Genomic DNA, 56,785 nt, shown 5'->3' with positions numbered 1-56,785 from the left:
GTGCGAGACGCTCGGGTGCGACCCGGGCTCGGTCGACATCATTCTTGCCGACGTGAAGAAGGAGAACTGGGCGACGGCCGGCAAGCTGTGGAGCGACGAGCGCTGACGACGTCGTTGTCCCGCCGGCCTATCGTCCTCGCCTGACGATCAATCCGACCGACGTAGCAACGTACTTGTCGTACGCCAGCTTCAGATGCGGGATGTTCTTGTAAGGCGGCGCGTCGACATGAAAATCCAGCGGGTGTGCATCCGGTGCAACGACGAACGGCCGGACCGTGTGACCGCGGCTTGTCAGTCGCTCGACCAAATCCAGCATGTCACGGCGGCGATAGAGTACGGTTTGCCCGCTGTCGAGCGTGTCGCCGTCGGAGGTAAGGTTGAATTCGGTCGTATGTACCGCTACACCGCCGATGCGCAGACACTTCTCGACCGCATTGACGACGAACTGCTTGCCGGCTTCGAGATCGCCGAGATGCTCGAAACAGCATGATGACCAATTGAAGTCGAAATCGCGAAGATGGTCTGGGATGCGATTCATATCGCACGCTTCGTACGATACGCGCTCGTCGAAAAGGTGTCCATCGACAATGTCCTCGTAGCGAATCTGCGACGAAGCTCCGCTGTGCTGCCCCGTCGCCTTCCAGCCGTTCGATTCGCCGATTTCTTCAGGCGCGTCGGTGGCAACGATATGCGCGCCTAGTTTTGCGAATAACGCCGGCAAGCGCTCGCTGCCCACGCCGAATACAAGTCCGCGCGCCCCCGGTTTCACCTCGCCTGACTCCAGCAAATGATGGATTATGAACACCCATTCCCACAATTTCCGGTGAAACACGAAATGGTGATTCAGCATCCCGCAAATTTCCAGAAAGCGCGGATGGTAGAAGTCCGCGACGCTGCAAGTTGAGTACGGCGCGAATTCGCCGTGCCGCGAGATGGCAGTGAACGGCGGCACCGGAATGAATGAGGGCCGTTCGACAATACTCGGCGGCCGGTTGACCATATCGGTCAGTTCTCGACACGTGATTTCCAGCTGCGCAATTCGGGCGTTGAGCGATTCGATATCGGCCAGTTGACGATCGGTTTTGGTTTGCGCGGATACGGCAAATTGCGACAGCGAATTCTGGATATCGAGCACCGCCGAATACATGCGGGTCAATTGTTTGAACGGGGTCATGCGCGTGATGTTCATCTATCAAATTTCTCCGAAGATGGCTACCGCGTACTTACTGTCGGATACCGTCAAATTTGTGCCCGCACCCTAAGGGTTGGCCGAAACGGACACGATATCATGCAATAAATCTGGGTCTACGGCCATCACTTCGGCCTTGAGCTGGTGCGGCGCCCGCGCCGTTGTGCGCCCGCACATCGCGCCACCGCGCAATCGGCGCATCAATCGGCGCATAATGCCGAACACACGCCGCAGCAGCCAATGGCCACCCGCCCAGGAGACCGCCATGGAAGCGAAGAACGAGGAAGTCGTCGCACACCTGCTCTCCGATGTCGTCGAATTCGCGCGCGCTCGCCTGCCCGAAGCCACGTTCCGGATCGTCGAACCGTTCCTGCGTCATTACTACGATTTCGTCGACGCCGACGATCTGCAGAATCGCAGCATCGCGGATCTCTACGGCGCCGCAATGGCGCACTGGCAGACCGCGCAGAAGTTCGTGCCCGGCAGCGAGCGGCTGCGCGTGTACAACCCGATCCTCGAACAGCACGGCTGGCACTCGGACCACACGGTGATCGAGATCGTCAACGACGACATGCCGTTTCTCGTCGACTCGGTGACGATGGCGGTGAACCGCCTCGGGCTCGCGCTGCACTCGGCGCTGCATCCGGTGTTCCGCATCTGGCGCGGCGCCAACGGCGGAATCGAGCGTGTCGACGCCGGTGGCGCGACGGCCGACGACGGCCGCTCGCAGCTTGCATCGTTCATCCATTTCGAAGTCGACCGCTGCGGCGACGCCGCGCTGCTCGACACGCTGCGCGACGACATCGCGCGCGTGCTGCGCGACGTGCGCGCGTCGGTCGAGGACTGGCCGAAGATCGTCGACATCGCCCGCGCAACGATCAAGGACATGAAAGCCCGCGAATCGACCGCGGAAGACATCGAGGCGCGCGCGTTCCTCGAATGGATGGTCGCCGATCACTTCACCTTCCTCGGCCAGCGCGACTACTCGCTCGTATCGGACGGCCCGGGCTTCGGGCTGCGCGGCATCGAGGGCTCCGGCTTCGGGCTGCTGCGCGAAGCGCTGCGCCCGCCCGGCGCGCCGGACGTGACGCCGCTGCCGCCGGCCGCCGCCGAAATCATCACCGGCCCGTGGCCGATCTTCCTGACGAAGGCGAACTCGCGCGCGACCGTGCACCGGCCGGGCTATCTCGACTACGTCGGCGTGAAACTGGTTGGCGCCGACGGCAAGGTGATCGGCGAGCGGCGCTTCATCGGGCTCTACACGTCGACCGCGTACATGGTATCGAGCGCCGAGATCCCGATCGTGCGGCGCAAGTGCGCGAACATCGTGCGGCGCGCCGGCTTCCTGCCGAAGGGGCATCTCGGCAAGTCGCTCGTGACCGTGCTCGAAACCTATCCGCGCGACGAACTGTTCCAGGCCGACGAAGACCAGCTCTACGACATCGCGCTCGGCATCCTGCGCCTGCAGGAACACCAGCGCACGCGCCTGTTCGTGCGGCGCGACCGCTTCGACCGCTTCGTGTCGTGTCTCGTGTTCGTGCCGCGCGACAAATACAACACCGACCTGCGCCGCCGCATCGCGAAGCTGCTCGTCGATGCGTACAACGGCGTGAACGTCGAATTCACGCCGCTGCTGTCGGAATCGGCGATCGCGCGGATTCATTTCGTCGTCCATGCGGAACCGGGCACGATGCCCGACGTCGACACGCGCGAACTCGAGACGCGGCTCGTGCAGGTCACGCGCCGCTGGCAGGACGATCTCGCCGACGCGCTGCTCGACGCCTTCGGCGAAGAGCAAGGCAACCGCCTGCTGCAGCGCTACGCGGAGTCGTTCCCGGCCGGCTATCGCGACGACTATCCGGCGCGCACGGCCGTACGCGACATCGAGCTGATCGAGCGCGTGAAGGAGTCGGGCCAGCTCGCGATGAACCTGTACCGCCCGATCGAGGCCGGCCCGCGCGCGTTCCGCTTCAAGGTGTATCGCGCGGGCGAGCCGATCGCGCTGTCGCGCAGCCTGCCGATGCTCGAGCATCTCGGCGTGCGCGTCGACGAGGAGCGGCCGTACCGGATTCAGACGCAGGATGCCGTGCCCGCCTGGGTGCACGACTTCGGCCTCGAACTCGCGGACGACACCGAGTTCGACATCGAGCGCGTGAAAGGACTGTTCGAGGATGCGTTCGACCGGATCTGGAGCGGCCGGATCGAGAACGACGATTTCAACCGCCTCGTGCTGCGCGCGCAGCTGAGCGCACGCGAAGTGACGATCCTGCGCGCGTATGCGAAATACCTGCGGCAGGTCGGCTCGACGTTCAGCGACGCGTACATCGAGCGCGCGCTGACCGGCAACCCGGCGATCGCGCGGCAGCTCGTCGAGCTGTTCCTGCTGCGCTTCGACCCGGCCATCGGCGGCAACCGCGACGTGCAGGCCGAACACCTGCTGAAGGCGATCGAGACGGCGCTCGACCAGGTGCCGAACCTCGACGAAGACCGGATCCTGCGCCAGTTCCTCGGCGTGATCAACGCGACCGAACGCACCAACTACTTCCTGCGCGATGCGAACGGCGACGCGAAGCCGTACCTGTCGTTCAAGTTCAATCCGGCGAAGGTGCCCGGCCTGCCGGAGCCGAAACCGATGTTCGAGATCTGGGTGTACTCGCCGCGCGTCGAGGGCGTGCACCTGCGCGGCGGACGCGTCGCGCGCGGCGGGCTGCGCTGGTCCGACCGCCGCGAGGATTTCCGCACCGAGGTGCTCGGGCTGATGAAGGCGCAGATGGTGAAGAACGTCGTGATCGTGCCGGTCGGCTCGAAAGGCGGCTTCGTCGTGAAGAACCCGCCGCCGCCGAGCGATCGGGAAGCATGGATGCGCGAAGGGATCGCGTGCTACCAGACGTTCCTGCGCGGGCTGCTCGACCTGACCGACAATCTCGCCGGCAACGCGATCGTGCCGCCGCCGGACGTGGTGCGGCACGACGCCGACGATCCGTATCTCGTCGTCGCGGCCGACAAGGGCACGGCCACCTTTTCCGACTATGCGAACGCGATCTCGCACGAATACGGTTTCTGGCTCGACGACGCGTTCGCGTCCGGCGGCTCGGTCGGCTACGACCACAAGAAGATGGCGATCACCGCACGCGGCGCATGGGAATCGGTGAAGCGGCACTTCCGCGAGATGGGCGTCGATACGCAGACGACCGACTTCACCGTGGTCGGCGTCGGCGACATGTCCGGCGACGTGTTCGGCAACGGGATGCTGCTGTCGCCGCATATCCGGCTCGTCGCGGCATTCGATCACCGGCACGTATTCCTCGACCCGAACCCCGACCCCGTCACGAGCTTCGCGGAGCGCCGGCGCATGTTCGCGCTCGAACGCTCGAGCTGGGCCGACTACGACACGTCGGCGATCTCGGCGGGCGGCGGTGTCTATCCGCGCACCGCGAAAACGATCCCGCTGTCGCCGGCCGTGCAGGCCGCGCTCGGCATCGACGCGCACGCGCTGCCGCCGACCGAGCTGATCCGCGCGATCCTGCAGGCGCCGGTCGACCTGCTGTACAACGGCGGGATCGGCACCTACGTGAAGGCGACGCACGAAACCCACCTGCAGGTCGGCGACCGCGCGAACGACGCGGTGCGCGTGAACGGCGCGGACCTGCGCTGCAAGGTCGTCGGCGAAGGCGGCAACCTCGGCTGCACGCAGTTCGGCCGCATCGAGTTCGCGCAGCGCGGCGGCCGCATCAACACCGACGCGATCGACAACTCGGCAGGCGTCGATTGTTCGGATCACGAAGTCAACATCAAGATCCTGCTCGGGCTCGTCGTCGGCGACGGCGAGATGACCGAGAAACAACGCAACGCGCTGCTTGCGGAAATGACCGACGAAGTCGGGCTGCTCGTGCTGCGCGACAACTACTACCAGACGCAGGCGCTGTCGATCGCGGGGCGCTACAGCGTCGAGCTGCTCGACGCGGAGGCGCGCCTGATGCGCTGGCTCGAGCGCGCGGGCCGCCTGAATCGCGTGATCGAGTTCCTGCCGACCGACGACGAGATCGCCGAACGGCAAGCGGCGAAACAGGGCCTCACGTCGCCGGAACGTGCGGTGCTGCTCGCGTACAGCAAGATGTGGCTGTACGACGCGCTGCTCGAATCCGACGTGCCGGAGGATCCGCTCGTCGCCGCGATGCTGGTCGACTATTTCCCGAAGCCGCTGCAACAGCGCTTCAGCGAGCCGATGCGGCGCCATCCGCTGCGCCGCGAGATTCTCGCGACGCACCTGACCAACGCGCTCGTCAACCGGGTCGGCTGTGCGTTCGTGCACCGGCTGATGGAGGAGACCGACGCAAAACCGGGCGACATCGTGCGCGCGTGCATCATGGCGCGCGACGTGTTCGATCTCGATGCGGTGTGGCGCGACATCGACGCGCTCGACAACCGGGTCGCCGACGACGTGCAGGCGCGCATGTTCGTCGATGTCGCGCGGCTGCTGGAGCGCGCGGCGCTGTGGTTCCTGCGGCATCTGCAGTCGGGCGCGGTGGCCGACGGCGGTGTCGCGAGCCTGATCGCGCGCTGCCGCGACGCGGCCGAGCGCATCGCGCCGCAATTGCCGTCGCTGCTGCCGGCAAGCGATCTCGATGCATTGTCCGAGCGGCAGCGCGTGTTGACCGACGCCGGCGTAGACGGTGCGCTCGCGGCGCGCGTCGCGAGCGGCGACATCTCGGCCGCGCTGCTCGACATCGCCGAAGTGGCGGCGACCTGCGACCGCAGTCTCGAACTGGTCGCGGGCGTCTACTTCTCGCTCGGCACGCTGCTCAATTACGGATGGATCGGCGAACGCGCGGCGTCGCTGGCGACGCCGACGCACTGGGACATGCTCGCGCGCGCGGCCGCGCTCGCGGAAGTCGCGCGGCTCAAGCGCACGCTGGCGACCAGCGCGCTCGCGGAATCGGCGGATTCGACGTCGCCCGACGCGATCGTCCATGCGTGGCGCGAGCGCCGCGCTGCGGCGCTGCAACGCTACGAGCATCTGCTCGCCGATCTGCGCGCGTCCGGTGGCGCGAGCCTCGCGGTGCTGCTCGTCGTCGTGCGCGAAATGGCCGTGCTCGAACGCGCGTGATGCGTAACTGGTTTGGCCGCGGCGTCACACCGTCGCACCTCGCCCGGCTGCGTATCGTTCAACGGATGCAGGCCGTCAATGTGATCGGCCGGCGTGACCGGTGACCGATGCGTCTCAAAGCGTCACACCGTCGCGATCAACAGCTCTTCCGCGTTGTTCGGCGGCCGCAGCCCGTCGGTCCGGCCGGCGAAGTAGCGGCGCGCGAGATCCGCGGCCGACACGTGCTCGGCCCGCGCGAAGCCCGCTTCCGTCGCGAGCGCGCAAATCTCCGCCGGCATGAAGAAGCTGATGAACGGCGTGCCGCTTGCCCGCGCGCCCTTCGCGGCCATTTCGAGCCCCGGGCGCACGTCCGGATCCGCGTGTTCGAGCGGCAGCAGGAACGTCATCGCGAACGTCGAGCCCGGCGCGAGCGACGCGGCTTCGCGCAATGCCGCCGCGTTCGCTTCGCGTGTCAGGTACATGCTGACGCCGGTGGACACCACGACTGCCGGCTTGCCCGCATCGAAGCCCGCGCGCACGAGCGCGTCGCGCCACGACCGCTTCGCTTCGAAATCGACCGGCACGAAGCGCAGCCAGTCCGGCACGCCGAAGCCGAGCTCGGTCAGGCGGCGGCGTTTCCACGCCTGCGGCGCAGGCTGGTCGACCTCGAAGACGGTCACGCGCGACGCCATCTCGGGCCGGCGCTGCACGAAGCTGTCGAGGCCTGCACCGAGGATCACGTACTGGCTCACGCCGTGCGCAGTCTGCTCGACGACGAGATCCTCGATGAAGCGCGCCCGTGCGACGATCGACGCGCGAAACGGCCGCGTGAACTGCGGGTCCATGTCGCCGCGCTGCTGCCAGCCGGGTGGCGGCGCGAGCAGCCGCAGCCCGACCTCGTCGGCGAGCACGTGCGGCGGCGCATCGCGTTCGACGTGCAGCGCGCGCCACAGCGCGACGCGCGCGGCGGTGCCGTCCGGCGCGTCCTGATCCTGATGGGGTTCGGTCATCGCCGTCGCCTCACGCGCTCGGCGTGCCCGGCGCCTGCAGCCGCCACACGCGGCCGTCGGGATCGCGCACGGTCATGTCGCGCGTGCCCCAGTGCGTATCTTCGAATGGCGTGACGACGTCGACGATCGGCTGCGGCCGGACTGCGTGCTCGTCGGGCACCTTCAGCACCACCTGCATGTCCGGTTGCTCGCTCGCCGGCACTTCGGCGATGAACAGGAACGGGCCGTCGCCGTTGCGCAACTGGCCCGAGTTGTGATCGGTTTCGAATTCCAGCGTAAAACCCAGCGCCTGGAAGAACTTCGCGGACTTGCCCCAGTTGTGCGTCGTCAGGTACACGGCTTCGATTCGCTCGGACGACATGTCAATCCTCCTTGGTGGACGGGCCGCCCCCCGGCGGCGGAGCGGCCAGATACGCGCGCAATGCGTCGGCCACGAGCGCGGACAGCGACTGCTCCGTCTCGATCGCGCGATGCTTGACCTGCCGGATCAGGCTCAGCGGCAGGTACACGTTGAATTGCTTTACTTCTTCGTCGGTCATGGGGCTAGTATGCTAGCAAAATAGCAAAAGTCAACCGGGGAACCCGAAGCAGCGGCCCGGCGTGCGGGGCGGGTTCCCGCTCCGCGATGGCGCCGCCCCGCCGCCGACCACGCAGTCACATGGTGTTCGCCCGCGCGGCCACCCGCGCGAACAGCCCGTCGAGATCGAAGCCGTTCGTGTCGATGCCGATCGTGTCGCGCAGGCAGGCGCCCCACGCGGCCGCGTCGTCGAACGCGACGGTGCGGCCGGCGCCCGCCGCGTCGCGCAGCGTCAGCACCGTGTTGAACAGCGCCGCGCGGCCGTCCGGCAGTACGCGGCAAGCGATCAGGTCGTTCACGAAGATCGATTCCGGATACGTCGACGTGAACCAGTTCGCGGCCTCGTAATCGATCCATTCGGCCGGTTTCAGCGAGAAACGATAGGTGGTCTGCCAGCCGTCGGGGATTTCGAACTGCATGTCGAATTCGCCGTCGACCGGTGCGTCGACGACACGAAACGCGCCGTGCGGCGTCAGTTGCCGCTCGCCCGGCACGAAGCGCAGCGGCGTGGTGAGCGTCGCGCTGCCGAAGCCGATGTCCGCGAGCCATACTGCGCCGTCGAGATCGATGCGCAACAGCATGTGCGTCTGCGCGGTGACGACCTCGGGCGGACGCATCCAGCGCACGCGCGCGATCAGCGGCGTCACGCGGAAACCGATCGCCGTGAGCGCGGTGTAGAACAGTTTGTTGAGTTCGAAGCAGTAGCCGCCGCGGCGGTGCCCGATCAGCTTGTCGACGATCGCGGGCAGGTCGAGCGCGACGCGCGCGCCGGTCAGCGGATTGAGGTTTTCGAACGGGATCGCCTGCGGGTGCAGCAGATGCAGCCGGCGCAGCACGTCGAGCGTCGGCTCGGCCGGGCCGTCGTAGCCGATGCGGGCGAAGTAGCGCGGGAGGTCGAACGAGTCAGTCATGAACCGGCACCGAGAAGGGGAACACGGCACGATAGCATCGAGCGAAATCCCCATGGTGTCTGGGGTCTGTTTGCGTCGGTAACGGGCTTGCGCGGCTCGCCCGCCCCAGCGCATGCCATCCCGGACAACCGCGCGCGTTGCCGGCACCGCCAACGCGCGCGGCCTGGCAGCGTTACGGCAGCAGCTTCAGCGCGGACGATGCGACCGACGGCACCGAGATGCCCTGGCTCGTCGCGAACTGCACGGCCTGGCTGAGCGTCGACGCCAGCGACTGCAGCTGGCCCGGCGCGCTTTGCGCGATATACGACGCGGCCTGCATGTTCTGCGGATTCAGGCCCGCCTGCAGCAGCGACGCGGCGCTCGTCGAACCGAGGCTGCCTAGCCCCGACTGCAGCTGCGAGTATTGCGTGAGGCCCTGCCCGAGCGACGCGAGGCCGTTGGTGAACGCCTGCTTGTCGATCGGGCCGTGCGTCGCGCCGCCGCTCGCGAACGCCTGGCCGAGCGCCTGCGACACCGACTGCTGCGCGCCGCCCATCTGCGACAGCGCGGCCGGCGTCAGCGCATTGCCGCTGCCGAGCAGGCTCGCGGCCTGCTGCGCCTGTCCGGCCGCGCCGGTGAGCCCCATCGCCGACGCGAGCGACGACTGGCCTGCCAGCACCTGCTGGTTCGCGCCGACGTACGCCTGCATCAGTTGCGCGACGCCGCCCTGTGCGGGTGCGGCCTGTTGCTGCCCGCCGCCGAGCAGCGCCGATCCGATCGACTGCAGGTCGAGCTGCGCATGCGCGGTGCCGTGTGCGCCCAGCAGGATGCCGAATGCGATGCTCGCCGATGCGAGGTGCTTGCCCGTCGCGCGAATGTGCTTCATCTGTGTTCCCTCGTGCCGGAAATATCGTGGCCGATATTGTCGAAGCGCGTCGCGCGCCGCCGCAACGACTGAAACACATCGAAACGAAATCGCGCGCCGCGGGCGCTTGCAATTCGGCCGCCGCTCCGGCTCGTTTCACGCATTCGTCGGCATTCGCTGCGCGATATCAAGCGCACGTCAGGATTCGTTCCTTTTTCGCATCAATATCGTCTATTTCACGGCTCCGGAATTGACGGCGCGATGCGGGTTTCTTACGATTCGCCCCGCTTCTGTTCATTTGCCCGCGCGCCGCCGCGCGACGTGCCCGTCGCCTCACCTCCAAGGAATTTCATGTCGCCTGTTTCGCTGTCCGGTGCCGCCCTCGTCGCCGCGGCCGACCGCCTTCGCCACCGCGCGCCGCGCCGCGCATCCTGCCGCATGTCCGTCATGGCGCTCGCCTGCGCGATCCAGCTGATCGCGGGCGCAGCCGCCGCGCAAGAGGCGCCGGCCGCCGCCGCACAGCCCGGTTCGGACACGCCTGCCGCCGACAGTCTGTGGACCCGCGACACGCTGCTCGGCGACATCGGCGGCGTGCGCCCATGGCTCGGCAAGTACGGCGTCACGTTCGGCCTGACCGAGACCAGCGAGCTGCTCGGCAATCTGCGCGGCGGCCTCGATCGCGGCGTCGCGTATCACGGGCTGACGACGATGACGCTCGGCGTCGACACCGACAAGGCGTTCGGCTGGAAAGGCGGCAGCTTCAACGTCAGCGCGCTGCAGATCCACGGCCGCCAGTTCAGCCCGAACTATCTCGGCACGCTGAACACCGCGAGCGGCATCGAGGCCGAGGACACCACGCGGCTGTGGGAACTCTGGTATCAGCAGGCGCTGTTCGACGAACGCGTCGACGTGAAGATCGGCCAGCAGGCCGTCGACCAGGAATTCCTGACCAGCGCGTATTCGGCCACCTTCATCAACACGATGTTCGGCTGGCCCGCACTGCCGTCGTACGACTTGCCGAGCGGCGGCCCCGCGTATCCGCTGTCCGCGCTCGGCGTGCGCGTGCGCGCGAAGCTCACGCCGTCGTTGACTGCGCTCGCCGGCGTGTTCGACGGCGACCCGGTCGGCAACAACCCGAACAATCGCAGCGGCACCAATTTCAACCTGCACGACGGCGCGCTGTTCATCGGCGAGCTGCAGTACGCGATCAACCAGGAAGGCAGTTCGGGCGGCACGAAAACGCCCGGCGGGCTGCCCGGCACCTACAAGGTCGGCGTCTGGTATCACAGCGGCAGCTTCGCCGACCAGCGCGACGACACGATCGGCCGCTCGCTCGCGAGCCCGGACTCGAGCGGCGTCGGCCGTCCGCATCGCGGCGACTACAGCGTGTATGCGGTGGCCGACCAGATGGTGTGGCGCGCCGGCCCCGACAGCCCGCGCAGCCTCGGCGTGTTCGCGCGCGTGATGGGCGCGCCGGGCGACCGCAACCTCGTCAGCGCGGCAGCCAACGTCGGCGTCGTGCTGAAGGCGCCGTTCGCCGGCCGCGACAACGACTCCGCCGGCCTCGCGCTCACCTACATCAAGGTCGGACGTCACGCACGCGCGCTCGACGAGGATGCGCTTGCGTTCAACGGCGCGCCGTACGGCGTGCGCGGCAGCGAGACCGCGCTGGAAGCGACGTACAACTACCAGGTCGCGCCGTGGTGGCAGATCCAGGCCGACGCGCAGTACACGTTCAATGCGGGCGCGGGGCAGAATCCGTCCGATCCGCGCGCGCCGCTGCGCAACACGTTCGTGCTCGGGCTGCGGACCAACATCACCTTCTGATTCCGACGTTCGCGGCGGCGACGGCGCGCATCGGCGTGCGCGTTCGCCGCCTTGCCCGCACTGCAGCGCTGCGCGTCAGGCGGCCATCCACGCCGGCAGTCGCCGGCCGACCCAGTCGGCCGCCTGCTCGTAGCCGCGCGCGAGCTGCAGCACCGCGAGATCCGCGCGCGGCCGGCCGATCAATTGCATCCCCATCGGCAGCCCCGCGTCGTTGAAGCCGACCGGCACGCTGATCACCGGGCAGCCGGCCAGCGTCCACGGGACGACCGTTTCCATCCAGCGGTGGTAGGTGTCCATCGCGCGGCCCGCGATTTCCTTCGGCCAGCGCTGCTCGACGTCGAACGGAAACACCTGCGCGGTCGGTGCCGCAATGAAGTCGTAGCGATCGAAGAAGCTCAGCACGGCCTGGTGCCACGCGGTGCGCTCGCTGCTCGCGTCGAACACCGCGGCACCCTGCATCGCGAGCAGCCCTTCGACCTCGTAGATCGCCTCGGGCTTCAGCAGCGCGCGCCGCGCCGGGTCGCGATAGTGCGCGAGCAGCCCGCCGCCCGACAGCAGGTGCCGGTGCGCGAGCCACAGTCGCCAGATCCGTTCGGGCGCGAACGCCGGCAGCGCCGCATCGACGTCGCAGCCGATCTCGCGCAGCGTCGCGAGACCCTGTTCGCACTGCGCGAGCACGCCCGGCTCGGTCGCGAGATAGCCGTTCCAGTCGCCGACCCACGCGATGCGCTCGCCACGCAGATCCTTGTCGAGCGGCTTCGTGAACACGGCCGGATCCTCGGCGAGCGACAGCGGATCGTTCGGGTCGTAACCGGCCTGGATCGCGAGCAGCTGTGCGACGTCGCCGACCGTGCGGCCCATCGGCCCTTCGATGCCGAGCTGCTGCATGTACACGTCGACGCCCGGCCAGCGCGGCACGCGCCCCTGCGACGGACGGAAGCCGTAGATGTTGCAGAACGCGGCCGGATTGCGCAGCGAACCGCCGAAATCGCTGCCGTCGGCGACGGGCAGCATCCGCGACGCGAGCGCCGCGGCCGTTCCGCCGCTGCTGCCGCCCGCGCTCTTCGTCAGGTCGTACGGATTGCGCGTCGCGCCGTGAACTTCGTTGAACGTGTGCGAACCGAGCCCGAACTCCGGCGTATTGGTCTTGCCGATGAAGATCGCGCCCGCGGCCCGCATCCGCGCCGCACCGACCGAATCGGCCTGCGGTACGTTATCGCGGAAGATCGGCGAGCCGTAGGTCGTCCGCAGCCCTTTCGTCATCGCGAGATCCTTCGGCGCCTGCGGCATCCCGTGCAGCCAGCCGTGATACTCGCCGCGGGCGAGCGCGGCATCCTTTTCCGCGGCTTCGGCAAGAAGCGTGTCGCGATCGCGCAGCGAAATCAGCGCGTTCACCGCGCCGTTCACGCGCTCGATGTGATCGAGATACGCGCGCATCGTCTCGACGCACGACACCGCCTTGCTGCGGATCGCCGACGCGAGCTCGCCGGCCGACAGGCGCACGATCGGGTCGACGGTGATGGAAGCGGGAGCGAGAAGCTGCGGGGCGCCGTGCGGCATGCGGAGTCTCCTGGAATCGGAATGGAATGGCGGGCCGTGCGATGGCGCCGGGCCGTCCGCGGCGGCCGGAGAGGCGCCAGGCGGGGCCGCGCCGCGGCCGATGCTCTACTCTACGCGACGCCGGATCGCCGACCTCCGATATTTTCTGGCGCGATTCATTGAGGAATCGACTGAATCGGCGTGGGGGGCGCCGTTTCCGCACTCGGGCCGCTCGATGAAAACGTTTATGCGCATAAACTTAAATTTCTTATATTTCTAATTGGCGCGGCAAGAAGGCGGACGTTGACGACATTTTTACGCGCTCGCCCGATCTCTTTAGATCGCCCCATCCGGCGCAACGCTACGCTTCAACCATCTCGACTCCGGGGCATTCTCCATGCTCAAGCTGCTGGTACCGGTCGGCCATTCGCCGCGCTCGCTTCAGGCGGTCCGTCATGCGGCGTTCCTGTACGGCGAACACTGCGCGTCGGAGATCGTGCTGATCAATGTGCAGGCGCCGCTCGAAGCAACGCGGCTCGAGGCGTTTCATCCGCTGTCGCGGTTGCGCGCGATCGAAGACAGGTTCGCGTGCAACGACTTGTCGACGGCCGAACGCATGCTGCAGGAAGCCGGCGTGCGGTACAGCATCGTGAAGAAGGTCGGGCCGGTGGCCGCCACGATCGCCGACGTCGCCGTGGAGGCCGGCTGCGACGAAATCGTCGTCGTCGCGCCGAGACACGGGCCGCTGCATGCGCTGCTGTCGATCTTCCGGCGCAGTGTGATGAGCCGCCTCGTGCGTATTTCGAATGTACCTGTGACCGCAGTGCGATAACAGCGGTGGCTGTGTTGCCGTCGGCAGTCGGCCACGGTTCGCGCCGCGCTTGATGGCTGCGTAAGCGGCGATGCGCGCGAGCGCGGCCGCCTCGGCATCGGAACGCTGCCGCGTCGACGCATCCCCTTCACCGGCGACCCGCGACGGTCGACGCAGCGCTTACCTGATCGCCTTGCGCCAGAACACGAGGTAAGTCGCCAGAGATGACGCACCTAGCAGAATCATCCACAACGGTGCCATGCTGATCAGAACGGAAGAGACGTCAAGCATTTGGATTCCTCACTATTTCGATAGCGATGTTCAACACGTATCTGCTGCGTTCGGAACCGCTGCGCCCATCGCCTGCCGCACATCGCGTTCCGTCGAAACATGCATTCATGCTATCGCTTTGAAGGCCGGCGCGACCGTCTCGCGCTGCCCGTAACCTGACATTCGTCAAACTCGCGTGAACTGCACGCCGGTCGGCGGCCGGCAGCCGCGCGTGCGCGGCGAGCGCACCGCAAAAACGGGACGCGATGCGCGCGGGGAGCCGCCATTCAGCAGACGTTTACCGGGGGAAGCCCCAAGTGCTTCGACGAACCGGTCCGCGTTACGCTTGGGCGACGAGGAGACGAATCATGAGACGAGTCGTACACATCGCTTTTTTCGCGTTGCTGGCCTACCTGATCGGCGATCGCGCGCTGCTGCACGCGCAAGGCCGCGACGCCAGCCCGATCGCGTGTTCGCAGGGTGCCGAACAGGTGAAATACGACGCGCTGAGCCGGGGCTTCGGCAGCGCGGCGGCCGACAGCCAGAGCGAGGCGTTCATGTCCGGCTGCCTCGTGACCGGACGCGGCAACCGCGACGTCGCGATGGCGGCACGTTGAAGTCGGACGGGCGCGCGCCCGTTACGCGGACGTCGCGCCGCTCGGCCGAGAGCGGACACCAGCAGCGTCTCCCCCTGTTCCGCGCTGCGCCGCGTGCCCTGACGTACCGGTAAGGCGAATACGCGCCGCATCCGGCGCGCTGCACGCTCGATGATCGATCGTGGCTGCGGCGTATCGAGCCAGGCCTCGCCGGCATCGCATCGGCCGCGATCCGGTACGCACTGGATCGCGAGCCGCGTGCGTTCCGCGGCGTCAACGCAGCGGAGATCGCGCCGATCCGCGACGGCGGCGGCTGTCGTTGCAATACCAGCCGCCCGGAATCGCCCAACACCGCTCATCGTGGCTTCGGTCCCGCCAACCCATTCCCGATTCCGCCGTCCCGCCCCCTCGCCGAATCGTCTGTTTCCCTCACGCAGGCCGCACCTGGGCGCCGCGTCGCGCCAGCAACCTGTCGGCATCCCGTCCCGCCAACCCGTGCCGTCCGGGCACGCCAATTGCGGCTCGATAGCCCCCTCCCCACGGGCCGCCATCATGAACGACAACGAGTCCCTCGATTCCGCGCCGGCTCGTCCGCGCGCCGCAACGTGGCTGCGGCGCCTCGGGCCGGGCCTGGTCACCGGCGCCGCGGACGACGATCCGTCGGGAATCGGTACGTACTCGCAGGCGGGTGCGCAATTCGGATTCGAACTACTCTGGTCGCTGCTGCTGACCTATCCGCTGATGACGGCCATCCAGCTGGTCAGCGCGCGCATCGGCCGCGTGACCGGCAAAGGCCTCGCGTCGAACATGCGCACGCACTATCCGCCGTGGCTGCTTTACGTCACCGTCGTGCTGCTGATCGTCGCGAACGTGATCAACATCGCGGCCGACCTGTCGGCGATGGGCGCGGCGGTCAACCTGCTGCTGCACGGCCCGCAGCAGCTCTACGTCGTCTGCCTGGGCGGCATATCGGCCGTGCTGCAGATTTTCGTGCCTTACGATCGCTACGCCCGCCTGCTCAAATGGACGGCGCTGGTGCTGCTCGCGTATGTCGCGGTGGCGCTCGTCGTGCCGGTCGATTGGGGCGACGTCGGCCGCGCGATCGTGCTGCCGCACGTGCAGCTGAGCGCCGGTTACCTGACGACCGTCGTCGCGGTGCTCGGCACGACGATCAGCCCTTACCTGTTCTTCTGGCAGGCGTCGCAGGAGGTCGAGGAACTGCACGCGGCGCCCAGCCAGCGGCCGCTGCGGCGCATGCCGCATCAGGCACCCGCGCAGCTGCGGCGGATCAGCTTCGACACGTGGGTCGGCATGGGCGTCTCGAACGTGATTGCGTTCTTCATCACGCTGACGGCCGCGGCCACGCTCAACCGGCATCACATCGACGTGAAGACGTCGGCGGATGCCGCGCGCGCGCTCGAGCCCATCGCCGGACATTTCGCGTACGTGCTGTTCGCGCTCGGGATCATCGGCACCGGCCTGCTGGCGTTGCCGGTGCTCGCCGGATCCGCGGCCTACGCGGCCGCCGGCACGTTCCGCTGGCGCAACAGCCTCGCGCTGCGGCTCGGCGTCGCGCCCGAGTTCTATACGGTCATCGCGCTCGCGATCGTCGGCGGCGTGGCGATCACGTTCATGCATTTCGACCCGATCCGCGCGCTCTACTGGAGCGCGGTCATCAACGGCCTGACGGCCGTGCCGATCATGGTCGTGATGATGCTGATGGCCGGAAGCACGCGCATCATGGGCGAATTCGCCGTCAAGGGCATGCTCGCATGGGGCGGCTGGATCGCGACGGCCGCGATGGCGATCGCCGCGATGGGCGTGTTCGTGCCCGGTTGAGCGCGCGCGGCCGCGCCGGTGCGCGACAGCGTCGCATCGGCGAATCAACGGACATCGCGCACGCGGCATGCGCACTGGCACCGCATCGCGGCGCGACGGAAGGAGAACGCATCGTGGCAAAAAAGACTGCGGCATCGGCACGACTGCCGACCCTCGACCAGCGCGCGCACATTCTTGCAACGCTCCGCAGCCGCAAGATGGCGCGCTCGATCCACACCTATACGCGCGGCACGGCAGAGCGCTTCTATGCGTGGCTGGCGGACCACCGCTCCGGCACGCTGCCCGACGGTCCCGCGATATGGATCGGCGGCGACTGTCATCTCGGCAATCTCGGCCCCGTCGCGGCGAAGACGGGCGAGGTCGCCGTGCAGATTCGCGACCTCGACCAGAGCGTGATCGGCAGTCCGGTCCACGACGTGCTGCGTCTCGGCTTCTCGCTCGCGACCGCGGCGCGCAGCTCCGATCTGCCCGGCGTCATCACGTGGCGGATGATCGAAGCGCTGATCGATGGATACGAACGGGCATTCGATACCCGCCACCGCGACGAAACCGGCCGCATGCAACGCCCGACCGCAGTGAAGATCGCGATGAAGGCCGCGCTGCACCGGTCATGGCGAAAACTCGACCGGCAGACGATCCGCAACGCCACGCCGCACATTCCGCTGGGCAAACGCTTCTGGCCGCTGTCGGACCGCGAGCGGCGCGCCATTCACGCGCTGTTCGAATCGTCACCGGTCGCCCCGGTCAGTGCCGCGCTCAGCCGGGCGACACGCAGCGACGCCCGTATGAAGGTGCTCGACGCCGCCTATTGGGTGAAGGGCTGCAGCTCGCTCGGGCGGCGCCGTTTCGCGGTGATGCTCGATATCGACGACGCGTGTGCGGACGGGCATCCGCCCTACCTGATCGACATCAAGGAGGCCACGGCCGCGAAGGCGCCGAAGCAACCCGGCGCGCGCATGCCGCGCGATCCGGCGCAACGGGTGCTCGAAGGCGCGCGGCACGTGTCGCCGATGCTGGGAAGCCGGATGTGCGCGGCACGCCTCGACGGACGTTCCGTCGTCATGCGCGAACTGATGCCGCAGGATCTGAAACTGGAAGCGGAACGGCTGTCGGAAGCCGATGCGGTCGAGGCCGCGCGCTACCTCGCGTGGGTGGTCGGCCATGCGCACGCCGCGCAGATGGACGACACGACGCAACGCGCGTGGCGCGCCGAGCTGCGCCGCCAACGTCCGAAGACGGTCGACGCGCCTTCATGGCTGTGGCGCAGCATCATCGAACTGATGGCCGAGCATGAAGAGGCGTATCTCGAACATTGCCGGCAGCATGTGCTCGGCAAGACGGTGCGCTGAAGCGTCGCTGTTCGGCATCCGATATTGCGATCGGCACACCAGTCGTGCACGGCGCGCGGCCGCACAGGTCAGTCTGCCGCCGGACGAATCACCAGCTCGTTGAAGCCTGTGCCCGCATCGGGCTCGCGGGAGAAGCGATGCGCGGGCAACAGCACGAGCAGTATCTCGGCGGTGGTCCGCACGACGCAGCCGTTCGCGACGTGTCCGCCCGACACGCGGCCCTGCGCATCGGATACCGACATATGCAGGTGCGCGCCGTCCGGCGCGACCGAGCCGGCGAGCGTCAGGATTTCGAAGTCGCCGCGCAATTCGCTCGGCGCGTCGATGCCGGCGAAGCGCAATTGCGCGACGCTCAGGCTGCCGATGCCCTGGATCACGAATGCCGCATGTGCGTCGAGCCGGCGCAATGCCTGCTCGATCGACGCGCGCAGGTCGTCGCCGGGGGAAAGACGCAGAGGATGGGCTTGCATGGTCGATCACCTGCTGGTGGGGCCGGGTACCGGCCAAGAGTACGTTCGGCGACGCCATCCGGCAACTCGCCTCACGGATCGGACTGGGCGCCCGCGACACGCGCAACACGCAGCGCTCGGATTGCCCGGTGAACCTCGCGTGCGGATGGCGCGTCCGGGATGCCGGCCGCGACGGCGACTTCCCGCGCACCTTCGCCGAGTGGCGGCGGCCCGTATACGTGGCGCTTGGGCAGCACCTCGGACTCCGCCTACGATGACGCTGCACCGACCGCGGCCGCGGTTGCCTTTTCGCCTCCTGCTTCATCGTCCGCGCATTCGATGCCCCAGTCGCCGTATCGATACCAGTCGTCGCCGAGCAGTTCGCACGGGTGCTGGGTCCGGCTGGAGCCGTTGCCGCAACGCATCGCGTGCGTCGGGCAGTAGTTGTCGCATCCCCAGCAGATCCGCTCCGGATGCACGGGATGCAGCGGAAATTTCCTGGCCATGGTTCGTCGTATTCCCGATATCGTCGTCGTGTCCGCTTCCGTTCGACTTTAATCCGTGCGGCGCACGATGCCGATGCGACATTCGTTCGCAGCGCACGACCGGCCGCTCCAACGCCCAAAGGCCCGGACATCGCCCGGGCCTCTCATGTCATCCGCTACCGCCGGCCGCGCTTACGCCTCGAGCGCCTCGAGCACCTTCCCCTTCGTCTCGATCCCGACGAAATGCACGGTCAGCGCCGCGATCAGCGGCACGACGCCGATCAGGTAGAACGCCGGTGCCAGATTCCCGCCGATGATCGCGTGCGGCACGATCATCGGCGCCGCGAACGACGCGATCTTCAGCCACGCGCTGCCGAGCCCGCAGCCCGACGCGCGGATGCTGGTCGGGTACTGCTCCGGCGTATACACGTACGCGGTGATGAAACCCGACGCCATCAGCCCGAGCGACAGCGAGCAGAACACCGCGACGACATACACCGACGACGCGTGATAGATGCCGGCCAACGCGAGCGACAGCGCGCACAGCACGAACGACCACACGATCACCGGCTTGCGGCCGAGCTTGTCGACGAGCAGCGCCGACGCGAGCGAACCGAGCACGCCCATCACCGAACCGATCACCGCGAGATTCAGCGCGAGCTGCAGCGGTGCGTGATAGAAGTTCTTGTAGATGGTCGGCAGCCACGTGGACAGCCCGTACTGGATGAACCCGCACGTCGCCCACAGCGTCGCCACCGCGAGCGTGCGCTTGCGATACGCGGCGCTGAACAGGTCGCTCATCCGGCGCTTCGGATGCTGGCGGACCATCTCGTCGTATGCGGCCGCCTGCGTGGCCGGCGGCAGTTCGCCGCGCACCGACGATTCGAACACGCCCACCGCGCGCCCGGCCTCGGCGAGCCGTCCGCGCGATGCGAGCCAGCGCGGCGATTCCGGCACGAGATGCGTGAGCACCAGCGCGAGAATCAGCGGCAGCCCACCGACGAAGTACATGATCTCCCAGCCGAACCGCGGCACGAGCCACGCGCCGAGCGCCATCGATACCAGCAGGCCGATCGGGAACACGATCTCGTACAGCAGCACGAAGCGCCCGCGGCCGTGCGCACGCGTGATTTCGTTGATGTACGTGGCCGCGACCGGCAGTTCGCCGCCGAGACCGAGGCCCTGCAGGATCCGCAGCAGCACGAACACCTCGAACGTCGGCGCGAAGCCGCACGCGATACTGGTGATGCCGATCACGGCCGAACTCCACGCGATCGCCTTCACGCGGCCATGCTTTTCCGCGAGTGCGGGAAACAGGAACGCGCCGATCAGCTGGCCGATCGCGCCGGATGCGATCAGCATGCCGATCTGCGTCGGCGACAGCCCCCATTTGTGAATCAGCAGCGGCAGCGTCGCCGCGATCGTGATCACGTCGAAGCCGTCGAAGAACGTCGCGGTGCCGATCAGCACGCGTGCGCGGATCTGCATCGAGTTGGCCGGAAGCCGCTCGAGCCGCGCGATGATCGCGCCGGGCGTGGAGGCGGCAGCTTCCATCGTGGCCCTGCCGGCCACGACGTTGTCGAAAGTGCTCATGCGGGGTGTCTCCTGGGTCTTTTGCCGGTTGTGCCGTTCAGGCAAGCGCTTTGGTCGTGTCTGCCAGGGCTTCCGTGTCCACTGCCCGGCCCTGGTTCATCCACTTGCGCGCGAGCTTCAGATCGCGTGCGTTGTTGACGGCGATGACACCTCTCACATGCCCATCGCCCACGAAAAACAGCGTCGCGCGGCGCGCGGCGAGATCGCCGCGCACGACGACCTGTGCATCGGCCGGCAGATCGCCGAGGATCTGCAGGTTCACGTCGTACTGATCGGACCAGAACCACGGAATCTCCGCGTACGGCGCACGCACGCCGAGCACCGCCTTCGCCGCCGCGATCGCCTGGTTCTGCGCGTTCGCCCACGATTCGAGCCGCACGCGCCGCTTCAGCCAGCCGTTGTGATGATTCGCGACGTCGCCGCACGCGAAGATCGCCGGGTCGCTGGTCGCGCCGAATTCGTCGACGACGATCCCGTCGTCGATCGCGAGCCCCGCATCGCTCGCCAGCGTCGCATTCAGCGCAAGACCGATGCCGGCGACTGCGAAATCGGCGTCGATCGTCGTGCCGTCCGCGAGGGTCGCACGCACCTTCGATGCGTCGCCGGGCTGTGCATCGAGCGACGCGAGCGCCGCGCCGAGCTGCACGTCGACACCGTTCGCGCGATGCAGGTCGAGCAGGAAGTCCGACACGATCTGCGGCACCGAGCGGCCGCACAGGCGCGGCGCGCCTTCGACGACGACCGCTTCGACGCCGAGCTTGCGCGCGGTCGCCGCGACTTCGAGGCCGATCCAGCCGCCGCCGATCACGAGCACGCGCCGGCTCGCGCGCAGCTTCTCGCCGAGCGCGGCCGCTTCGTCGAGCGTGCGCAGGTAATGCAGGTTCGGCGTCCTGACGAGTGCATCCGGCAAGCGGCGCGACGTGCCGCCGGTCGCGATCACGAGGCGGTCGTATTCGACTTCGCGGCCGCTTTCGGTCTTCACCACGCGGCGCGCACGGTCGATCGACGCCGCACGTTCCGGCTGCCACGCGTCGACGTTCAGCGCGTCGAATTCGTCCGGGCGCACGACGCGCACGGTATCGATGTCCGCGTCGCCGGACAGCACGGCCTTCGACAGCGGCGGACGCTCGTACGGCAGGTGCGGCTCGTCGGCGATCATCACGAGGCGGCCCGCGAAGCCTTCCGCGCGCAGCGTCTTCAGCACCCAGCCGGCGGCCTGGCCGCCGCCGATCACGACGACCGTGCCGGGCGCGGCCGATTCCTGCGAGTTCGTTTCGCTCACGATTTGCGCTCCGTCATGAACTTGCCTTCCGGCGCCTTCGCGTTCTTCTGCCGGCGCGTGTTGCCGTCGAGGCCGCCGTCGACGGCCCATTCGGCGAACACGGTCGGGCCCGGCTCGAATTCGCGCGGCTGCCATTCGGGCGTCAGCACGTCCTCGTCCGCGTAGTACTCGATCAGCGCGCCGGCCGGGTTCTGGAAGTACCAGAAATACGCGGACGACACCGGATGACGCCCCGGCCCGAGCTGCGTTTCCCAGCCGCAGCGGTCGATGTGCATGCCGCCGCCGAACACTTCGTGGATGTCGCGCACGGTGAACGCGACGTGGTTCAGGCCGCGCTTGCCATTCGGCAGCGCGAGCAGGAACAGGTCGTGGTGGCCGCCGTGCGGCGCGCAGCGCATGAACGCGCCGCGGCCCGGATAACGATCCGACGTCTCGAAGCCGAGCAGCGCGTGATAGAACGTCTGCTGCGCGTCGAGGCAGTTCGTGAAGAACACCACGTGCCCGACCTCGACCGGCTCCGCGCGCGCATAGATCGGGCTCGGCCGGTCGACCCGCGCCGTCCGGCCCCACACGTTCGACGGCGAGCCCGTGATGTCGAGTTCGCGCTTGCGCGTCACTTCGATCCGGATCGCCATCCCGTTCGGATCGATGCAGCCGACCGCATCGTCCTGCGCGTAATAGCCGGGCTGGCCGGCCAGTTTCGTGCGCAGCGCGTCGACTTCCTGCTGCGTCGCGACGCCCCACGTGACTTCACGCAGCGTCGGGCCCGCTTCGAACGCGGGCGGCAGCGACGGATCGTCGGCCTTCACGATCAGCACGGTGCAGCCGTTCAGCGTTTCGAAACGGGCGCGCGTGTCGTCGTGCGCGACTTCCTTCAAGCCCCAGTCGGCGAAAAAACGCCGGCACGTCGCGAGGTCGTCGACACCGTACGTGATCTGCTCGATACCCAAGATGGTCATTGCGTCATTCCCCTTCGCTCAGTTCGCCCACGGCAGCGGCGCGTCGTTCAAGCCCCAGTAGAGGCTCTTCTGCTGCATGTACTCGCGGATGCCGAGACGCCCCTTCTCGCGGCCCATCCCGCTCTCCTTCCAGCCCGAGAACGGCGTGGAGATCGAGAACAGCTTGTACGTGTTGATCCAGACGGTGCCCGTCTCCAGTGCCCGCGCGATGCGCCACGCGCGCTTGTAGTCGCGCGTCCAGATGCCCGCGGCGAGACCGAACACGCTGTCGTTCGCCTGCGCGATCAGCGATGCTTCGTCGTCGAACGGCATCGCGACCAGCACCGGCCCGAAGATTTCTTCCTGGCAGATGCGCGCGCCGTTCGACAGGCCTTCGAGAATCGTCGGCTGATAGAAGAAGCCGTCCTCGCGCCCGTCGCCCGACGGCCGCTCGCCGCCGCACAGCAGGTGGCCGCCTTCTTCCAGCCCGAGCGCGACGTAGCGCTCCACCGATTCGCGATGCTTCGCGGTGATCAGCGGACCCATCTGCGTGTCGGGGCGCGTCGGGTCGCCGACGCGCAGCTTGCGTGCGCCGGCCACCAGCCGCTGCATGAATTCGTCGTACACCGCACGCTGCACGAACAGCCGCGAACCCGCGATGCACGCCTCGCCGGACGAGCTGAAGATCCCGTACAGCACGCCGTTGACCGCATGATCGAGATCGGCATCGTCGAACACGATCGTCGGCGACTTGCCGCCGAGCTCCAGCGACACCGGCATCAGCTTCTCCGCCGCGATGCGCGCGATGCCGCGCCCCACTTCGGTGCCGCCGGTGAACGAAACCTTCTTCACGAGCGGATGACGCACCAGCACGTCGCCGATCACCGAGCCCTTGCCCGGCAGCACGCTCAGCACGCCCTTCGGCACGCCGGCTTCCTCGCAGATGCGGGCGAGCGCGAGCGATACGAGCGGCGTGACCTCGGCCGGCTTCAGCACCACCGCGTTGCCGCCGGCGAGCGCCGGGGCCAGCTTCTGCGCGTCGGACGCGATCGGCGAGTTCCACGGCGTGATCGCGGCGATCACGCCGATCGGCTCGTGCACGCTCATCGTCAGGTAGTCGCCGCGCGACGGCGTCAGTTCTTCGTCGAGCGTCTCGAGGCATGCCGCGAAATAGCGGAACGTGTTCGCCGCGCTCGCCACCAGCACACGCGTCTCGCCGATCGGCTTGCCGTTGTCGCGGCGCTGCAGGTTCGCGAGCGCCTCGTGACGCTGCATGATCAGGTCGGCGATCCGGTACAGCACCAGCGCGCGCTGGTGCGGCTTGAGCCCGGCCCAGTCGGCGCGGCGCCACGCGGCATCGGCGGCCGCGACGGCGTCGGCCGCGTCTTCCGCGTTCGCCGTCGATACTTCCATGTTCAGCGACTGGTCGGCCGGATAGATGCTCGCGTACGGCGCGCCACGGCCGCGCCGCCACTCGCCGCCGATCAGGATGTCGCCGTTGGGTACGAGGCTCGTATCGAATGGAGTCATGTCACAAGTCCCACAAATCTGTCTCTGCGCGGCTGCCCGCGCGGTGGCGCAGGCAGCCGTTCAATGGCCCGAAGGTCCGGGTCGTTCCAGCTCGCTCAGATCACGCAGCGGGCCGCGCGATTGCGCAGCGCACGGATCGCGCTGTACGCGGTCAACGCGGACGTCTTCGGGTTGTCGGGCAACGGCTTGCCGCTCATTTCGAGCGACATCTCGCCGAACGCGCCGCGTGCGGTGATCCGGTGCACGTTGCGGGCGACGGCCGGATCGGCGATCAGGCGCACGCGCGTCGCGTCGAGGCCGAGGCCCGCGAGCGCAACCGTCGCCGCGACGTTCGCGTTCTTCGGATACAGCCGTGCGGCGTCGCGCGCGGTGCCTTCGAAGATCACCTTCTCCTCGGTCATCGTGCGCAGGTCGCACAGTTCCTCGGCCGGCGTGCCGAGCCAGCCGAGCGGCGGCTTGCGGCCGACGTACAGCACCTCGTCGAGACCGCCCTGCTTCGCGGACGCCAGCGCATCGATCCCGCCGATCGCGCCGGACAACAGCGTGAGCGTCGCGTCGCCTTCGTCGGCGGCCTGCGACAGCGCGTCGAGCAGCGCGAGATCGGACAGCGCGCCGATCGATGCGACCGCGCAGTCGGTGCCGGCCTTCAGCAGCGGCACGACGTGGTCGACGAGCGCGCTGTGGCCCGCGCATTCGAGCGCGAACTCGGGGCGGCGGGCCAGCGCGTCGACCGACGACACGACCTCCACCGCACCGCCGAGCTCGCGCTGCACCGCATCGCGCTGGTGCTCGGGGACGATCACGTGCGCGACGCGCAACGACGCATCGTGCTCGACCGCGCGATACACGGCCGCACCGATCGCGCCGAAGCCGATCATCGCGACGTCGACGGGTGCGTGCCCGTGGCCGTGGCCCGGTTGGCGTCCGTCAAGCATATTGCCGCTCCGACGGCGTTTCTTCCTTCTTCACCGGCGGGCCCGCGAACGCCGATGCGAACGAGCCGACCGACAGCATGTCGACTTCGACCATCACCGGTCCTTCCTTCGCGATCCCTTCGCGCACGATCGCTTCCGCCTGGTCGAGCGACGTGATCCGGTAGTGCGTGAGACCGAAGCTCGCGCAGAACTGCGCGAAATCGGGTTGATGCAGCTGCACGAAGCAGCGGCGGCCGCCGTAGTGCGCGTCCTGGATGTTGCGGATCACGCCGTAGCACTGGTCGTTCATCAGCACGATCATCACGTTCGCGTTTTCCTGCACGGCCGTCACGAGCTCGCCGACGTTGACCATCAGGCCGCCGTCGCCGACCAGGCAGACCGTCTTCGCCGCCGAGCCGGCCAGCGCCGCGCCGATGCCCATCTGGATGCCCTGGCCGATGCCGCCGCCGAGCGCGTGCACGCCCGCGCGCGGTTCGAAGATCTTCAGCAGGCGGTTGCCCCACGTGCTGTTCGAGATCGTCACGTCGCGCACCCAGTTGTAGTCGCGGCCCACCGCGCCCTGCAGCGTGTCGACCAGCTTCTTGTACGGCCCGAGGCCTTCCGCCACGCTGGCGACGGCCTGCTCGCGCGCGGCCGCGAGATCGATCGCGAACTGCGGATCGACCGACAGGCGGCCTTCGAGGCGATCGGCCAGCTCGGCGAGCACGCGCTTCGAATCGCCGTGCACGAACAGCTCGTTGCGATAGCCGCGGTTGTCGGCGAGTGCATCGGCATCGACGCGGAACAGCGGCTGCGGCAGCGCGAGCTTGTACTTCAGCGTCTCGTTGCCGCGCAGGCGCGAGCCGACCACGACGAGCGCGTCGCAGGTCTTGTAGAACGCTTCGACGGCCGAATGCACGTTGAACGCGCCGAGCGTCGCCGGGTGATCCTCGGGCAGCACGCCGCGGCCCTGCACGCTCGTCACGACGCCGAAGCCGAGCTTCACCAGGCGCTCGACTTCCGCACGTGCGTGGCGCGCGCCGCCGCCGAGCCACAGCAGCGGACGGCGCTTGGCCGCCAGCGCGTCGGCAAGCTTCGCGACACGTGCTTCGTCGTGCTCGCGCACCGCGACGTGCGCCGGTGCGAGGTCTTCCGGCCATTCGATTTCGGCGGCCTGGATGTCGATCGGAATCTCGACCGACACGGGGCCGGTCGGCGCGGTCTGCGCGATGCGCACCGCTTCGCGAATCGTCGGCAGCACGGTCTCGACCGTGCGCACGCGAAACGCCGCCTTCGAGATCGCATCGAGCATCGTCAGCTGGTCCGGCGCTTCGTGGATGTAGGCCAGGTCCTGGTCGAGGTACGGCGTCTCGATCTGCCCGGTGATGTGCAGCAGCGCGGTGCCGGCCGTCAGCGCCTCGACCATCGCGCCGGCCGCGTTGCCCGCCGCCGTGCCGGTGCTCGTGAACGCGACGCCGAGGCCGCCCGACACGCGGGCCAGCCCGTCGGCCATGTTCACCGCGCCCGCTTCACCGCGCGCGCCGACGTAGCGGATGTTGCCGCGCGAGTTGATCGCATCGAGGATCGGCATGTTGTGGATCGAGATGACACCGAATGCGGTTTTGACGTCGCACTGTTCGAGAAAGGCGGCAATCAGCTCGCCAACCGTGGTTTTGTTAGACATGGCGTGCAAAGCCTCCAGAAACGTCGATATGGCTGCCCGTCGTGTAGGACGACAGATGCGTTGCGAGATAAAAGAGTGCCCAGGCTGCCTCGTCGGGCTTGCCGAAGCGGTTCAGCGGAATGTTCTTCCTGCGCGCGAGCGCGCCCGTCCAGTCCTCCCAGCTTTCGCCGGCCTGCGCCTGCGCTTCGTAGCGGCGGCGCCACTGACCCGACTCGACGATGCCGATCAGGATCGAGTTCACGCGGATGCGCTGCGGCGCCAGCTCGGTCGCGAGCGACTTCACGAGGCTCAGCACGCCCGCGCGCGCCGACGACGTCGCGACCATGTGCGGCTCCGGCTGCAGCGCGAGCAGCGAGTTCACGCAGGTGATCGTCGGTGCGGCCGCATCGCGCAGCAGCGGCAGGAAGGCGCGCGTCGGGCGGATGATGCTGAAGTACTTCAGTTCGAGTTCTTCGCGCCACGCGTCGTCGGTCGTGTCCGCGAAGGTCGACACGCGGCCCTGGCCCGCGTTGTTGACCAGCATGTCGGCGCGGTCGAAGCGGTCGGACACCGCTTGCGCGAACGCGGCCACGTCGCCGTCGTCGAGCACGTTGCAGCGCACCGCGAGCAGCTGCGCGCCCGGATATTTCTCGCCGAGCAGCGCTTGCGCACGCGCAAGGCGTTCGCCGTCGCGGCCGCAAATCGCAACCGACGCACCGGCCTGCAGAAACCGTTCGGCGGTCGCGAGGCCGATGCCGGACGAACCGCCCGTCACCACCGCCACCTGCCCGGTCAGATCGATCTGGATCATCGGAGTCCTAAAGCTTTCAGAAACGTGTGCTCGTCATCCGAGCGGTAATTGAGCCGCCGCGACAATTCCGCCGCCGCGCGCTGCACCTTGTCGATCAGTCCGTCGGCGATCAGCGCCGCGTCGATCTCCGGCCGCGGCACCGTCACCGTGATGCATGCGACGATCTTCTGCGTGTCGTTGCGCACCGGCGCCGTGACCACCGAGATCCCGCGCTCGAACGACGAATTGCTGACGCCGTAGCCGCGCAGCGCATCCTCGCGGATCGCTTCATACAGCGCGTCGACCGTTTCCGGCGTCGCGCTCGTCATCCGGCTCAGCGTGCCCTCCGGATACAGCGCATGCAGTTCGTTCAGCGACAGGTCGCCCATCAGCACGTGGCCGTGGGTCGTCGCGTGCGCGGGCAGCCGCGTGCCGACGTTCACGCGAATCGAGCTGAACACCGGCGCCTGGCTCTGCGCCTTCGCGACGAACACCACGTCGCGGCCGTCGCGGATCACGATGTGCGTCGTGAAGCCAGTGGCATCGCGCAAGCTCTCGATCACCGGCAAACCGAGATCGGTCAGCTCCAGCGAGCTCAGGTATTCGAAGCCGAGCCGCAGCACCGCAATGCCGAGCTTGTAGTTGCGATCCTTGTCCGCACGCTCGAGGAAACCGAGCGACTCGAGCGTCTGCAGCAGACGGAACACCGTCGTGCGCGGAATGCCGAGCCGCTTCGACAATTCCGGCGCGCCGAGCACCGGCTCGCGCGGCGAGAATTCGGCGAGGATCCGCAGCCCGCGTTCGAGGCCCGGCACCACGTACCCGGCTTCGGACTTCGCGCTTTCCGCGTCCTGTCGTTGCAACGGTTCGCTCATTCCAGCCCCCGTTGACGATCGCATTGGCGGCAGAACGCATCGATCAGCGACGAGTAAATCGCAGGCTGTTCCACGTACCCCGCATGGCCGGCCTGCGGAATCACCTGCAGTTCGACGTGCGCGGCCGCGGCGATCCGCTCGCATGCGGCCGGCGGCGTGATCGCGTCGTTCGCGCCGACCGCGACCGCCGTGCGGCCGCGAAAACCGGCGAGATCGGATGCGAGATCGGCATTCGCGAGCAGGTGCGTGGCCTGCGCGTAACCGGCCGGCACGATGCGCGCCATGTTCCAGCGCACCCATGCGCGCGCATCCTCGCTCGCGAAACCCGACAGCATGTTGCCGCTGCGCTGCTCGGCGAGCCTGGCCGGGCCGAGTTCCGCCAGCATCGCGAGGCGCGCATCGCGACGCGCGTCGCGCGTTTCGGCAGGCGCGCTGCCGTAGCCGCCCGCGGGCGAGATCAGCAGCAGGCCGGCGATTCGCGCGGGCATCACGCGGGCCAGCCCGCCCGCGACGATCGCGCCGAGCGAATGGCCGACCACCACGCAGCGGTCGATGCCGAGCGCCTCGAGCCACGCGTTCAGCGACGCCGCGTAATCGGCGGCCGCCGGCGACGCGCCGCGCACGGGGGTCGACACGCCGTAGCCGGGCGCATCCCACGCAAGCACGCGCCGCGACGCGCCGAGTGTGTCGAGCTGGCGCACCCACGATGCGGCGCCCGAGCCGATCCCGTGCAGCAGCACGACGGGCAGCGCACGGCCCGCATGCTGCGCGCCGGCCTCGCGATAGCCGATCGTGCCCGCCGCACCGGCCGCGCAGCGCCGTTCGGGAAACTGCCCGAGCAGTGCTGCGAACGCCGCGGTGCGGTCGCGTTCACGTTTGTCGATGACACTCATCGCTTGCTCCGCCCCGTCTCAGCGCTTGATCTTCGCGAGCGGCGAATCCGGCGGATACGTCGGCGTGATCGGCTTCGGCGAACCGAGCATCACGCACATCAGCGCATCCTCCTCGCCGATGTTGATTTCCGTGCGATACACGCCCGGCGGCACCGAGATCAGGTCGCGCTCGCCGAGGATCGCTTCCCAGGTCTCGCCGTCGCGCTCGCAGATCACCTTCATCTTGCCGCGCAGCACGAAGAAGATTTCCTCGACGTCGATGTGGATGTGGCTCGGGCCGATGTTGCCGGCCGGGATCACCATCGTCGAGAACGTGAAGTTGCCGGCCGGCACCGTGTTGACGTCCTTCGCGACGCCCGTGCCGCCCGTGCCGACGTAGCGCATCTGCGCACGGCGATACTTCGGGTCGTAGTCGGCCTGGAACTTCAGCGCGTCCCAGTCGTAGCGCCGCGTTTCATAGCGCGCGACACGCCCTTCCATCCAGTCGCCGAAGCTTGCGCCTTCCGGCTGGTCCCACGACTTGCGTTCGAGATCTGCGTCCGCCATCGTCCTCTCCTTCATTTCCAGTGAAAACTTCGATTCAATTCATGACGAAGCCGCCGTTCACCGGCAGCAGTTGACCCGTCACGAAGCGCGCGCCGTCCGACAGCAGGAACAGCACGGGGCCCGTCACGTCGTCGGGCACCTGCGCGCGCGCCAGCGCGCGGCCCTGCATGTAGAACGCGTGGCGCTCCGCCGGCACGTAGGCCGTCGCCTCGACTTCGGTGAGCCCCGGCGCGATTGCGTTGACCGTCACGCCGTGCGCGCCGAACTCGCGTGCCTGCGCATGCGTCATCGCGATCACCGCGCCCTTGCTCGCGACGTACGCGAGCAGCTTCGGCGCGCCCCACAGCGCGGTATCCGATGCAAGGTTCACGATCGCGCCGCGCCCGGACTGAGCGAGGTGCGGCAGCGCCGCATTGCTGACGAGCCACACGCCGCGCACGTTCACGTTCATCACGGCATCCCAGGTCGGCACGTCGAGTTCCGTCGACAGCTTGCCGCCCGAGTTCGTGATCGCCGCGTTGTTGATCAGCGCGTCGATGCCGCCGAGCGCCGCCGCGCCCTGCGCGACGAATGCGTCGACGCTCGCCGGATCGGCCAGGTCGAGTGCGAAGAAATGCGCGGTATGGCCGGCTTGCGCGAGCTGCGCGGCCAGCGCGCGGCCCTCGTCGGCGAGCACGTCGCCGAACGCGACCTGCGCGCCCGCTGCGACCAGCGCCTTCACGAACGCGGCGCCGAGGCCGCGCGCGCCGCCCGTGACGAGCACGCGGCGCCCCGGCAGCGACACGACCGGCGCGAGCTCAGCCATTCGCCGGCTCCGCCGCGGCGCGTGCCGCACGGTGCGCGTCGAGCGCGGACAGGTGTTCCTGCGCACGCTGGCGCAGCATCCGGCGCACGCGCGTGATGCCGACGTCGTGCTGGTACAGGTATTCGTGATCGCGCGCGTGCGGCGCGAGGCTTTCGAGGACGTAGCGGTCCTGCTCGAGCACGTCCCAATGCAGGCCCTCGAGGCGGTTGCGGTACATGAAGCGCCACACGTCGCGCTGCCAGCCGCTGACCTTGCGGGTACGCCAGAAGTAGACCTGGCAGTTGTCGCCGTCGACCGGCGTCGCGAAGCCGATGATCCCGAAGTTGCCGCCCGGGCCGAACTTCTGCTTGTACGGAATCGCGAGGCGCATCCACAGACAGCCGGTTTCGCCGAGCTCGACCCAGTCGAAGTTCACGTCGCGCTGGCCGATCTTCTCGAACATCAGGCCCGTTTCCGTCTTGCGCACGCGCATCTCGGCCTGCTTGTCGCCTTCGGCCATCGAGTGCGAGCTCGCGTGCAGATACGCGCCGTGCATCGGGTCCATCACGTTGTCGATCGCGTACTGGTAATTGCACTTCCAGTTCGACACGCACAGGAAGTGGCTGTACTCGTCGGCGACCAGTTCTTCCGGCAGGTTCAGCGGCGCCGGCTCGCCGTGCGCTTCGTCGCCGAACCACAGGAAGATCGCACCGGCCTTCTCTTCGACCGGATACGACTTTACGCACTTCGTGCCTTCGAGCGGACAGTTCGACACGGCCGGCACACGGTTGACGGTGCCGCCGCCGTCGACTTCGATGCCGTGATACCAGCATGCGATGTTGCCGCCGAGGTTCCAGCCGAGCGACAGGCGCGCGCCGCGGTGCGGGCAGCGATCTTCCAGCGCGTGGACCTTTCCTTCGCGATCGCGCCACAGCACGATCTGCTCGGACAGGCGCGTGAGGCCGACAGGCGCGTTCGACACCTGCCAGCTCGGCGCGACGGGATACCAGTAGTTCTTGATACCGCGGTCCAGGTAGTCGCGGACCGGGTCGTGTTGGACTTCGTGTTGTGCGGGGGACGTCATCAGTGTGCTCCGGATGCGGTTGTCGTCGGGTCGGCGGTCACGTGGCGCGCGCGCTCATTCCGCCAGCGCGGCCATTTCGGCGCGGAAGCGTTCGGCAGTCCACACGCTGCCGTCCGGCGCGCGGAAGCCGATGCGGTTCAGGCCCGCGACGACATCGTCCAGCTCGGTCGCGCCGCTCTCGAACACGCGTTCGAGCGCATCGCCGAGATCGTTCTCGTACTGCGTCGGCGCGGCCTTGCGGTTCTGCCACACCTGGTTCTCGACCTGCCCGGGGATCTCGATCTGCCCCTTGCCGGCGACGTTGTTCGGCTGCGGCGCCACCCACGGCTTCAGGAAGGGATTGAAGTTGACGGTCGCTTCTTTCATGTCATTCCACCTTGATCTGGATTTCTTCCCCGGCCAGGCGCACCGCGTACTGCTTCAACGCGCGCCCGCCCGGGCCCTTCAGACATTCGCCGGTCTTGATGTCGAACACGGCCTCGTGCAGCGGGCATTCGACCGTGCCTTCGTCGACGAATCCCTGCGTCAGCAGCGCGTATGCATGCGGGCACACGTTCTCGAGCGCATACACCTCGTCGCCGACGCGGTAGATCCCGATTTCGACGCCGTCGGTCCGCTTGAACTCGATCGGCGTGTCTTCCGACAGCGCGCCGGCATGCCCGGCGCAAACCCATTGTTCAGACATCTCACACCCTTCCTTCTGATCGACTCTCGGTTCGCTCCGGATTTGTTCCATATCCGGAACAGCAGTTTATGGATGGTGATTATAGGAGTGACTTTCCACGAGTAAAACAAAAAGCTGCATGTCCTAGGGAAAACACCGACCGCCGGGCAGGCAATCATGCCCGCGGACCGCATCCCGTGTGATTTTTCTTTTATTGACGGGTATTTAAGTCCGTTTTCCTGGATTGTCGAACCCTTGTCGCGGCTTCCCTGCACCGCCATCCGGCCCGATAAATTTATTTTTGACACGGTGCGCGCCGCCCCTATACTCCATTCCATCAGAGGCACATTGTTCCTTCTATGGAACATTAAAAATGCCCGCCCGGTGGTGAAGCACGCGCGACGGCCGGCCGTCTCCGCGCCCGCCGCCACGGCACGTTTTCCATCAGGCTTGGAGAGTCAGGAGATCAAATGGTCAAGCAAGCGGTAGCAGCAGCAGTCATCGGAATGGGCGCCGTGTCCGGTGCGTGGGCGCAAAGCAGCGTGGTGCTGTACGGCAGCATGGATGCCGGCGTCGCGTACATGAACAACGTCGGCGGCCATGCGAAGTGGGCGATGATCCAGGGCAACACGCAGCCGGACCGGTGGGGCCTGAAAGGCAAGGAAGACCTCGGCGGCGGCCTGTCGGCGATCTTCCAGCTCGAAAACGGCTTCTATACGAACAACGGCCAGTTCGCGACCGCGAACACGATCTGGAACCGCGCGGCGTACGTCGGCCTCAGCTCGGACCGCTTCGGCACGCTGACGCTCGGCCGCCAGACGCCGCTGATGTTCGACTATCTCGATCCGCTCAGCACCGCGTACCTCGCGATGAGCTGGTACGCGTTCCACCCCGGCAACATCGACGGGCTCGCGGCGACCGGCAACGTGCCGTACAACAACGCGGTCAAGTACCGTTCGCCGAGCTTCGGCGGCTTCTCGGCCGCGGCGACGATGGCGCTCGGCAACACGACGAACTTCTCGACCGGCAAGTCGGTCGGCGTCGCGCTGAACTATGCGAACGGGCCGTTCAAGGCGTCGGCTGTCTACTCGAATGAGCACGACCGCGCGATCCTGATCGGCCAGACGGGCATCACGTCGTTCCAGGGGCAGAACACCGCGAACGGCTATCTGGCGAACAAGGTCGAGAACATCGGCGCGGGCGCGTCGTACCAGCTCGGCGATTTCCTCGTGCACGGCCTCTACACGCGCGTGAAGATGCAATCGAACGGGTTTTCCGACACGTTCCAGAGCTACGATGCGGGCGTGAACTACCGCAGCAGCCCGTTCAACACGATCGCGGGCGGTGCGGCGACGACGACGCTGGCCGGCCGCCGCTGGACGCAGGTCGAGCTCGGCGACATCTACGCGCTGTCCAAGCGCACGCAGCTCTATGCGAACGTGCTGGTCGAACACGGTTCGGGCGGCGCGAAGGCCGCGTTCTTCACGGCCGGCACGTCGAGCACGGCGAATCAGGTGATCGTGCTGACCGGCATTCACCACTCGTTCTGACGCGCGGCGGCCGCAGTTGCCCGATGCCGGAAACGAAAAGAGCAGCCGGCGGGCTGCTCTTTGTCATTGGCGACGGGCTGTTTGCGATCGGCGATTGCCGGTCGGTGAAGCCGCGCGCCGCGGCGCGTTCGACGGATCAGAACATCGCGACGCGGTGGCGCGCATGCGCGAACGTCGGATCGCTTTCGAGCGGCCGGTAGTTCAGCCGTTGCGACAGGTCGACGGCCGCGCCGCACACCGCTTCGACGAGCCGCTCCTTCTCGCCGGCCTCGCCGATCTCCGAGCGCGGCACCGTCGCGGTGATCGCCGCGACGATCGCGCCCGAATGATCGCGCACCGGCGCGGTCACGGCCGAGATCCCGCTTTCGAACGCGGCCTCGCTGACCGCGTAGCCGAGCCGCGCGTAATGACGCACGCGCTCGTACAGCTCGTCGACGGTGCCCGGCGTGCGCTCGGTGAATTGTTCGAGCCGCTTCTCGGGATACAGCTGGCGCAACGCATCGCGCGTGAGGTCGCCCATCAGCACGTGGCCGTGCACGGTCGCGTGCGCGGGCAGCCGCGTACCGACGTGCACCTTCACCGAACCGAACATCGACGCGTTGCTCTGCGCCTTCGCGACGAACACGACGTCGCGCTGGTCGCGGATCAGCAGATGGGTCGACAGGCCCGTTGCGTCGCGCAGCCGTTCGAGCACGGGCGTGCCGAGATCGGTCAGCTCCAGCGAATTCAGGTACTCGAAGCCGAGCCGCAGCACGCCGACGCCGAGCCGGAAATAGCGGTCGCCGTTCACGCGCTCGAGAAAACCGAGCGCCTCGAGCGTCTGCAGCAGACGGAAGGTGGTCGTGCGCGGGATGCCGATACGCTTCGACAGTTCCGGCGCGCCGAGCACCGGCTCGCGCGCGGAGAATTCCGCGAGGATCCGCAGCCCGCGCTCGAGGCCCGGGACCAGATACGACGATGCGCCGCCGGACGACTCGTCGTCGCCCGCGCCGGGCTTCGACGCGTCGTGGTCGCCGTCGTCACGCAGCGCGCTTGCCGGCTTTGCCGGCGGTTTCGATGCGCCGCTCATCGTTCGATTGACCCTGTGCACATGGACGGAATGGAAGCGTTCACGAAAGACCCGCAATGCTTGATTATGGATTTTCGACCGGACCGGATCAACACGATCCGGCGCAGGCGGCCGACGGCCCGATGCGTGCGGCCGGACAGCCTGATTGCCGCATGGCCCGATGCGCACGGAAGGATAACAGCGACGGACAGGGCTGCCCACCGGAACGTCGCCATCGGCCGCGCGACGAGCGGCCGGTGCACGATAGGTGCTCCGGACGCATCGCGACCGGTATGGGGCGGCATGATCCGGCCGATGCAGGGGCGCAAGCGAAGGAGAACGAGGAACGGAACGAATGGAAAGGAACGACGGCGTCAGGCCGTCACGGCGTGGTCGTACTCGGCGCGCGCGAGCTGGCCGGCGGCGTATGCATCGGCTTCACCGCGGAAGCCTTCCGTGCTGAATGCGACGACTTTCACACCGACGCCGGACGCCCGTTTCACCGTCAGCGCCCATTGCCATCCGCCGTCTTGTTCGAAGACGTGCAGCGAGGGTTCGAGGGATGAGTCCAGTACGGTCACGGGTTATGCTCCGGCCCTGCGGGTCGCGTCTGCGTCGCGCAAGGGCATGTCGAAAAGATGCGCCGGCTCGCGGCACGTTTCAGCCATTCGATAGTTTAGACAAGGAATGTTGCGACGCACCATCAGGGCTTACACTTGCCTATCGAAACCGGGTGATCGATCAAATACACGAGAAACCCATACGGGACGGGCATCGCCGGCATATTCCGTCGCATCGTGCAGCCCGCGTGCGGCAACGTGCCGCATGGACGGTCGATTGTCCGGATCGGCCGAAAAACGGGTCGCGATGCCCGGCGCCCCTGCCGGGCGATCACCGTCGCCGGCGATTTAGCGGCCCGCATCGGCCGACATCACGCGCCGGAACGTCAGATTGACGCGCTCGCCCTGCACGGCCGGCGCCTTCGGCACGCGATGCTGCCATTCAGCCTGCGTACGGCCGCGCATCACGAGCAGGCTGCCGTGCGTCAACCGGTATGCATGCACGACGCCGGTTGCACGATGGCGCAGGTCGAACACGCGCATCGCGCCGAGGCTCACCGACGCGATCACCGGCGCGTCGCCGAGCTCCGGCTCGTTGTCCGCATGCCAGCCGAGGCTGTCCTGCCCGTTACGGTAACGATTCAGCAGCACGCTGTTGAAACAGGCGCCGCTGGTCGCCTCGACCGCGCGCTTCAGGTCGAGCACGGCCGGCGTCCACGGCGCAGGCACGTTGCGGATCCCCGAATACACGTACACGGCGTCCGGCTCGCCCTGCCACGCGGTGAGCCGCGGCAGCGGAATACGGCCGCGCGGCGTGCGGATCGTGTCTTGCCGCCACGCGACTTCGCCGATCAGCGCGGCGAGCACGCGATCGGCGTCGGGCGATGCGAGCCAGTCCGGATACCAGTCGACGTCCGGCATGGGCGTATCGGCAAAAAGATCGGGCGTCGACATGGCGGGATCAGGCAAGAAATGAACGGTACGGACAGACCATGTCTGCATGGTAGCCAACGGCGACGCACGCCGCCATGCGCTGTCATTCCGTCACGGCCCGCGTGTGCAGATGAATCGTCCGTCGCGGAGCCGAAGCGGGTTCGCGCGCCAAGCCATCATCGCGGCTTGTCGCGGCGCGCCGTTGTCGGGCGCGCGGGATTCTTCCGCAACGCCGTGCGGCGCTACATGGCCGAATGCCCTCGACTCGTCATGACGCCCGCCGGTTCCGCCGCCGACCCGCCGTTCCTCGCCGCACGCAGCGCGTGGCAGGACGAGCCCGCCGACCACACGCTGCTGCGCCGGCGAATCCACGGGATGCAATTCGGGCCGGCGTCGGCGAACGCGAGCCGCGCACGCTTGAGGGTCGCCGCTCCGCTAGCGGCCCCGCTAACGGCCGCCCGTCAGCCGGATCAGCGTGATTTCGGACGGCACGCCGAAGCGGTTCGGCGGCCCCCAGTAGCCGGTGCCGCGGCTGGTGTAGAGCCACATCGCACCGAACCGGTTCAGCCCGCCGATCACCGGCTGCTGCAGGCGCACGACTGGCGGCCACGGCAGGAACTGGCCGCCATGCGTATGGCCGGACAGCTGCACGGTGAAACCCGCGCGGCTCGCCGCTTCGGCACTGCGCGGCTGGTGCGCGAGCAGGATCTTCGTCGTGACCTCGCGCGGCGCGCCGGCCAGCGCCCGTTCCGGGTCGCTGCGATGCGCGGGATCGAACCCGCCCGCCGTGAAATCGGTGACGCCCGCGAGCACCGCGCGCGCACCGTCGTGCTCGATCAGCACGTGCTCGTTCAGCAGCACCGTCAACCCGATCCGCCGGAATTCGTCGATCCACGCATGTGCGCCGGCGTAGTACTCGTGGTTGCCCGTCACGAGAAAGCTGCCGTGCCGCGACCGCATCTCGCCGAGCGGCGCCGTATGTTCGCGCAGCCGCTTGACCGAACCGTCGACCACGTCGCCCGTCACGACAACGAGATCGGCGTCGAGCGCATTGACCGCCCGCACGATCCGCTCGATGTACGGCCGCTTGATCGTCGGTCCGACGTGAATGTCCGACAGTTGCACGATCGTGAGCCCGTCGAGCGCGGCAGGCAGGCCGTCGACAGGGATCGACACGCGCTTGACCGCGGCCGTGCGGCGCGCGCCGACGAAACCGATCGCGGTGACCAGCACCGCACCGACCAGCACGCCGAGTGCGGTGGCGGATGCCGCGCCGCTCCATGCGCCGTCGTGGCCCAGATGCCGCCACGCGACGACGCCGAACAGTACCAGCTCGCGCAGGAACGTCAGCACCAGCAGCGATGAAAAGAAGCCCATCGCGAGCGAGCCGGCCCATCCCACGAGCGTGGCGGGCCAGCCTTCGTCGAAGCGGCGCGAGAACATGCCGACCGGGATCAGCACGACGAAGCTCGCCAGCACGAGCGCCGCGATCGTGCGCGCGAGCGGCGACGCGAACGCGTCCGGAATGATCCGCAGCCCGACATACAGATGGAACAGCACGCCGATTGCAATGAACCGGACAAAGAAACTTCGCATGGAATACTTGCCCTCGTTGCGATACCGCTTTCGCGCCGTGCGCCGGGCGGGGCCGTGACGTCAGGTGTCGTCGTGCCCCGCGCAACGCGTCGCGCCCTACGCACGATGGTACACAGATACCGGCCGGCACGACCGGTCGCGCGCCCGGCGGACAGGCCGCGAGCCTTGGTACGCTGGACGGTTGCCGGCGCGCCAGGGCATCGCGCGTCTTGTGGCGTGTCGTCGCGCCTCGTCGCGTCCCGGGAGGCGTGGCGACGCTTGTGACCCTTGTGCCCCTCATGACGCTCGCGACGTGACGCGATGGTCACTGCAACCGCAACGGCGACAGCGACAGCAGCATCAAGCAAGACATCGCACGCCGGCCGGCATCCCGACGCACGCCGACGAATGCAGCCGACATCCCGCGCGCCGCCGCGCGCGAACCTGGATTCGCTCGTATTCATGCGGCAATCTTGCATGCGCGGCGGCAATTCCCGCGCAGCGGCGAACGAACGTTACCGCGCCGGTTTCGTCTGACGATCCTTTACAGTCCGTTAGCAACCCTACGAGAGCGTGCGCTGGCAGAATCGCGGACCGGCCGCGACCGAACCGCGCCGCCCGCCGCGCATGTGACACGCGCTGCTGTTGCACACCGCCCGGCTGGCGATCTACATCACGCTGATTTAATATCGGCTCCGTATCGCGGAATCGTCGTCGCGGCGACGAACCGGATTGCGCCGCGCCCGGCATCCACCTCCAACGTCGAGCTCGTCACCCCATGAGAACAACAATGCCGCGTGCGCCGCTGCGCGTCGCCGCCCTGGTACCCGTGCTACCGCTCGCCGGCTGCACGTCGCGCGGCGCACCGTCGTACGTGCTGTTCGGCGCGTACTTCCCGCTCTGGCTCGTCAGCGCGATCGTCGGCATCGTCGCCGCGATCGTTGCGCACCGCGTGTTCGTCGCGACCGGCTGGGCCGCCACGGTGCCCTATCAACTCGCCGTCTGCACGGCGATCGGGCTCGTGGTCGCCGTGCTCGTCTGGCTCACCGGCACGGGGCCGTTCGCATGAAGGCCGCCGGAATTACCCGCCCGTCGACGAAGGGCCGCGTGATCGCGCTGGCGATCGTCGCGCTCGGCATCGCGGCGCTCGCGTACGCCTACCATCGCACGACGGCCTACCCGTCCACCGACGACGCGTCGATCGACGCGGACGTCGTCCATGTCGCATCGCCCGTCGGCGGTCGTATCGTGCAGCTTGCGGTGCACGAGAACCAGCGCGTCGCGAAAGGCGACCTGTTGTATCGGATCGATCCCGTGCCGTACCAGTTGACCGTCGCGCAAGCGCAGGCCGATCTCGAACTGGCGCGCGCATCGCTCGACACACGCCGCCGGTCGCTGATCGGCGAGCGCTCGAACGCCGCGGTCGCAGCCGGCCAGGTGAAGCGCGCGACGCAGAATTACGAACTCGCGACGCGCGACGTGAACCGGCTCGCGCCGCTCGCCGCGCAAGGCTACGTCAGCGCGCAGCAGTTCGATCAGGCGAAGGTGCGGCAGCGCGACGCGGCCGTGTCGCTTGCGCAGGCGCAGGAGCAGCAGCGCGCGTCCGCGCAGACGATCGGCGACGATGCCGACGCGATCGCGACGCTCCATGCGCGCGAAGCCGCGCTGGCCCGCGCGCAGCACGCGCTCGACGACACGATCGTGCGCGCGCCGCACGACGGGCTCGTGACGGGCCTGACCGTGCTCGCCGGCGAAACGCTCGCGCCGAACCAGTCGATCTTCACGCTGATCGATGCGAGCGAATGGTTCGCGGTCGGCAACTTCCGCGAGACGTCGCTGAACCGCATCGCGGTCGGCGACTGCGCGACCGTCTATTCGATGATCGACCGCAGCCGTCCGCTGACGGGCAAGGTCGTCGGCATCGGCGCGGGCATCGCGGACAGCGATCGCATCAACCTGCCGCGCGCGCTGCCGATCGTGCAGCGCTCGGTGAACTGGGTGCACGTCGCGCAACGCTTTCCGGTGCGCGTGAAGCTCGACGAACCCGACGGCAAGCTCGTGCGTGTCGGCGCGAGCGCGATCGTCGAGGTCCGGCATGGCTCAGCCTGCCGCTGACGTCCGCTCGCCGGGCCCGCGCGAAGTCCTGCGACTCCTCGCGCCGTTTCCGGGGCGCGCCGCGATGGCCATGCGGGTCGCACTGATCTGCGCACTCGTCGTGCTCGTGACGAGCGGCTACGGCACGCCCGAAGCCGCGATCTCCGCGTATGTCGTGTTCTTCCTGAACCGCGCGGACCGCATGACGAGCGTCTTGCTCGCGGTCGCGATGCTGCTGCTCGTCACGGTCGTGATCGCGCTCGTGATCGGCGTCGCGATCTTCAGCATCGAGTATTCGGTGCTGCGCGTCGCGTGCATGGCCGTGCTGTCGGTCGGGTTGCTGTACCTCACGTCGGCGAGCAAGCTGCGCCCGGTCGGCGCGATCCTCGCGATGATCGTCGGCTTCGCGCTCGACGAGCTCGGGCTCGCACCCGTCGGCGAAGCCGCGACCCGCGCGCTGCTCTACTCGTGGCTGATGGTCGCAATCCCGGTCGGCGTCGCGATCGTCGTCAACCTGCTGATCGCGCCGTCGCCGCGCAAGCTCGCGCTCGCGCAGCTCGCGAACCGGCTGCGCGTCGCTGCCCGGCGGCTGCGCGGCGACGAAGGCGCACGCGCGCCACTCGATGCGAGCCTGCGCGAAGGCGACAAGCAACTGCTCACGTGGGTCAAGCTGTCGACGCTGGAAGGGGCGACGCGCGGCGCCGACGCCCTCGCGCTGAAGCAGGCCATCACGTCGAGCACTGCGCTGCTCGTCGCGGTCGCGCTCGCCGACCGCGAACCGGACGCGCGATTGCCCGCCGCATTCGCGGAACCGTGCGCGGCGACGCTCGACGAAATGGCCGGCATCCTCGAACACGGCGGCTATCCGGTGGACGTGACGCTCGCGCTGCCGCCGGCCGATACGCTGCCGCCGCTGGCGTGCGCCGTCGCAGCCGACGTGCATGCGGCCATCACGCAGTTCGCCGAGCCGGCTGCGTCAGTAGCATCGAGTGACGCGCTATCCGACGTGTCGGCCTCGACAGCTTCGTCGGCTTCGTCGGCTTCGTCGGCTTCGTCGGCTTCGTCGGCTTCAGCGGCTTCAACGACTTCAACGACTTCAACGACTTCAACGACTTCAACGGGTTCGACGGGTTCGACGGGGTCGACGGGTTCGATAGCTTCGGCAACTTCGACAACTCCCGCAGCTTCAACCGACGTCCCCGCCCCGCCGCCCGCTCCGCGCGGCGGCTTCTTCGTCCCGGACGCCCGCACGAACCCCGACCACATCCGCTACGCGCTGAAAACGACCGCCGCGGCGATGTTCTGCTATCTGCTGTACTCGCAACTCGACTGGTCCGGCATCCACACGTGCTTCATCACCTGCTACATGGTGTCGCTCGGCTCGACCGCCGAAACGATCGAGAAGCTGACGCTGCGGATCGCGGGCTGCATCGTCGGCGCGCTGATCGGCACCGCGGCACTCGTGTTCGTCGTGCCCGCGCTGTCGTCGATCGGCGAGCTGATGGCCCTCGTGTTCGTCGGCGCGTGGCTGTCCGCATGGATCGCGTTCGGTTCACCGCGCATCGCGTACGCGGGCTTCCAGGTCGCGTTCGCGTTCTTCCTGTGCACGATCCAGGGCGCGGGCCCGGGCTTCGACCTGACGCTCGCGCGCGACCGCACGATCGGCATCCTGCTCGGCAATCTCGTCGTGTATCTCGTGTTCACGCGGATCTGGCCCGTCAGCATCGGCAAGCAGATCGACGTCGCGCTCGCGGCGCTGCTCGACCAGTGGCGCCGTATCGCGCACATCGTGCAGCCGGCCGAACGCAGGATCGTCGCCGCCGAAGCGTTCGCACGCCACGGCGCGATCGCGCAGGAACTCGGCCTGATCCACTACGAACCGTCGTGGGTGCGGCCAACTGCGACGTGGCTCGCCACCCGGCGACGCGCGCTCGCGGAACTCGACGCACTCGAAGGCCCGCTGTTCCTGCTCGCCGAACGCGCACCGGGCGACGCGGCCATCGGCACGCGGCTCGCGCGCGTGGCCGGCCTGCGTGATGGCGAACCGGCGCACGACGCCGCTTCTCCGGCGCCGCCGACGGCGACCGACGCGACGACCGACACGATAACCGCCACGGAAGCCGTGCCGACGTCGTCGCCGGCCGACGCGCCCACCGACCCTGCACGCGACGCGCTGCTGAACCTGATCGACACGCGGCTCGCGCACATCGCCGACGCCGCGCATCAAGCCACCTCGAAGGAGCCCGTTTCTCATGCGCGTCCCTGACCCGCCGGCCGCATCGATCGCCGCCGCCGCGCTCGCGACTGCCCTCGCGCTGACCGGCTGCGCCACGTCGTCGGTCGATCTGGCGCCGGAGGCACCCGACCGTCCGTGGCAGCCGCAGACGTCGACGGCCGGCGACATCGTGCCGGCCCCGCCGCCCGCATCCGCGCAACGCGCGCCGCACGACTACACGCTGCCGGCGTCGCCCGCGCTCGCGTCGGTGTCGCCGCCCGCCGCGCTCGATGCCACGCATCCGTACACGCTGCCCGAACTGATCGACCTCGCCGAATCGACCAATCCGCTGACCCGCATCGCATGGAACGACGCGCGCAACGCGGCGCTCGCGGTCGGGATCGCGAAGGCCGCGTACCTGCCGAACCTGTCCGCGACGGCCATGGGCGCGTACCAGGCGAACCATGGCTCGACGTCGACGATCGTCGGCGACGCGTCGAGCAACACGACCGCTCACGGCACGATCTCGGCGCTGTCGCTGCAATGGCTGCTGTTCGATTTCGGCGGCCGCGCGGCGCGCGTCGAGGCGGCCGAACAGGCGTCGGTCGCGTCGAACGTCGCGTTCACGGCCGTGCACCAGCAGGTGATCCACGACGTGACGGTCGCGTACTACCGGTACGAAGCCGCCCGTTCGCGTGCGGCCAGCGCGCAGCTGGGGCTCGCGAACGCCGACGCGATTCTCGCGGCGTCGCGTGCGCGGCTCAAGCAAGGCGTCGGCACCGTCGTCGAACTCGCACAGGCGACCCAGAACCGCGCGCAGGCCAACCTCGCGCTCGTGCAGGCGAACGGCGCGCAAAGCGACAGCTACCTCGCGCTGGTGTCCGCGCTCGGCATCTCGCCGCTGTCGAAGCCGTCGATTGCCGCGCTGCCGAAGCGGCCACTGCCGCCCGCGCTCGCGTCGTCGGTCGACGCGATCGTGTCGGACGCGATCGCGCGCCGCCCCGACCTGCAGGGCGCGTATGCGCTCGAGCAGGCCAACCGCGCGAAGATCAAGGCCGCGGAAGCCGCGTTCATGCCGAAGATTTTCCTGTCCGCGTCGACGTCGTATGCGAGCGGCGGCACCGCGATTTCCGCGCTGCCCGCGATCGGCGACCAGGCGCCGACCGTCAACCTGAACGGCAGCCGCTACGGCGGCGGCGTGTTTCTCGGCGTGACGATCCCGCTGTACGACGGCGGCTTGCGCTCGGCGGTGCTGATGCAGGCGCGCAACGATGCGCAGAGCGCGTCCGCGCGGCTCACGCGGACCAAGGAGGAAGCCGTCCGCCAGGTCGTCGCCGCGCAGAACGCCGTGCAGACGAGCCTCGCGTCGCACGACGCAGCCCGGGCACTCGTCGATGCCGCGCAGACGAGCTACGACGCGGCGCTCACTGCGTACCGCAACGGCGTGGGCTCGGTCACCGATGCGACGATCGCGCAAAGCCAGCTGCTCGCCGCGCGCAACGCGGAAGTCGACAGCTACGCCGGCGCGCTGTCGGCCGCCGCCGCGCTCGCGCTCGCGACGGGAACCATCGGATCGTCGCAGTGAGCGGCGCAGTATCCGTCGCAACGCTCGTCCCGGTGATGCGCGTGCCGTTCGCGACCGTCCGCCCGCGCGGTTGACGCGCATGCGGGCGGCCCACTAGAATGCCGCCCATTCTTCCTTCAGGAACCATCGTGGACAGTTGCAGCACTCCGTTGCGTGCGCCGCTTCCCGCCTGAACGCCTGTCCCACGCAGTTCTCCTGCCGCGGCTCGCGTTCCGCGAGCCCGCACGCCGCCCGTTTCACACTGAATGACGCATTCGCGCGCTACAGTACCGCGCGATGACGGCCATCGTGCCGCGCCCGGCCTCGCGCCGCCGCGACGCGGGCCGGCATGCGCGCCTTGCACGGCAGGACACCCATGACACTCGATTTCGCACTCCGTCTTTTCACCGCGTTCGCCTGCGGCGTCGCGATCGGCCTCGAACGCCAGATGCGGCAACGCACGGCGGGCCTGCGCACCATCACGCTCGTCGCGAGCGGCGCGTGCCTGTTCGTCACGCTCGGCGTGCTGACCGGCAACGGCGTGGCCGGCGTCACGCAGATCGCCGCGTACGTCGTGTCGGGCGTCGGCTTTCTCGGCGGCGGCGTGATCATGCGCGACAAGGGCTCGATCCAGGGCATCAATACGGCCGCGACGCTGTGGTGCTCGGCCGCCGTCGGCGTGCTGGCCGGTTCCGGCCATTACGTGCCGGCACTCGCCGGCACGGGCGTCGTGCTGCTCACCAACACGGTGCTGCGCGGCGTCAGCCAGGCGATCAACGCGACTCCCGTATCGAACGCCGATCTCGTGCGCGAATACCAGATCACCGTGATCTGCCTGGCCGCCGACGAAGTGCATATCCGCACGCTGCTGTCGAATTCGATGTACGCGAAACCGCTGTCGTTCCAGAGCCTGACGAGCGAGGACGTGCCCGAGCAGCCCGACCGGCTGAAGGTGACCGCGACGCTGAAGCTGCATCCGAAGGATCAGCAGAAGCTCGAGCAGATCGCGAGCCGGATGAGCATGGAGAAGAGCATTTCCAGCGTGAGCTGGACCGCGAAGGAAGCGGAGCCGATGATGGAGTGAGCGGCGGCGGCGCGCCCGCTCCGCTTCCGTCGGCGCGGCAGGGTTGTCAGGGTGTGTCGATGAGCCCGGCCGAGATCGCCTTGACCACCGCCTGGACCTTGTTGGTCGCGGCGAGCTTCTCGAGAATGTTGTTCACGTGGAAGTTGACCGTGCGTTCCGAGATGCTGAGGATCTGGCCGATCTCGCACGCCGTCTTGCCTTCTGCCGTCCAGCACAGCACCTCGCGCTCGCGCGCGGTCAGCGTGACGCCCGCCTCGGGCGACAGTTTCGGCACCATGAAGCGGCTCATCAGCGAATGCGACAGGTTCGCGAGCCAGTTGGTCTGCAGCGTCAGCATGTTGATCTCGGCCGGCGTGAGCCGGTCGGCGTGGCGGGCGATGCTCAGCAACCCGAACGCGCCGCGCGCCGCCCAGCTCGACTGCGCGACGCCGACCGACAGCCCGTAGTCGCGCGCGTCCCGCCACAGCGGACACGGATCGATCCGGTCGACGTCCGGCCAGACGATCATGTTGGTGCTCAGCGCGCCGTCGCGAACCGTCGAGTCGATCTCGATGTAGTTCTGCGCCTGGTAGTGCTCCATCCAGCCGTCCGGATAGGTATTGAAGATCGCGACCGCCGGCTTCGACACCGGCAGCGGCACGCGAATGCCGTAACAGCAATATTCGAAGCCTAGGCGTTTAGAATAGGCGGCGATCCGCTGGAAGAGCTGCTGCTCGTCTTCCGCGGCACTGAACTGTTGGTAGGCATCCTGCCAGCGCAATTCCATTCTTTCTCCGACAACGTCACGCTGTCATACCTGTCAGGTGCCAGCACCGGTTGGGGGCTGATACATTCCGCGCATGACTTCACCATTGTTGCATCCGGTCCGCGGCCCGTCTCCGGACGGCTACGTGCGCCTGTCCGAAAGCGCACTGGCCGCGCTCGCGCTCGACCATGTCGCAAGCGGCCTCGATGCATCGCTGCTCGCGGAACTGCGCGACAGCGCCATCGATGCGCGGCTGGCCGGCTATACCGAATGGCACCGTCCGGCCGGCGCCGGCGTCGCATACGTGACAGTCGGCTGGGACTGGTATCTCGAGCGCGCGACGGGCGCGTTCGTGATCGCGGGCGGCGACGTCCGCAGCAACATCATGGCCGTCGACACCACGGGTGCCGACCTCGGCATGTTCCGCACCGCCGCTGCGCTCGTCGCGCGGCTCGCCTGCGTCGACTGGCCGGCGGCGGTCGCGTCGGCGCTCGTCGGCCGCAACGATGCCTATCATGCCGGTCCGACGCTCCAGTGACAACCGGCCGCGCTTTCGTCTGACATTTCCGCAAGACTGGCGCTCTTTATAAGCAAAACCCGCCCGTATTTCAATCCCGCCGGTCAAGAAACCGTTACCACCGGTCAAATCGCATCGGCCGATCGTCACCCTGTAAGAGTTACCAGTTACCGCCGCCTCGGGACGCGCGATGTAATGCGTGCATACCAAAGTACCGATCCGAGGACACCATGCGGACCTTCGTTCACGAGGAAGGGCGTTTGCCGTACGAACTTGCAGCGGATCTCGGGCGCTATCGGCGCCGTGTGTTCGTCGAACAGCTCGGTTGGGCGCTCCCGTCGGCGAACGAACACTTCGAGCGCGACCAGTTCGATCGCGACGATACCGTCTACGTGTTCGCGAGAAACGCCAGCGGCGACATGTGCGGATGTGCGCGCCTGTTGCCTACCACGCGTCCGTATCTGCTGAAGTCGCTGTTCGCCGACCTGATCGCTGAAGACCTCCCGCTGCCGCAATCGGCCGCCGTCTGGGAGCTGTCGCGGTTTGCGGCAACCGGCGACGAAGGCGGGGCGGGAAACGCCGAATGGGCCGTCCGTCCGATGCTCGCCGCCGTCGTCGAATGCGCGGCACGGCTCGGTGCGCGTCAGCTGATCGGCGTGACGTTCGCGAGCATGGAGCGGCTGTTCCGCCGGATCGGTGTGCACGCGCACCGCGCAGGGCCGCCCAGGCAGGTGGACGGTCGTCTGGTGGTCGCGTGCTGGATCGACATCGATCCGCAAACGTTTGCCGCACTTGGAATCGAGCCGGGACGGGCTGCCCGGGAAGCCATCGCCGCCTGAGCCGGAACGCGCGTAGTCCGGCCGGGCGGCATCGTAACGAAGGAGAAATACCGTGGACCAGTCTCAGGTCTTTCGCGCGATGATGCCCGGGTTGACGAGCGCCGGCGGCGCCCGCATCGCGGTTGCCTACCCGTCGTTTCCGCGGCCGCTGCCGCTCGTGCGGCTCGATCGCCGCGGGCTCGTGTTTCGCGCGGCCGGCGCCGCGCCGCTCGTGTGCGGGCTGCCGCGCGCAGCGACGCTGCTGGCCGCCGACGAGCCGCTCTGCTCGCTGCGTCTCGTGATCCGCGACGTCGCCGCGGTCGGCGACGGCCGGCACGATCTGACGATGCAGCCGTCCGGCGCCGCCGGCGACGAGTTGCTGTGGCACGCGCTGCGCGAACGCGAACCATACCGGCGAATCCGTGAGCCGCTCGCGCCCGTCGATGCGGCCATCGCACCGAGCGGCGAGCCGCCGGTTGCCGGCGACGCGCCGCGTCCGTCGCGCAGCGCAGCGTTTCGTCTGCGCTGCCACAGCGACGCATTGTTCTTCGCCGACTGGCTCGAGTATCACTTCGACGAGTTGCGCGCGTTGTCGCAACAGCACGGGCCCCAATTGCAGCTCAACCAACTGCAGCGGCAGGTAGCCGACGACGAGGTCGGCGTGCGCTTCGTCTATGACATCGACGGGCACACGACACGGCACGTACTGAACGATTGCGCGCGCGAGGCGTGCGCGTGGATCGAAACGGAGATGCGCGACAAGTATGCGGTGCCGGTCGCGCAGGAGCGGTTCGGCGCGTTTGCCGCGCATGCACGCGCGGGGGGCGTGTGACACGGAAGACGGTCTCGCGAACGCGGGACTGGCGCCGGTTATGCGGCGGCAGGTGGGCCGCCGGCGCGCGTGAATCTCGCGTTGCGCCGCCTTGGTGGGAAAAGCCTGCCGACGCCGCGTTGCACAATTACAACTAGGGCTTGCCATCCCTCGGGTTTTCCCTTAAAGTTGCATCTGTCTCCTCCATGTCTCCAAGCATGGATTCAGCCCGCTCCAGTAGCGGGCTTTTTCTTGTCTGCAGGAATTTATTGGGGTCGCATCTTCTCTTCTGGCTATGTGGCTGCGTGGCCTATATCGGCGAGCCCGGCCAGAAGTAGAGGAAGGCAAATACCAGCGCAAATAGCACAGCTAACGTGAGCGATAGCTGCAGCCAGCCTTTACGGGTGCTCGGCAGATCCGGCACGCCACCCAGCGCCATCAGCACCACGATCACCAATCCGGCCAGCACCAGTACGCCTTTTGCCACCCCTCCGAACGCGATGGTCAGCGCGCTCATCAGTCGGGACTGACGATACGGCCCGGCGACGGGTCTGCGGAGGTCGGGCTTGCGCATCGCATTCGCCCAGCATCGTGCTCACGTGCACCGCATCGCGTTGGCCGCTCAGCATAAGCAGCGCGCGCATGCGGAACGAAAGTGCGGCAATCATCACGCTCGCCCTATCGGCAAGTAGCATGTGCGGCTTCGCAATCCCGCCGGCGAACAATCTGGTGGCGGAGCCGTAATGGGCAGATTCGCAGTAATTCTCGAGACGCGTCGCAACGGCAATCGGATTCACGCGCGTGGTTAAAGCGATCATGATTGTTTTATGGTGCCTGCGACCCGGGACCGACTCACCCCAAGGCGCCGTGCGCGCGACAAACGCCCGACACCACCGCAGTGGATGTCCGCGCAACTACGCAGGATGATCGAAATCGTGCGCCAGCATCATCCGGTCGCGAGCGACGTAGTGAAACGTCACGCGTTCGCGTTTGGCTCTTCAATCACGGGTTCAGTCGCGACCGGGACGTGCGACGGAGCGTCTCGTGCGGCACGCCGCACCTGCGCAATCGCGGTGGTGCCGCGGTCGTGAGCTGAGTGCATGGCATGGAGCAAGGCGATCGCGTTGGTCGCCTGCACCGACAAGATATGTCGGCGGTCGAAAGAAACCGGCGACAAGAAGCGAACGCAGCGGGACGCATCGCCGCGCCCGGCGCGTGCCGAATACGCGCGCGACGCCCGCTCGGGCGCCTGCGCGTTGAACGCGATTACTCGTTTTCCTCGAAGTAGTGAATTGGCCTTACATCGCAGGGTTCTCTGACGAAACCTACGCCAAAACCTACGCTCGATCAATTCGCGCCAACTCGGCATTTTGGTGTGGCGTTTTGGCAACAGATAAAGGAATTCGTGACTACAACACGTTAGCCCGGCTGATCAGTCAGTGAGCAGGATGCGCTCGACGAGATCACCTGCTCCATTTTAAATCAGGGCCTTTGGGCCAACGGCGTCAGGCGATTAGGACGATCCGTACGCCGTAAGGTGTACCGCAGTACCCCTTGCTCTAGCGACGATTGATCACTGAAACTAACCGAGCCGCTCGACTCCATGAAGCGAAGCGTCGGGAAACAGTCTGGCCTCGACCACGGCGGCGCGTGCCGCCACATCAGCGGCGAACAGCACAACCGCCAGGTCCTTCAGCGCACGCGAGCAGCAGACATAAAATAGCCGCCTCGTGCGGTCGAGCACCGACTCCTTTCCCTCTGCGATATTCGCTTCGTCGGTGTCGGACAGGGGCGTATAGCCGAGATACTTGCCGTAGGAGTACTGGTTGTAAGAGGCCTCTTCGTCGTCAAGTGACCTGCGGTGGAATTTTGTAGCCAATCAGGCAGTGAGTCTCGCGTCGATATTATCGGAATCCAGCCAGGCTCGACGGACCGTGGCAGGAGGGTGATAGCGATGCGCGCTATGGGGCCGGCGCTCGTTGTAGAACTGCCGCCAGCGTTCGATGAGCACCTTGGCCTCCGCACGGCTGCGGAACCATTCCCGGTTCAGCAATTCGTCGCGCAGCTTGCCGTTAAAGCTCTCGACGAATCCGTTTTGCCACGGACTGCCGGGCGCGATGAAGGCCGGACCGATTGCAGCGTCTCGTAGCCAGCGCATGACCTTGGCGGCGGTAAATTCAGCGCCGTAGTACATGCAGAACGAACGCGGGCTTGCCGTACAGCCGCATCAGTCGCGACAGCGTCAAGATCACATCCTGCGACCGCAAGCTGGCGCCGACTTCGATCGCAAGGCACTCGCGGGTGTATTCATCGATCACGCAAAGCATCTTCAACGCCCGCCCGTCCACCAATTGGTAGTGCACGAAGTCGTAGCTCCATACCGAATTCGGCTGTGTCGCACCGGGCAAGCGAATGTCGTTGCCACAACGACGACGGCGAGGACGCCGCCGCGGAATGTTGAGCTGCAGGGCTCGCCACATTCGCCGCACGCGCGATTCGCTCGACGCCAGCCAAGCCGACATCCGCCCGTAGCCGAAGCGCGGCACTTCCTGAGCGGCCGATCAGTCGCTCGCCCAGGCTCCGATCCTTTTCCGGTTGCTTGAGCGTATAGGTCGCCACTCGGTGACTCAGTCCCAGGTAGCGACATGCCTTGCGTTGCGAGAGCCCCCGCCGAGTCAGGACTTCCAGCGCCTCGCGCCGGCCCGTCGGGGTGGTCATTTTTTCCGGCTGAACTCCTTCAGGCCGTCGATTACCAGCATCTGCTCGGCGATCAGGCGCTCGAGTCGATCGTTCTCGGATTCCAGTTCCTTGAGCCGACGCGCGTCCGCCACGTCCATCCCGCCGAACTTGTTGCGCCAACGATAGAACGTCTGTTCCGAGATGTTGTGGCGCTTGCACAGATCCTTCACCGGCTCGTCCCGGCTCTCGGCCTCGCGCAAGATCCGAATGATCTGCTCGTCGGAAAATCGCTTCTTCATCGAGTTCTCCTTGCCTCTAGGATAAAAGAGAACTCACTTGCCAAATGGCTACAAGAATCGTCTCAGGTCAGCGCTTCTCGGTGATCTTCTCCTCGATACGACTGACGACCCAAGCAGCGATGTCTGACTGGAACGCGCGAACGACCGACCACACGAAGCTGTGGATGGTCGAGATATGAAATAGCGGGGTTATGCCAACGTCGGCGGAAATTTCGCCGACTGCGACTTCTGTGTAAGTGATACAGGCGATCTGCTGACCTGCGCGCCGAAGCGCCTTTCCGCGCGTCTCGCCGAGATGCGCAAGCGCCTTGATCAGCGATGTGGTCTTTCCCGATCCTGCGCCTGCCACCATCACGAACGAGCGCGGTGGCACCTGAGCGAGACAGTCGCGGACATCGATGTCGGCCTGAGTGTCCGGGCTACCGATGCGGCTCGTCATGCTACCACCTCGGCGATGACCGGATCACCAGCCGCCTGCCCTTCCTGCCCCGTCTATTCGACTCTTTCAACAAGGCCGTCACGACGAACGTGTCGGTGTGAAAAAGAAATTGAAGGTGCCCGCGGCCTGTGCCAACGAAAGTACAACATCCGGGTATATGTTCGCACCCAGTCCGGCACTGGGCGACGACCCATTGCTCTCAAAGCGCTGGTCCCTTCGAAATAGCCGCCATTTTTACTATCTCGGTTCAGAGGAAGGGCGTTGGCGGTCGCTCCCAACACCGCCGGGCGGGCATCGAGAAAAATTATCAAAATCTGCCCGCTTTCCGATAGATTTTTGCCGAGAGGCTCCTGCGGACGATTTTGATTACTATCTTGCGTCACTACGATAGGTGCAGGTGAGCACAGCGGCGCGAAGCCCAATGTCCATCTTATTTTTGGCCAACCTATCGTGAGTAAAACCATGCAACTATCTAGGCCGTTGATATGCCTCGCGTCTCTGACGCTTACCCTGCAGCCTCTTGCGGCCCGCGCGGATCTGACGGTAAAGATCGGGCAGGTTTCTCCGCTGACGGGCGAACTGTCACACATCGGAAAGGACGACGAGAACGGTGTGCGGCTGGCGATCGAAGATCTGAACAGCAGGAAGATCCGCATTGGCGGTCAGAACGTGACCTTCGTACTCGATTCGCAGGACGATGCGGCCGATCCAAAGACGGCGGTCACGGTCGCACAGAAGCTTGTGGATGATGGGGTGGCGGGTGTCGTTGGACATGCGAACTCGGGGACATCGATTCCAGCTTCCAAGGTCTACTCCGATGCAGGCGTTCCCATGATCACGGAGTCGGCAACGAATCCCAAGCTCACGCAGCAAGGGTTCATCAACGTATTTCGTATGGTTGCCAACGATGTAAGACAGGGCTCAGTCATCGGCTCATATTTGGTGCACGATCTAGGCGCGCGCAAAGTCGCCATCGTCGACGACCGCACGGCATACGGACAAGGTCTCGCTGACGAGGTCGAAAAGTCGGTCAAGGCTGCGGGTGGCAACGTGGTCGCCCGCGAATACGGCACCGACAAGACGACGAACTGGATGGCGATTCTCACGACCATCAAGAGCCGCCAACCTGACGGTATTGCGTTCACCGGTGGTGACACGCAAGCTGCGGCCTTCGTGCAGCAGGGGCAAAAGCTCCGGCTGAAGGTCAAGTTCATCGCGGGCGACGAAGCGTGCACCCCGCAGTTCATCAAGCTGGTCGGTTCGTCGATGACCAGTGATACGTATTGCACGCTTGCGGGCGTGCCGCCCGCGAAGATGCCGCAAGGACCCGAATTCTTCAAACGTTACCAACAGCGATTTGGTGTCCCGGTGCAACTGTACGCTCCGTACGCCTACGACGCGGTGCTCGCGATGGCCGACGCGATGCAGGCTGCGGGCTCGACAGACCCGAAGGTGTATCTGCCGAAGCTGCGCGCGGCGAAGCTCGACGGCGTGACGGGGGCGATCCAGTTCGACGAGAAGGGCGATATACGAAACGGCGCAATCACTGTCCGCCAGTTTGGCCAGGGCAATTGGAACGACAAGTCAGTTGTGCGTTGACAGCATTACCTGCTCTATGAAATCACGGGTACACCGAGCCCCACCTTCACGTTGCTCATGCTTACCAGCGTCTTGAAGCGTTTGACGTTGTTGTTCGAGAAGAACAGCTGCCGCGTAAGCGCGGTGTACTCGTCCATGTTCCGAACCGTCAGTATCAGCACAAAGTCCCATTCCCCCGCGACGTAGTAACACTGCTGGATTTCCGGGCATTGCACGAAGGTGCGTTTCATAGAGTCGAGCATATCGATCTGCTCGCTCTCGACCTCGACCATGGCCACGATCGTCAGCAGATAGCCGACCTTTTCGGGTGCGACGATGGCAGCGTAGTTGCGTATGACACCTTCGTCCGACATTCTTCGCAACCTGCGATTGACGGCAGCGGTCGAAAGATTCACGCGCGCGCCGAGCTCGTTTTGCGGGAGCTGCGCGTCGCGTTGGACTTCCATCAGAAGTTTGAGGTCGAAGTCATCGAGGCTTGGATTCATGATTTTCCGGCCGGAAGGGCAAACGGGAGAATTTGTTGCGTTTCATCGTCGTATTTTGAGACGTTTTCCAGATCGAAAGCAATATTATTTCTTATGCGGCATACGCTATCTCAACACAGAGGAGGCCCGACCATGGAAAGCACGTTCCAAGGCCAGCTGAAAAGCTGGCGCCAGTATTTGCATCAACACCCGGAAACAGGCTTCCAAGAAGTCAACACGTCAGACTACGTCGCGAATATCCTTCGGACGCTAGGGCTGGAGGTTCATCGGGGCATTGGCGGAACTGGGCTCGTTGCCAACCTGACGGTCGGAGACAGCCAACGGGCCATCGGCCTGCGCGCCGACATGGACGCGCTGAACATTGCCGAGCAGGCACCTGCGCGGGGCCATGCTTCGCGCACCGCCGGAAAGATGCACGCATGCGGGCACGACGGACACATGTCGATGATTCTCGGAGCGGCTCGGCTGCTGGCGGAGCGGCGCGACTTCAACGGCACCGTGCGCTTCATTTTTCAGCCGGCGGAGGAGCATGGCCGCGGCGCGAAGGCGATGATGGCCGATGGCCTTTTCGAACGGTTCCCCGTTGACGCGATCTTTGGTGCCCACAACATGCCGGGCATGCGCGCGGGAACGTTCGCGACGCGTCCGGGCGGCATCATGGCCAGCGAAGATAACTTCGTTATCCATATCAATGGGCGCGGCACCCACGCTGCGCGTCCGCACATGGGTGTGGATCCAATCGTGATCGCGTCCCAGATTGTCCTCGCTTTGCAGACCGTCGTTTCACGCAACCTCGACCCAAGTCTGCAGGCAGTGATTTCCTGTACTGAGTTCGTCACCGATGGCATCAGGAACGTCATTCCGTCGAATGTCACCATCAAGGGCGATACGCGGAGCTATTCGCGCGAGGTGCAGACCCTACTTGAAACCCGTATGCGCGAAATTTGTGAAGGCATCTGCCAGACACACGGTGCCGAGTGCAGCTTCGAATACACGCACGAATTCGCGCCGACCGTGAATTCAGACCAATTCGTCGATGTTGCGGTGGAAGCGGCGCGCAATGTGGCCGGCGTTGATAACGTCGACGCCAACGTCCAGCCGATGATGATCTCGGAGGACTTCGGTGCATTCCTGCAGGTCGTGCCCGGCAACTTCGTCTTCATCGGTAACGGTGAGTCCGCCGGACACGGAGGCACACCATTGCACAACGCAACCTACGACTTCAACGACGACATCCTTCTAACGGGCGCGCGCTATTTCGCTGAAATCGCCCGGCTTCAATTGCCGGCCCGCTGATCAAGGCGCTCGGACGGCTCGTCGACAGCGCAACCTCCGTGCTCAATGACGTGCTCGGGGTGACTCGCAGTGAGTGGGCCCGTCTCTTCATCCATTTACACAGTACAAGTTGGGAAAACCAAGGTCATGTTGATCGCAAATCCCCGCGCCACGCGCGCACCGTATCCTTCCGAGCAGAAGGCTATCCTCAGCATTGAAATGGCACACCAAAGTCGTGACTGGTTGTCATATTGGGACAAAATCGCACCTGAGGCGACGCCGCTGCGCGAATTGCCCGGGCTTGCGGCCAGGCTCGACGTCAGCAGCATTAGCGTCAAGGACGAGTCCGAACGCTCCGTGCTGGGTAGCTTCAAGGCGCTGGGCGCGCCTATTGCGCTCGTGCGTCTTGTCCAGCGGCTGTGGCCAGATCACGCGCTCGACGCGCGTCACCTCTTCGAAGGACGCTATCCCGAACTGTTGACGCACTTCACGGTGGTCAGCGCTACGGACGGTAATCATGGGAAGGGACTGGCTGCCGCTGCGCAGTCACTCGGCTGCCGTTGCGTGATTGTGTTGCACGCCAATGTCAGCATTGAGCGCGAAAAGGCGATCGCAGCTTACGGTGCTGAAATTGTCCGGATTGCAGGGAACTACGACGAGTCGGTCGAAGAAGCAGCTCGCCTCGCTTCGCTAAACGGGTGGCACGTGGTTTCCGACACGTCATATGAGGGTTATGAAGACATCCCGCGCGACGTAATGCAAGGCTACGGCACGATTGCAGCCGAGATTGTGGAGCAGGCCGATAGCCAGCCGGCTCGACCAGCCTTCACTCACGTGTTTCTGCAGGGTGGCGTTGGTGGCCTTGCAGCGGGATTAGTCAGCTATCTTTGGGAATTCCACGGTGAGCATCGTCCCCGATTCATTGTCGTTGAACCGGAGCAGGCCGATTGCCTGTTGCAGAGCGCGCTGGCTGGACGCGCTGCTCGTGCGACGGGCTCGGTGGACTCTTTGATGGCTGGCCTCGCTTGCGGCGAAACTTCACCGCTTGCCTGGAAATTCTTGCAGGCTAGTGCCGATGAGTTCATGACGATCAGCGATGACGATGCGGTAAATGCCATGCGCGTCCTGGCTGCCGGAAACGATGGTGACGTACCGGTGGTCGCGGGCGAGTCAGGTGTCGCGGGCCTCGCTGGGCTCATCGTAATACTGAAGGACAAGCAACTAGCCAGCAAGGTAGGCCTTGACGCCTCCTCACGCGTGTTGCTCGTCAATACCGAAGGAGCGACTGCGCCTGCCACCTATCAGCAGCTGGTCGGCCAGACTGCCGAATCCGTCCTTGAACGGCAAACGGCTTGGCGCGTTAAAGCGTGCGCGTGACTCCTCCCGCTCGCCACTAAGAAGCTCTAACACAATGAGTTTTGAAGCTCCCGCCAGCAGATGACGCAAGCGGCGATGTTCATGAACGCTTCATGGATGGCCTGCATATTTCGGGGAAGTTGAACGCCCGTTTCGGTGAAGTCGAACAGGCAAGGATGGAGGTGCTTTGTAGTGCTTAGATTGTACTGCGAGTGTTCGAGATCAGGCTACTTTTTGATTAGGGGCGTTCTTCTTGCGCATCGAATCGCCCTTCAATTCAAGCTTGTGAGATTGATGGACTAGGCGGTCGAGTATCGCGTCGGCGAGAGTTGGGTCTTGCAGCCAAGCGTGCCAGTGTTCAAGGGGCAGTTGGCTTGTGATGACCGTGGATCGCGTGCCGACGCGACGCGTTTGCCGCCGTGAAGGACTTCCACACCGTAACGCGTCACGCGCGCGTGGACTTCCTGACGCACGAGACTGTGTGGTGTGCTGTAGTAGTGGCCGTCGACCTCGATGTGCGAATCAATGTTGACGCGGCACTTCTGGAAGGTGGCGATTTCGTAGCGACGCGTCGGCAGCGGGCGCAGCGCCGGTTTGTCGAGCCGCCCGAACCACTCGCGTCGAGTGCCATCGAGCTTCTTGAACGGCCGCGTATTCAGGTCGTTGATCAACCCGGCGATTGCCTTGTTCAGTTCGACCAGACCGTAGAACCGGTGATTCCGAAGGCGGGCGAGAATCCATCGTTGGACGATCTGTACGCCGATATCGACCTTTGCGTTATCCTTCGGCTTGCGCGGGCGC

51 protein-coding genes and 3 pseudogenes (1 of these 54 cut by a window edge) are annotated in these 56,785 nt (G+C 66.7%); 19 read left to right on the top strand and 35 right to left on the bottom strand.

Annotated features, from left to right (window positions below; genetic code table 11):
- On the top strand, positions 1-106 hold the 3' portion of the coding sequence (locus Q3A80_RS04470; RefSeq protein WP_014898956.1) for a 4-oxalocrotonate tautomerase. Its footprint begins 83 nt before the window's first position; only the last 106 of its 189 coding nucleotides appear in the window; its start codon lies beyond the left edge, outside the window; it ends in the stop codon at positions 104-106.
- A gap of 21 nt (positions 107-127) precedes the next feature.
- Here Q3A80_RS04470 and Q3A80_RS04465 read toward each other — a convergent pair whose 3' ends face one another.
- The gene (locus tag Q3A80_RS04465; protein WP_446327866.1) at positions 128-1,189 is read right to left on the bottom strand and encodes an SAM-dependent methyltransferase; all 1,062 of its coding nucleotides are present in this window, start codon (positions 1,187-1,189) and stop codon (positions 128-130) included.
- Positions 1,190-1,454: 265 nt separating this feature from the next.
- On the opposite strand from Q3A80_RS04465, the gene Q3A80_RS04460 reads away from it, so the two are divergent.
- On the top strand, positions 1,455-6,296 hold the full coding sequence (locus tag Q3A80_RS04460) for an NAD-glutamate dehydrogenase (protein ID WP_446327865.1): 4,842 nt from the start codon (positions 1,455-1,457) through the stop codon (positions 6,294-6,296).
- Between the two features lie 122 nt (positions 6,297-6,418).
- On the opposite strand, the gene Q3A80_RS04455 is transcribed toward Q3A80_RS04460, so the two are convergent.
- The 5 genes from Q3A80_RS04455 to Q3A80_RS04435 form a co-directional block, all read right to left on the bottom strand.
- On the bottom strand, positions 6,419-7,285 hold the full coding sequence (locus tag Q3A80_RS04455; protein WP_446327864.1) for a class I SAM-dependent methyltransferase: 867 nt from the start codon (positions 7,283-7,285) through the stop codon (positions 6,419-6,421).
- 10 nt (positions 7,286-7,295) lie between these two features.
- Positions 7,296-7,646, bottom strand: a complete 351-nt coding sequence (locus Q3A80_RS04450; protein ID WP_446327863.1) for a VOC family protein — start codon at positions 7,644-7,646, stop codon at positions 7,296-7,298.
- Between the two features lies 1 nt (position 7,647).
- A complete protein-coding gene (locus Q3A80_RS04445; RefSeq protein WP_446327862.1) occupies positions 7,648-7,824 on the bottom strand; it encodes a ribbon-helix-helix domain-containing protein in 177 nt (58 codons plus the stop codon).
- Positions 7,825-7,939: 115 nt separating this feature from the next.
- Positions 7,940-8,773: an arylamine N-acetyltransferase family protein gene (locus tag Q3A80_RS04440; RefSeq protein ID WP_446327861.1), complete on the bottom strand. Its 834-nt coding sequence runs from the start codon at positions 8,771-8,773 to the stop codon at positions 7,940-7,942.
- 172 nt (positions 8,774-8,945) lie between these two features.
- Positions 8,946-9,638, bottom strand: a complete 693-nt coding sequence (locus Q3A80_RS04435) for a hypothetical protein (protein ID WP_446327860.1) — start codon at positions 9,636-9,638, stop codon at positions 8,946-8,948.
- 330 nt (positions 9,639-9,968) lie between these two features.
- On the opposite strand from Q3A80_RS04435, the gene Q3A80_RS04430 reads away from it, so the two are divergent.
- Positions 9,969-11,444 (top strand): carbohydrate porin, encoded by a 1,476-nt coding sequence (locus Q3A80_RS04430; protein ID WP_446327859.1) that lies wholly within the window; start codon positions 9,969-9,971, stop codon positions 11,442-11,444.
- 75 nt (positions 11,445-11,519) lie between these two features.
- Here Q3A80_RS04430 and Q3A80_RS04425 read toward each other — a convergent pair whose 3' ends face one another.
- Positions 11,520-13,004, bottom strand: coding sequence for an amidase (locus Q3A80_RS04425; protein ID WP_446327858.1), 1,485 nt, complete (start codon positions 13,002-13,004; stop codon positions 11,520-11,522).
- A gap of 376 nt (positions 13,005-13,380) precedes the next feature.
- On the opposite strand from Q3A80_RS04425, the gene Q3A80_RS04420 reads away from it, so the two are divergent.
- The 4 genes from Q3A80_RS04420 to Q3A80_RS04405 all read left to right on the top strand — a co-directional run bounded on the left by Q3A80_RS04420 (position 13,381) and on the right by Q3A80_RS04405 (position 17,848).
- Positions 13,381-13,815 carry a universal stress protein gene (locus Q3A80_RS04420; protein WP_446327857.1) on the top strand — a complete coding sequence of 145 codons (435 nt, stop codon included), beginning with the start codon at positions 13,381-13,383 and terminating at the stop codon, positions 13,813-13,815.
- 617 nt (positions 13,816-14,432) lie between these two features.
- Positions 14,433-14,681, top strand: coding sequence for an adhesin (locus tag Q3A80_RS04415; RefSeq protein ID WP_446327856.1), 249 nt, complete (start codon positions 14,433-14,435; stop codon positions 14,679-14,681).
- 531 nt (positions 14,682-15,212) lie between these two features.
- On the top strand, positions 15,213-16,499 hold the full coding sequence (locus tag Q3A80_RS04410) for an NRAMP family divalent metal transporter (RefSeq protein ID WP_446327855.1): 1,287 nt from the start codon (positions 15,213-15,215) through the stop codon (positions 16,497-16,499).
- Between the two features lie 113 nt (positions 16,500-16,612).
- On the top strand, positions 16,613-17,848 hold the full coding sequence (locus Q3A80_RS04405) for a DUF2252 family protein (RefSeq protein WP_446327854.1): 1,236 nt from the start codon (positions 16,613-16,615) through the stop codon (positions 17,846-17,848).
- A gap of 68 nt (positions 17,849-17,916) precedes the next feature.
- On the opposite strand, the gene Q3A80_RS04400 is transcribed toward Q3A80_RS04405, so the two are convergent.
- The 16 genes from Q3A80_RS04400 to Q3A80_RS04325 form a co-directional block, all read right to left on the bottom strand.
- Entirely contained in the window at positions 17,917-18,318 is a 402-nt protein-coding gene (locus Q3A80_RS04400; protein ID WP_446327853.1) for a PPC domain-containing DNA-binding protein, read from the bottom strand.
- Between the two features lie 248 nt (positions 18,319-18,566).
- Positions 18,567-18,803 (bottom strand): DUF3079 domain-containing protein, encoded by a 237-nt coding sequence (locus Q3A80_RS04395; protein ID WP_446327852.1) that lies wholly within the window; start codon positions 18,801-18,803, stop codon positions 18,567-18,569.
- Positions 18,804-18,974: 171 nt separating this feature from the next.
- Complete coding sequence (locus Q3A80_RS04390; protein ID WP_446327851.1) at positions 18,975-20,375, bottom strand: MFS transporter; 1,401 nt, start codon at positions 20,373-20,375, stop codon at positions 18,975-18,977.
- A gap of 37 nt (positions 20,376-20,412) precedes the next feature.
- Positions 20,413-21,657: an NAD(P)/FAD-dependent oxidoreductase gene (locus Q3A80_RS04385; RefSeq protein WP_446327850.1), complete on the bottom strand. Its 1,245-nt coding sequence runs from the start codon at positions 21,655-21,657 to the stop codon at positions 20,413-20,415.
- A complete protein-coding gene (locus Q3A80_RS04380) occupies positions 21,654-22,616 on the bottom strand; it encodes a VOC family protein (RefSeq protein ID WP_446327849.1) in 963 nt (320 codons plus the stop codon). The genes Q3A80_RS04385 and Q3A80_RS04380 overlap by 4 nt, the downstream gene beginning before the upstream one ends.
- Positions 22,617-22,634: 18 nt before the next feature.
- A complete protein-coding gene (locus Q3A80_RS04375; protein ID WP_446327848.1) occupies positions 22,635-24,125 on the bottom strand; it encodes an aldehyde dehydrogenase in 1,491 nt (496 codons plus the stop codon).
- A 95-nt stretch (positions 24,126-24,220) separates the two neighbouring features.
- Positions 24,221-25,060 (bottom strand): aspartate dehydrogenase, encoded by an 840-nt coding sequence (locus tag Q3A80_RS04370; RefSeq protein ID WP_446327847.1) that lies wholly within the window; start codon positions 25,058-25,060, stop codon positions 24,221-24,223.
- Positions 25,053-26,723 carry a thiamine pyrophosphate-binding protein gene (locus Q3A80_RS04365; RefSeq protein WP_446327846.1) on the bottom strand — a complete coding sequence of 557 codons (1,671 nt, stop codon included), beginning with the start codon at positions 26,721-26,723 and terminating at the stop codon, positions 25,053-25,055. The genes Q3A80_RS04370 and Q3A80_RS04365 overlap by 8 nt, the downstream gene beginning before the upstream one ends.
- On the bottom strand, positions 26,716-27,513 hold the full coding sequence (locus Q3A80_RS04360) for an SDR family oxidoreductase (protein WP_446327845.1): 798 nt from the start codon (positions 27,511-27,513) through the stop codon (positions 26,716-26,718). Before Q3A80_RS04360 ends, Q3A80_RS04365 begins: the two co-directional genes overlap by 8 nt.
- Entirely contained in the window at positions 27,510-28,367 is an 858-nt protein-coding gene (locus Q3A80_RS04355) for an IclR family transcriptional regulator (RefSeq protein WP_446327844.1), read from the bottom strand. Before Q3A80_RS04355 ends, Q3A80_RS04360 begins: the two co-directional genes overlap by 4 nt.
- Positions 28,364-29,260 carry an alpha/beta fold hydrolase gene (locus Q3A80_RS04350; RefSeq protein WP_446327843.1) on the bottom strand — a complete coding sequence of 299 codons (897 nt, stop codon included), beginning with the start codon at positions 29,258-29,260 and terminating at the stop codon, positions 28,364-28,366. Before Q3A80_RS04350 ends, Q3A80_RS04355 begins: the two co-directional genes overlap by 4 nt.
- A gap of 18 nt (positions 29,261-29,278) precedes the next feature.
- Positions 29,279-29,806, bottom strand: coding sequence for a cupin domain-containing protein (locus tag Q3A80_RS04345; RefSeq protein ID WP_446327842.1), 528 nt, complete (start codon positions 29,804-29,806; stop codon positions 29,279-29,281).
- A 34-nt stretch (positions 29,807-29,840) separates the two neighbouring features.
- Positions 29,841-30,611, bottom strand: a complete 771-nt coding sequence (locus Q3A80_RS04340; protein ID WP_446327841.1) for an SDR family oxidoreductase — start codon at positions 30,609-30,611, stop codon at positions 29,841-29,843.
- Positions 30,604-31,674, bottom strand: a complete 1,071-nt coding sequence (locus Q3A80_RS04335) for an aromatic ring-hydroxylating dioxygenase subunit alpha (protein ID WP_446327840.1) — start codon at positions 31,672-31,674, stop codon at positions 30,604-30,606. Before Q3A80_RS04335 ends, Q3A80_RS04340 begins: the two co-directional genes overlap by 8 nt.
- 54 nt (positions 31,675-31,728) lie before the next feature.
- On the bottom strand, positions 31,729-32,040 hold the full coding sequence (locus tag Q3A80_RS04330) for a recombinase-like helix-turn-helix domain-containing protein (protein ID WP_446327839.1): 312 nt from the start codon (positions 32,038-32,040) through the stop codon (positions 31,729-31,731).
- A gap of 1 nt (position 32,041) precedes the next feature.
- Complete coding sequence (locus Q3A80_RS04325; protein WP_006758060.1) at positions 32,042-32,359, bottom strand: non-heme iron oxygenase ferredoxin subunit; 318 nt, start codon at positions 32,357-32,359, stop codon at positions 32,042-32,044.
- 449 nt (positions 32,360-32,808) lie between these two features.
- Here Q3A80_RS04325 and Q3A80_RS04320 point away from each other — a divergent pair, with 449 nt between their 5' ends.
- Positions 32,809-33,888, top strand: coding sequence for a porin (locus tag Q3A80_RS04320; RefSeq protein ID WP_446327838.1), 1,080 nt, complete (start codon positions 32,809-32,811; stop codon positions 33,886-33,888).
- A 136-nt stretch (positions 33,889-34,024) separates the two neighbouring features.
- Here Q3A80_RS04320 and Q3A80_RS04315 read toward each other — a convergent pair whose 3' ends face one another.
- The 4 genes from Q3A80_RS04315 to Q3A80_RS04300 all read right to left on the bottom strand — a co-directional run bounded on the left by Q3A80_RS04315 (position 34,025) and on the right by Q3A80_RS04300 (position 38,025).
- Positions 34,025-34,957, bottom strand: coding sequence for an IclR family transcriptional regulator (locus Q3A80_RS04315; protein WP_446327837.1), 933 nt, complete (start codon positions 34,955-34,957; stop codon positions 34,025-34,027).
- A gap of 353 nt (positions 34,958-35,310) precedes the next feature.
- The gene (locus tag Q3A80_RS04310) at positions 35,311-35,517 is read right to left on the bottom strand and encodes a hypothetical protein (RefSeq protein ID WP_446327836.1); all 207 of its coding nucleotides are present in this window, start codon (positions 35,515-35,517) and stop codon (positions 35,311-35,313) included.
- Positions 35,518-35,844: 327 nt separating this feature from the next.
- Positions 35,845-36,450, bottom strand: coding sequence for an alpha-ketoglutarate-dependent dioxygenase AlkB family protein (locus tag Q3A80_RS04305; RefSeq protein WP_446327835.1), 606 nt, complete (start codon positions 36,448-36,450; stop codon positions 35,845-35,847).
- A gap of 426 nt (positions 36,451-36,876) precedes the next feature.
- Entirely contained in the window at positions 36,877-38,025 is a 1,149-nt protein-coding gene (locus Q3A80_RS04300) for a metallophosphoesterase (protein ID WP_446327834.1), read from the bottom strand.
- 757 nt (positions 38,026-38,782) lie between these two features.
- Between Q3A80_RS04300 and Q3A80_RS04295 the strand changes: the two genes are divergently transcribed.
- The 5 genes from Q3A80_RS04295 (at position 38,783) to Q3A80_RS04275 (ending at position 44,961) form a co-directional block, all read left to right on the top strand.
- Complete coding sequence (locus Q3A80_RS04295; protein ID WP_446327833.1) at positions 38,783-39,073, top strand: hypothetical protein; 291 nt, start codon at positions 38,783-38,785, stop codon at positions 39,071-39,073.
- Complete coding sequence (gene mdtN, locus Q3A80_RS04290; protein WP_446327832.1) at positions 39,070-40,119, top strand: multidrug transporter subunit MdtN; 1,050 nt, start codon at positions 39,070-39,072, stop codon at positions 40,117-40,119. Before Q3A80_RS04295 ends, mdtN begins: the two co-directional genes overlap by 4 nt.
- A complete protein-coding gene (locus Q3A80_RS04285) occupies positions 40,100-42,364 on the top strand; it encodes an FUSC family protein (protein WP_446327831.1) in 2,265 nt (754 codons plus the stop codon). The genes mdtN and Q3A80_RS04285 overlap by 20 nt, the downstream gene beginning before the upstream one ends.
- Positions 42,351-43,898, top strand: coding sequence for a TolC family protein (locus Q3A80_RS04280; RefSeq protein WP_446327830.1), 1,548 nt, complete (start codon positions 42,351-42,353; stop codon positions 43,896-43,898). The genes Q3A80_RS04285 and Q3A80_RS04280 overlap by 14 nt, the downstream gene beginning before the upstream one ends.
- A 355-nt stretch (positions 43,899-44,253) precedes the next feature.
- Entirely contained in the window at positions 44,254-44,961 is a 708-nt protein-coding gene (locus Q3A80_RS04275) for an MgtC/SapB family protein (protein ID WP_040140256.1), read from the top strand.
- A gap of 46 nt (positions 44,962-45,007) precedes the next feature.
- On the opposite strand, the gene Q3A80_RS04270 is transcribed toward Q3A80_RS04275, so the two are convergent.
- The gene (locus Q3A80_RS04270; RefSeq protein ID WP_446327829.1) at positions 45,008-45,727 is read right to left on the bottom strand and encodes an autoinducer binding domain-containing protein; all 720 of its coding nucleotides are present in this window, start codon (positions 45,725-45,727) and stop codon (positions 45,008-45,010) included.
- Between the two features lie 73 nt (positions 45,728-45,800).
- On the opposite strand from Q3A80_RS04270, the gene Q3A80_RS04265 reads away from it, so the two are divergent.
- From Q3A80_RS04265 to Q3A80_RS04255, 3 genes are all read left to right on the top strand, one after another.
- On the top strand, positions 45,801-46,244 hold the full coding sequence (locus tag Q3A80_RS04265) for a DUF4902 domain-containing protein (RefSeq protein WP_446327828.1): 444 nt from the start codon (positions 45,801-45,803) through the stop codon (positions 46,242-46,244).
- 209 nt (positions 46,245-46,453) lie between these two features.
- Positions 46,454-47,062, top strand: coding sequence for an acyl-homoserine-lactone synthase (locus tag Q3A80_RS04260; protein ID WP_446327827.1), 609 nt, complete (start codon positions 46,454-46,456; stop codon positions 47,060-47,062).
- 52 nt (positions 47,063-47,114) lie between these two features.
- Positions 47,115-47,873: a hypothetical protein gene (locus tag Q3A80_RS04255; protein ID WP_446327826.1), complete on the top strand. Its 759-nt coding sequence runs from the start codon at positions 47,115-47,117 to the stop codon at positions 47,871-47,873.
- Positions 47,874-48,162: 289 nt separating this feature from the next.
- Here Q3A80_RS04255 and Q3A80_RS04250 read toward each other — a convergent pair whose 3' ends face one another.
- The 4 genes and pseudogenes from Q3A80_RS04250 to Q3A80_RS04235 form a co-directional block, all read right to left on the bottom strand.
- Positions 48,163-48,426 carry a hypothetical protein gene (locus Q3A80_RS04250; protein WP_446327825.1) on the bottom strand — a complete coding sequence of 88 codons (264 nt, stop codon included), beginning with the start codon at positions 48,424-48,426 and terminating at the stop codon, positions 48,163-48,165.
- A gap of 1,008 nt (positions 48,427-49,434) precedes the next feature.
- On the bottom strand, positions 49,435-49,731 hold the full coding sequence (locus Q3A80_RS04245) for a hypothetical protein (RefSeq protein WP_446327824.1): 297 nt from the start codon (positions 49,729-49,731) through the stop codon (positions 49,435-49,437).
- Positions 49,732-50,830: pseudogene (locus Q3A80_RS04240) on the bottom strand (IS3 family transposase).
- A 67-nt stretch (positions 50,831-50,897) separates the two neighbouring features.
- Positions 50,898-51,269, bottom strand: coding sequence for a UvrD-helicase domain-containing protein (locus tag Q3A80_RS04235; RefSeq protein ID WP_446327823.1), 372 nt, complete (start codon positions 51,267-51,269; stop codon positions 50,898-50,900).
- Positions 51,270-51,731: 462 nt separating this feature from the next.
- On the opposite strand from Q3A80_RS04235, the gene Q3A80_RS04230 reads away from it, so the two are divergent.
- A complete protein-coding gene (locus tag Q3A80_RS04230) occupies positions 51,732-52,868 on the top strand; it encodes a branched-chain amino acid ABC transporter substrate-binding protein (protein ID WP_446328126.1) in 1,137 nt (378 codons plus the stop codon).
- Positions 52,869-52,882: 14 nt separating this feature from the next.
- Here the strand turns inward: Q3A80_RS04230 and Q3A80_RS04225 are convergent, their stop codons facing one another.
- Complete coding sequence (locus tag Q3A80_RS04225; RefSeq protein ID WP_446327822.1) at positions 52,883-53,353, bottom strand: Lrp/AsnC family transcriptional regulator; 471 nt, start codon at positions 53,351-53,353, stop codon at positions 52,883-52,885.
- A gap of 132 nt (positions 53,354-53,485) precedes the next feature.
- Between Q3A80_RS04225 and Q3A80_RS04220 the strand changes: the two genes are divergently transcribed.
- Together Q3A80_RS04220 and Q3A80_RS04215 are read left to right on the top strand one after the other, a co-directional pair.
- Positions 53,486-54,649, top strand: a complete 1,164-nt coding sequence (locus Q3A80_RS04220) for a M20 aminoacylase family protein (protein WP_446327821.1) — start codon at positions 53,486-53,488, stop codon at positions 54,647-54,649.
- Positions 54,650-54,775: 126 nt separating this feature from the next.
- Positions 54,776-56,005 (top strand): diaminopropionate ammonia-lyase, encoded by a 1,230-nt coding sequence (locus Q3A80_RS04215; RefSeq protein ID WP_446327820.1) that lies wholly within the window; start codon positions 54,776-54,778, stop codon positions 56,003-56,005.
- Between the two features lie 201 nt (positions 56,006-56,206).
- On the opposite strand, the pseudogene Q3A80_RS04210 reads toward Q3A80_RS04215, so the two are convergent.
- Both Q3A80_RS04210 and Q3A80_RS04205 read right to left on the bottom strand, forming a co-directional pair.
- A pseudogene (locus tag Q3A80_RS04210) lies at positions 56,207-56,389 on the bottom strand (ATP-binding protein); the annotation flags it as partial.
- A pseudogene (locus tag Q3A80_RS04205) lies at positions 56,383-56,785 on the bottom strand (Mu transposase domain-containing protein); the annotation flags it as partial. The pseudogenes Q3A80_RS04210 and Q3A80_RS04205, both read right to left, overlap by 7 nt.

This window comes from Burkholderia sp. SR8, assembly GCF_052851275.1.
This window is presented reverse-complemented; position numbering and strand designations above follow the sequence as displayed.

Coding starts and splice junctions, on each gene's coding strand:
- Q3A80_RS04230 (WP_446328126.1), top strand. CDS start 51,732: ATGCAACTATCTAGGCCGTTGATATGCCTCGCGTCTCTGACGCTTACC.
- Q3A80_RS04275 (WP_040140256.1), top strand. CDS start 44,254: ATGACACTCGATTTCGCACTCCGTCTTTTCACCGCGTTCGCCTGCGGC.
- Q3A80_RS04320 (WP_446327838.1), top strand. CDS start 32,809: ATGGTCAAGCAAGCGGTAGCAGCAGCAGTCATCGGAATGGGCGCCGTG.
- Q3A80_RS04225 (WP_446327822.1), bottom strand. CDS start 53,353: ATGAATCCAAGCCTCGATGACTTCGACCTCAAACTTCTGATGGAAGTC.
- Q3A80_RS04325 (WP_006758060.1), bottom strand. CDS start 32,359: ATGTCTGAACAATGGGTTTGCGCCGGGCATGCCGGCGCGCTGTCGGAA.
- Q3A80_RS04455 (WP_446327864.1), bottom strand. CDS start 7,285: ATGACCGAACCCCATCAGGATCAGGACGCGCCGGACGGCACCGCCGCG.
- Q3A80_RS04315 (WP_446327837.1), bottom strand. CDS start 34,957: ATGAGCGGCGCATCGAAACCGCCGGCAAAGCCGGCAAGCGCGCTGCGT.
- Q3A80_RS04435 (WP_446327860.1), bottom strand. CDS start 9,638: ATGAAGCACATTCGCGCGACGGGCAAGCACCTCGCATCGGCGAGCATC.
- Q3A80_RS04355 (WP_446327844.1), bottom strand. CDS start 28,367: ATGAGCGAACCGTTGCAACGACAGGACGCGGAAAGCGCGAAGTCCGAA.
- Q3A80_RS04415 (WP_446327856.1), top strand. CDS start 14,433: ATGAGACGAGTCGTACACATCGCTTTTTTCGCGTTGCTGGCCTACCTG.
- Q3A80_RS04400 (WP_446327853.1), bottom strand. CDS start 18,318: ATGCAAGCCCATCCTCTGCGTCTTTCCCCCGGCGACGACCTGCGCGCG.
- Q3A80_RS04265 (WP_446327828.1), top strand. CDS start 45,801: ATGACTTCACCATTGTTGCATCCGGTCCGCGGCCCGTCTCCGGACGGC.
- Q3A80_RS04445 (WP_446327862.1), bottom strand. CDS start 7,824: ATGACCGACGAAGAAGTAAAGCAATTCAACGTGTACCTGCCGCTGAGC.
- Q3A80_RS04420 (WP_446327857.1), top strand. CDS start 13,381: ATGCTCAAGCTGCTGGTACCGGTCGGCCATTCGCCGCGCTCGCTTCAG.
- Q3A80_RS04410 (WP_446327855.1), top strand. CDS start 15,213: ATGAACGACAACGAGTCCCTCGATTCCGCGCCGGCTCGTCCGCGCGCC.
- Q3A80_RS04350 (WP_446327843.1), bottom strand. CDS start 29,260: ATGAGTGTCATCGACAAACGTGAACGCGACCGCACCGCGGCGTTCGCA.
- Q3A80_RS04295 (WP_446327833.1), top strand. CDS start 38,783: ATGAGAACAACAATGCCGCGTGCGCCGCTGCGCGTCGCCGCCCTGGTA.
- Q3A80_RS04215 (WP_446327820.1), top strand. CDS start 54,776: ATGTTGATCGCAAATCCCCGCGCCACGCGCGCACCGTATCCTTCCGAG.
- Q3A80_RS04330 (WP_446327839.1), bottom strand. CDS start 32,040: ATGAAAGAAGCGACCGTCAACTTCAATCCCTTCCTGAAGCCGTGGGTG.
- Q3A80_RS04285 (WP_446327831.1), top strand. CDS start 40,100: ATGGCTCAGCCTGCCGCTGACGTCCGCTCGCCGGGCCCGCGCGAAGTC.
- Q3A80_RS04380 (WP_446327849.1), bottom strand. CDS start 22,616: ATGACCATCTTGGGTATCGAGCAGATCACGTACGGTGTCGACGACCTC.
- Q3A80_RS04335 (WP_446327840.1), bottom strand. CDS start 31,674: ATGACGTCCCCCGCACAACACGAAGTCCAACACGACCCGGTCCGCGAC.
- Q3A80_RS04370 (WP_446327847.1), bottom strand. CDS start 25,060: ATGCTTGACGGACGCCAACCGGGCCACGGCCACGGGCACGCACCCGTC.
- Q3A80_RS04395 (WP_446327852.1), bottom strand. CDS start 18,803: ATGGCCAGGAAATTTCCGCTGCATCCCGTGCATCCGGAGCGGATCTGC.
- Q3A80_RS04305 (WP_446327835.1), bottom strand. CDS start 36,450: ATGTCGACGCCCGATCTTTTTGCCGATACGCCCATGCCGGACGTCGAC.
- Q3A80_RS04465 (WP_446327866.1), bottom strand. CDS start 1,189: ATGAACATCACGCGCATGACCCCGTTCAAACAATTGACCCGCATGTAT.
- Q3A80_RS04250 (WP_446327825.1), bottom strand. CDS start 48,426: ATGCGCAAGCCCGACCTCCGCAGACCCGTCGCCGGGCCGTATCGTCAG.
- Q3A80_RS04345 (WP_446327842.1), bottom strand. CDS start 29,806: ATGGCGGACGCAGATCTCGAACGCAAGTCGTGGGACCAGCCGGAAGGC.
- Q3A80_RS04430 (WP_446327859.1), top strand. CDS start 9,969: ATGTCGCCTGTTTCGCTGTCCGGTGCCGCCCTCGTCGCCGCGGCCGAC.
- Q3A80_RS04235 (WP_446327823.1), bottom strand. CDS start 51,269: ATGACGAGCCGCATCGGTAGCCCGGACACTCAGGCCGACATCGATGTC.
- Q3A80_RS04375 (WP_446327848.1), bottom strand. CDS start 24,125: ATGACTCCATTCGATACGAGCCTCGTACCCAACGGCGACATCCTGATC.
- Q3A80_RS04340 (WP_446327841.1), bottom strand. CDS start 30,611: ATGGCTGAGCTCGCGCCGGTCGTGTCGCTGCCGGGGCGCCGCGTGCTC.
- Q3A80_RS04425 (WP_446327858.1), bottom strand. CDS start 13,004: ATGCCGCACGGCGCCCCGCAGCTTCTCGCTCCCGCTTCCATCACCGTC.
- Q3A80_RS04390 (WP_446327851.1), bottom strand. CDS start 20,375: ATGAGCACTTTCGACAACGTCGTGGCCGGCAGGGCCACGATGGAAGCT.
- Q3A80_RS04360 (WP_446327845.1), bottom strand. CDS start 27,513: ATGATCCAGATCGATCTGACCGGGCAGGTGGCGGTGGTGACGGGCGGT.
- Q3A80_RS04300 (WP_446327834.1), bottom strand. CDS start 38,025: ATGCGAAGTTTCTTTGTCCGGTTCATTGCAATCGGCGTGCTGTTCCAT.
- Q3A80_RS04450 (WP_446327863.1), bottom strand. CDS start 7,646: ATGTCGTCCGAGCGAATCGAAGCCGTGTACCTGACGACGCACAACTGG.
- Q3A80_RS04260 (WP_446327827.1), top strand. CDS start 46,454: ATGCGGACCTTCGTTCACGAGGAAGGGCGTTTGCCGTACGAACTTGCA.
- Q3A80_RS04270 (WP_446327829.1), bottom strand. CDS start 45,727: ATGGAATTGCGCTGGCAGGATGCCTACCAACAGTTCAGTGCCGCGGAA.
- mdtN (WP_446327832.1), top strand. CDS start 39,070: ATGAAGGCCGCCGGAATTACCCGCCCGTCGACGAAGGGCCGCGTGATC.
- Q3A80_RS04220 (WP_446327821.1), top strand. CDS start 53,486: ATGGAAAGCACGTTCCAAGGCCAGCTGAAAAGCTGGCGCCAGTATTTG.
- Q3A80_RS04280 (WP_446327830.1), top strand. CDS start 42,351: ATGCGCGTCCCTGACCCGCCGGCCGCATCGATCGCCGCCGCCGCGCTC.
- Q3A80_RS04440 (WP_446327861.1), bottom strand. CDS start 8,773: ATGACTGACTCGTTCGACCTCCCGCGCTACTTCGCCCGCATCGGCTAC.
- Q3A80_RS04460 (WP_446327865.1), top strand. CDS start 1,455: ATGGAAGCGAAGAACGAGGAAGTCGTCGCACACCTGCTCTCCGATGTC.
- Q3A80_RS04365 (WP_446327846.1), bottom strand. CDS start 26,723: ATGTCTAACAAAACCACGGTTGGCGAGCTGATTGCCGCCTTTCTCGAA.